The 57,428-nt window shown below is 71.7% G+C and carries 47 protein-coding genes; 17 read left to right on the top strand and 30 right to left on the bottom strand.

The window, feature by feature from the left end:
* The 4 genes from KDM41_02710 to KDM41_02725 form a co-directional block, all read left to right on the top strand.
* On the top strand, positions 1-892 hold an 892-nt coding region (locus KDM41_02710), incomplete at its 5' end, for an efflux RND transporter periplasmic adaptor subunit (protein MCB1182316.1).
* On the top strand, positions 889-2,112 hold the full coding sequence (locus KDM41_02715; GenBank protein MCB1182317.1) for an ABC transporter permease: 1,224 nt from the start codon (positions 889-891) through the stop codon (positions 2,110-2,112). The genes KDM41_02710 and KDM41_02715, both read left to right, overlap by 4 nt.
* 8 nt (positions 2,113-2,120) lie before the next feature.
* Positions 2,121-3,638, top strand: coding sequence for a TolC family protein (locus tag KDM41_02720; protein ID MCB1182318.1), 1,518 nt, complete (start codon positions 2,121-2,123; stop codon positions 3,636-3,638).
* Between the two features lie 104 nt (positions 3,639-3,742).
* Positions 3,743-4,399, top strand: a complete 657-nt coding sequence (locus tag KDM41_02725) for a hypothetical protein (protein MCB1182319.1) — start codon at positions 3,743-3,745, stop codon at positions 4,397-4,399.
* 16 nt (positions 4,400-4,415) lie between these two features.
* Here KDM41_02725 and KDM41_02730 read toward each other — a convergent pair whose 3' ends face one another.
* The 6 genes from KDM41_02730 to KDM41_02755 all read right to left on the bottom strand — a co-directional run bounded on the left by KDM41_02730 (position 4,416) and on the right by KDM41_02755 (position 9,631).
* Entirely contained in the window at positions 4,416-5,057 is a 642-nt protein-coding gene (locus KDM41_02730) for a haloacid dehalogenase-like hydrolase (protein MCB1182320.1), read from the bottom strand.
* 11 nt (positions 5,058-5,068) lie between these two features.
* Positions 5,069-5,749 (bottom strand): methyltransferase domain-containing protein, encoded by a 681-nt coding sequence (locus KDM41_02735; GenBank protein ID MCB1182321.1) that lies wholly within the window; start codon positions 5,747-5,749, stop codon positions 5,069-5,071.
* 109 nt (positions 5,750-5,858) lie between these two features.
* Complete coding sequence (locus tag KDM41_02740) at positions 5,859-7,208, bottom strand: DEAD/DEAH box helicase (GenBank protein MCB1182322.1); 1,350 nt, start codon at positions 7,206-7,208, stop codon at positions 5,859-5,861.
* 280 nt (positions 7,209-7,488) lie between these two features.
* Complete coding sequence (gene hybB, locus KDM41_02745; protein ID MCB1182323.1) at positions 7,489-8,721, bottom strand: Ni/Fe-hydrogenase cytochrome b subunit; 1,233 nt, start codon at positions 8,719-8,721, stop codon at positions 7,489-7,491.
* 161 nt (positions 8,722-8,882) lie between these two features.
* Positions 8,883-9,086: a CPXCG motif-containing cysteine-rich protein gene (locus tag KDM41_02750; GenBank protein MCB1182324.1), complete on the bottom strand. Its 204-nt coding sequence runs from the start codon at positions 9,084-9,086 to the stop codon at positions 8,883-8,885.
* Positions 9,083-9,631 carry an NAD(P)H-dependent oxidoreductase gene (locus KDM41_02755; protein ID MCB1182325.1) on the bottom strand — a complete coding sequence of 183 codons (549 nt, stop codon included), beginning with the start codon at positions 9,629-9,631 and terminating at the stop codon, positions 9,083-9,085. Before KDM41_02755 ends, KDM41_02750 begins: the two co-directional genes overlap by 4 nt.
* 146 nt (positions 9,632-9,777) lie before the next feature.
* Between KDM41_02755 and pepF the strand changes: the two genes are divergently transcribed.
* The 3 genes from pepF (at position 9,778) to KDM41_02770 (ending at position 13,288) form a co-directional block, all read left to right on the top strand.
* Positions 9,778-11,709, top strand: a complete 1,932-nt coding sequence (gene pepF, locus KDM41_02760; GenBank protein ID MCB1182326.1) for an oligoendopeptidase F — start codon at positions 9,778-9,780, stop codon at positions 11,707-11,709.
* Positions 11,710-11,932: 223 nt separating this feature from the next.
* A complete protein-coding gene (locus KDM41_02765) occupies positions 11,933-12,418 on the top strand; it encodes a hypothetical protein (GenBank protein ID MCB1182327.1) in 486 nt (161 codons plus the stop codon).
* Positions 12,419-12,562: 144 nt separating this feature from the next.
* On the top strand, positions 12,563-13,288 hold the full coding sequence (locus KDM41_02770; protein ID MCB1182328.1) for a hypothetical protein: 726 nt from the start codon (positions 12,563-12,565) through the stop codon (positions 13,286-13,288).
* Here the strand turns inward: KDM41_02770 and KDM41_02775 are convergent.
* Positions 13,285-14,166, bottom strand: a complete 882-nt coding sequence (locus KDM41_02775) for a hypothetical protein (protein ID MCB1182329.1) — start codon at positions 14,164-14,166, stop codon at positions 13,285-13,287. The genes KDM41_02770 and KDM41_02775 overlap by 4 nt on opposite strands.
* Before the next feature lie 152 nt (positions 14,167-14,318).
* Here KDM41_02775 and KDM41_02780 point away from each other — a divergent pair, with 152 nt between their 5' ends.
* Positions 14,319-15,383: a D-2-hydroxyacid dehydrogenase gene (locus tag KDM41_02780; GenBank protein ID MCB1182330.1), complete on the top strand. Its 1,065-nt coding sequence runs from the start codon at positions 14,319-14,321 to the stop codon at positions 15,381-15,383.
* On the opposite strand, the gene KDM41_02785 is transcribed toward KDM41_02780, so the two are convergent.
* Both KDM41_02785 and KDM41_02790 read right to left on the bottom strand, forming a co-directional pair.
* Complete coding sequence (locus KDM41_02785) at positions 15,377-15,940, bottom strand: NAD(P)H-dependent oxidoreductase (protein MCB1182331.1); 564 nt, start codon at positions 15,938-15,940, stop codon at positions 15,377-15,379. The genes KDM41_02780 and KDM41_02785 overlap by 7 nt on opposite strands.
* A 56-nt stretch (positions 15,941-15,996) precedes the next feature.
* Positions 15,997-16,434: a MarR family transcriptional regulator gene (locus tag KDM41_02790; protein ID MCB1182332.1), complete on the bottom strand. Its 438-nt coding sequence runs from the start codon at positions 16,432-16,434 to the stop codon at positions 15,997-15,999.
* A 332-nt stretch (positions 16,435-16,766) separates the two neighbouring features.
* Here KDM41_02790 and KDM41_02795 point away from each other — a divergent pair, with 332 nt between their 5' ends.
* A complete protein-coding gene (locus KDM41_02795; GenBank protein ID MCB1182333.1) occupies positions 16,767-18,710 on the top strand; it encodes a S9 family peptidase in 1,944 nt (647 codons plus the stop codon).
* A 110-nt stretch (positions 18,711-18,820) separates the two neighbouring features.
* Here KDM41_02795 and KDM41_02800 read toward each other — a convergent pair whose 3' ends face one another.
* Positions 18,821-19,585, bottom strand: a complete 765-nt coding sequence (locus KDM41_02800; GenBank protein MCB1182334.1) for a spondin domain-containing protein — start codon at positions 19,583-19,585, stop codon at positions 18,821-18,823.
* A gap of 125 nt (positions 19,586-19,710) precedes the next feature.
* Positions 19,711-21,747 carry a glycosyltransferase gene (locus KDM41_02805; protein MCB1182335.1) on the bottom strand — a complete coding sequence of 679 codons (2,037 nt, stop codon included), beginning with the start codon at positions 21,745-21,747 and terminating at the stop codon, positions 19,711-19,713.
* 354 nt (positions 21,748-22,101) lie between these two features.
* On the opposite strand from KDM41_02805, the gene KDM41_02810 reads away from it, so the two are divergent.
* The 3 genes from KDM41_02810 to carB are packed head-to-tail and all read left to right on the top strand — an operon-like array spanning position 22,102 to position 27,387.
* A complete protein-coding gene (locus tag KDM41_02810; protein ID MCB1182336.1) occupies positions 22,102-22,980 on the top strand; it encodes a hypothetical protein in 879 nt (292 codons plus the stop codon).
* Positions 22,980-24,128, top strand: coding sequence for a glutamine-hydrolyzing carbamoyl-phosphate synthase small subunit (gene carA / locus KDM41_02815; protein MCB1182337.1), 1,149 nt, complete (start codon positions 22,980-22,982; stop codon positions 24,126-24,128). Before KDM41_02810 ends, carA begins: the two co-directional genes overlap by 1 nt.
* Positions 24,112-27,387, top strand: a complete 3,276-nt coding sequence (gene carB / locus KDM41_02820; protein ID MCB1182338.1) for a carbamoyl-phosphate synthase large subunit — start codon at positions 24,112-24,114, stop codon at positions 27,385-27,387. Before carA ends, carB begins: the two co-directional genes overlap by 17 nt.
* Before the next feature lie 39 nt (positions 27,388-27,426).
* On the opposite strand, the gene KDM41_02825 is transcribed toward carB, so the two are convergent.
* Together KDM41_02825 and KDM41_02830 are read right to left on the bottom strand one after the other, a co-directional pair.
* The gene (locus KDM41_02825) at positions 27,427-27,918 is read right to left on the bottom strand and encodes a YbaK/EbsC family protein (protein ID MCB1182339.1); all 492 of its coding nucleotides are present in this window, start codon (positions 27,916-27,918) and stop codon (positions 27,427-27,429) included.
* A gap of 143 nt (positions 27,919-28,061) precedes the next feature.
* Positions 28,062-28,832: a single-stranded DNA-binding protein gene (locus KDM41_02830; GenBank protein MCB1182340.1), complete on the bottom strand. Its 771-nt coding sequence runs from the start codon at positions 28,830-28,832 to the stop codon at positions 28,062-28,064.
* 177 nt (positions 28,833-29,009) lie between these two features.
* Between KDM41_02830 and KDM41_02835 the strand changes: the two genes are divergently transcribed.
* The 3 genes from KDM41_02835 (at position 29,010) to KDM41_02845 (ending at position 32,030) form a co-directional block, all read left to right on the top strand.
* Positions 29,010-30,692: an amidohydrolase gene (locus KDM41_02835; GenBank protein MCB1182341.1), complete on the top strand. Its 1,683-nt coding sequence runs from the start codon at positions 29,010-29,012 to the stop codon at positions 30,690-30,692.
* 129 nt (positions 30,693-30,821) lie between these two features.
* Positions 30,822-30,995 (top strand): hypothetical protein, encoded by a 174-nt coding sequence (locus KDM41_02840; protein ID MCB1182342.1) that lies wholly within the window; start codon positions 30,822-30,824, stop codon positions 30,993-30,995.
* A gap of 27 nt (positions 30,996-31,022) precedes the next feature.
* On the top strand, positions 31,023-32,030 hold the full coding sequence (locus KDM41_02845; protein ID MCB1182343.1) for a hypothetical protein: 1,008 nt from the start codon (positions 31,023-31,025) through the stop codon (positions 32,028-32,030).
* Between the two features lie 67 nt (positions 32,031-32,097).
* Here the strand turns inward: KDM41_02845 and KDM41_02850 are convergent, their stop codons facing one another.
* The 10 genes from KDM41_02850 to KDM41_02895 all read right to left on the bottom strand — a co-directional run bounded on the left by KDM41_02850 (position 32,098) and on the right by KDM41_02895 (position 46,951).
* Positions 32,098-32,670: a hypothetical protein gene (locus tag KDM41_02850; protein ID MCB1182344.1), complete on the bottom strand. Its 573-nt coding sequence runs from the start codon at positions 32,668-32,670 to the stop codon at positions 32,098-32,100.
* A gap of 38 nt (positions 32,671-32,708) precedes the next feature.
* On the bottom strand, positions 32,709-35,435 hold the full coding sequence (locus tag KDM41_02855) for a PAS domain S-box protein (protein ID MCB1182345.1): 2,727 nt from the start codon (positions 35,433-35,435) through the stop codon (positions 32,709-32,711).
* A 99-nt stretch (positions 35,436-35,534) separates the two neighbouring features.
* Entirely contained in the window at positions 35,535-36,839 is a 1,305-nt protein-coding gene (locus KDM41_02860) for an alkaline phosphatase family protein (GenBank protein ID MCB1182346.1), read from the bottom strand.
* Between the two features lie 27 nt (positions 36,840-36,866).
* On the bottom strand, positions 36,867-37,688 hold the full coding sequence (locus tag KDM41_02865) for a hypothetical protein (GenBank protein MCB1182347.1): 822 nt from the start codon (positions 37,686-37,688) through the stop codon (positions 36,867-36,869).
* A gap of 6 nt (positions 37,689-37,694) precedes the next feature.
* Entirely contained in the window at positions 37,695-37,895 is a 201-nt protein-coding gene (locus tag KDM41_02870; protein ID MCB1182348.1) for a hypothetical protein, read from the bottom strand.
* 44 nt (positions 37,896-37,939) lie between these two features.
* Positions 37,940-39,892, bottom strand: a complete 1,953-nt coding sequence (locus KDM41_02875; protein MCB1182349.1) for an alkaline phosphatase family protein — start codon at positions 39,890-39,892, stop codon at positions 37,940-37,942.
* Positions 39,889-42,051 carry an alkaline phosphatase family protein gene (locus KDM41_02880; GenBank protein MCB1182350.1) on the bottom strand — a complete coding sequence of 721 codons (2,163 nt, stop codon included), beginning with the start codon at positions 42,049-42,051 and terminating at the stop codon, positions 39,889-39,891. The genes KDM41_02875 and KDM41_02880 overlap by 4 nt, the downstream gene beginning before the upstream one ends.
* Before the next feature lie 114 nt (positions 42,052-42,165).
* Positions 42,166-42,723: a hypothetical protein gene (locus KDM41_02885; GenBank protein MCB1182351.1), complete on the bottom strand. Its 558-nt coding sequence runs from the start codon at positions 42,721-42,723 to the stop codon at positions 42,166-42,168.
* A gap of 118 nt (positions 42,724-42,841) precedes the next feature.
* Positions 42,842-46,366, bottom strand: a complete 3,525-nt coding sequence (locus tag KDM41_02890) for a VCBS repeat-containing protein (GenBank protein MCB1182352.1) — start codon at positions 46,364-46,366, stop codon at positions 42,842-42,844.
* Positions 46,367-46,543: 177 nt separating this feature from the next.
* Positions 46,544-46,951, bottom strand: coding sequence for a bacteriohemerythrin (locus KDM41_02895; GenBank protein MCB1182353.1), 408 nt, complete (start codon positions 46,949-46,951; stop codon positions 46,544-46,546).
* A 213-nt stretch (positions 46,952-47,164) separates the two neighbouring features.
* Here KDM41_02895 and KDM41_02900 point away from each other — a divergent pair, with 213 nt between their 5' ends.
* Positions 47,165-48,268: a PDZ domain-containing protein gene (locus KDM41_02900; GenBank protein ID MCB1182354.1), complete on the top strand. Its 1,104-nt coding sequence runs from the start codon at positions 47,165-47,167 to the stop codon at positions 48,266-48,268.
* An 87-nt stretch (positions 48,269-48,355) separates the two neighbouring features.
* Here the strand turns inward: KDM41_02900 and KDM41_02905 are convergent, their stop codons facing one another.
* The 3 genes from KDM41_02905 to KDM41_02915 all read right to left on the bottom strand — a co-directional run bounded on the left by KDM41_02905 (position 48,356) and on the right by KDM41_02915 (position 52,996).
* Positions 48,356-48,715 (bottom strand): diacylglycerol kinase, encoded by a 360-nt coding sequence (locus KDM41_02905; GenBank protein ID MCB1182355.1) that lies wholly within the window; start codon positions 48,713-48,715, stop codon positions 48,356-48,358.
* Complete coding sequence (locus KDM41_02910) at positions 48,712-52,308, bottom strand: UvrD-helicase domain-containing protein (GenBank protein MCB1182356.1); 3,597 nt, start codon at positions 52,306-52,308, stop codon at positions 48,712-48,714. Before KDM41_02910 ends, KDM41_02905 begins: the two co-directional genes overlap by 4 nt.
* Positions 52,309-52,411: 103 nt before the next feature.
* A complete protein-coding gene (locus KDM41_02915; protein MCB1182357.1) occupies positions 52,412-52,996 on the bottom strand; it encodes a hypothetical protein in 585 nt (194 codons plus the stop codon).
* A 150-nt stretch (positions 52,997-53,146) separates the two neighbouring features.
* Here KDM41_02915 and KDM41_02920 point away from each other — a divergent pair, with 150 nt between their 5' ends.
* Positions 53,147-53,539, top strand: coding sequence for a DUF423 domain-containing protein (locus KDM41_02920; GenBank protein MCB1182358.1), 393 nt, complete (start codon positions 53,147-53,149; stop codon positions 53,537-53,539).
* A gap of 16 nt (positions 53,540-53,555) precedes the next feature.
* Here KDM41_02920 and KDM41_02925 read toward each other — a convergent pair whose 3' ends face one another.
* The 4 genes from KDM41_02925 to KDM41_02940 all read right to left on the bottom strand — a co-directional run.
* Positions 53,556-54,317 (bottom strand): SDR family oxidoreductase, encoded by a 762-nt coding sequence (locus KDM41_02925; GenBank protein ID MCB1182359.1) that lies wholly within the window; start codon positions 54,315-54,317, stop codon positions 53,556-53,558.
* Between the two features lie 59 nt (positions 54,318-54,376).
* Positions 54,377-55,183, bottom strand: a complete 807-nt coding sequence (locus tag KDM41_02930; protein MCB1182360.1) for an arylamine N-acetyltransferase — start codon at positions 55,181-55,183, stop codon at positions 54,377-54,379.
* Positions 55,180-56,619: an aryl-sulfate sulfotransferase gene (locus tag KDM41_02935; GenBank protein ID MCB1182361.1), complete on the bottom strand. Its 1,440-nt coding sequence runs from the start codon at positions 56,617-56,619 to the stop codon at positions 55,180-55,182. The genes KDM41_02930 and KDM41_02935 overlap by 4 nt, the downstream gene beginning before the upstream one ends.
* A gap of 90 nt (positions 56,620-56,709) precedes the next feature.
* Positions 56,710-57,428: PD-(D/E)XK nuclease family protein (locus KDM41_02940; protein MCB1182362.1), on the bottom strand; the 719-nt coding region annotated here is incomplete at its 5' end.

Consider the following 57,428-nt stretch of genomic DNA (forward strand, 5'->3'; position numbering starts at 1 on the left):
GGCCCTCGCCGAGCTGGAGAACCAGCGCGTGACCAACGCCAAGAACCTCGCCGAGAAGCGGGCCTCCCTGCAGCGCCAGGAGCTGGCCCTCGAGAAGGCGAAGCTGCAGACCGAGGCCATGAAGTTCGAGAGCGAGTCGCGCCAGCGGCAGCAGCAGCTCGACCTGCGCCGTACCGAGCTCGACCTGCAGGAGGCGCGCGAGGACCTCGCCGCCCAGAAGGACATCGCCGCGGCCGTGCTCACCGAGAAGGAGGTCAAGGCCCGCAAGGCCCGTCTCGACCTGGAGGAGACCCAGCGCAACCTCGCAAAGATGGTCGTCACGGCGTCCGACTCGGGCATGGTCGTCCACAACAAGATCTGGGCCCAGGGCACCATGCGGAAGATCCGCGTGGGCGACCAGGTGTGGAACGGGACCTCCATCATGGAACTGCCCGACCTGTCCTCCTTCCGCGTCAACACCTGGGTGAACGAGGTCGACATCCACCGGCTCGAGCTCGACCAGGCCGCCGTCGTCACCATCGACGCCCTCCAGGACCGCGAACTGCGCGGCCGGGTCACGCGCATCTCGCCGCTCGCCCGCCAGGAGGGCGACGAGGACAAGATCAAGGTCTTCGACGTGGAGATCCTGCTCGAGGGCGACTTCACGGGCCTGCTGCCGGGCATGACCGCCCAGTGCCGCATCGTCCACGCGGAGTTCGCCGACGTCGTGCACGTCCCCCTCGAGGCCGTATTCCAGGAGGACGACGGCCCGGTGGTCTACGGCCGGGACGGCGCGGCCAGGCCGGTCGAGCTCGGCGCCCAGGGCGAGGACCGCGTCGTCGTGACCGCCGGGGTCGCGGCCGGCGACGAGCTGCTGCTCGTGCGCCCGGGCGACCGGAGCGGCACCCCATGAGGCAGGAGGTCGGCCTCGCGCTGGGCGGACTGCGCGACCATCGGGTGCGCACGTTCCTGACCACCCTCGGCGTCGTCTTCGGCGTCGCCGCCGTCATCTCCATGCTCTCCATCAGCGAGGGCGCCAAGGAGGAGGCCCTGGCCCAGTTCGAGTCGCTGGGCATCGACAACATCGTGGTCATGCACCGCGATCCGCCGGACGCGCAGCCGCGCGACGAGGCGTCGCCCCACAGCCCCGGTTTGTCCCGGGCCGACGTGCGGGCCCTGGCCGCCGTCTCCCCCGCCATCACCGCCGTCGTGCCCCTGGCCATCGCCGAGCACACGATCCAGGGCGAACAGCAGGTCACCGCCACGGTGGTCGGCACCACCTCCGACCTGCCCGTGGTCCGGCGCGACCGCCTCACGGCGGGGCGCTTCTTCACCGCCGGCGAGGACGCGGCCGCCAAGCGGGTGGCCGTGATCGGGTCCGGCCTCGTGCGCGACCTCTGCGGCCTGCGCGAGCCCGTCGGCAGCTTCATCAAGATCGACGGCGACTGGTACGAGATCATCGGCGTCTTCGCGGGCGGCGCCGGCGGCGACGACGACCAGGAGGGTCTGCTGCGGGCCACCGACCGCGACGTGTGCATCCCCCTGAACAGCGCCCTGACCCGCGGCGAGCGCAAGCGCTGGGACCGGGAGCTCGACCGTCTCGTCGTCCAGGTCGACGACGTGGAACGCCTCGCGCCGGTCGCCGACCTGACCCGGCGGCTCCTCGCCCGCCGGCACCAGGACGTCCCGGACACCGAGGTCGTGGTGCCCCTCGAGCTCATTCGGCAGCGCCAGGCCACCCAGCGCATCTTCTCCCTGATCATGGGCGCCATCGCCGGCATCTCGCTGCTGGTCGGCGGCATCGGCATCATGAACATCATGCTGGCCAGCGTCCTCGAGCGGACGCGCGAGATCGGCATCCGCCTGGCCATGGGCGCGACCCGGTCGAACATCATGCGCCAGTTCCTCGTCGAGGCCGCCGCGGTCTCCGTCTTCGGCGGCGTCATGGGCATCGTCCTCGGCGTGACCCTGGCCTGGACCATCAGCGAGGCCGCCGGCTGGGTCACCGTCGTCTCCCCCTTCGCCATCGTCCTCGCCTTCGGCGTCTCGGCCGCGGTCGGCATCACCTTCGGGTATGTGCCGGCGCGGCGGGCCGCGGGCCTGAACCCCATCGAATGTCTCAGGTACGAATGATGATGACCATGACCTGCCTCCTGCTGCTGCCCGTGCTGGCCACCGCGCCCGCCGCCGGCGACACCCTCGTGCTCGACCTGAACCGGGCCGTGGCCCTGGCCCTCGACGAGAGCCACACCGCCGTGGTGCTCGACCTCGACCTCGCGGCCGCCGGCCACGACGTGGCGGCCGCCAAGGGCCGCTTCCGCACCCAGGCCGACGCCCAGTTCGCCCTGCCCGAGCTCGAGGAGGGCGTGCAGCGCGTGCAGGTGCCGGGCGACCTGCCCCGCTACGACAGCTACGGCAGCCGCGAAATGAGCGCGACCCTGCGCCTCAGCCAGCCCCTGCCCACCGACGGCGCCGTCGCCCTGTCCGGCCATCTCTACCAGCAGGAGGACACCTACTACGACCCCGTCTCGGACGCCACGGCCGAGCAGAAGACCTTCTTCAACAGCTACGAGGTGAGCCTGCAGCAGCCTCTCTTCTCGCCGAACGAACTGAAGCTGGGGCTCGAGAAGGCCGAGATCGGCCACCGTCTCGCCCAGCGCGCCTACCAGCGCGGCGAGCTCGATCTGGCCTACGACGTGACCGCCGCCTTCTACGCCCTGGTCAGGGCCCAGGAGGAGCTCGCCATCGCCCGCGACGCCCTCGACCGGCAGCAGGAGAACTTCGACCTCGCCCAGCGCAAGTACCGCGCGGGCCTGATCCCGGAGGTGGAGGCCCTGCAGATGGAGGTCGACCTGGCCGGCGCCAACAACGACGTGCTCGGTCGCGAGTCCGACCTCATCCTGGCCGCCGACGGCTTCCGGCTGCTGGTGGGCCTGCCGCTCGATCGCCCGGTGCGGGCCACGGCGAACCTGGCGCCGCTGGTCTACGAGGTCGACGCGGACCTCGCCATGTCCCACGCCCTGGCCCACCGCACCGAACTCGAGGACCTCGCCGACCAGCTCCGCCGCGCCCAGATCACCGTCACCGAGACCGACGCGCGCAGCTCGGTCAGGGGCGAGCTGAGCGCCTTCTACAACCTGACGGGCATCAGCGACCCCGCCCTCGTCGACCCGTCGGTGGGCGACCAGATCGAGTCGAGCTGGGACGACCTGCGGCGCCGACCCGGCAACCGGGGCGTGCGCTTCAGCCTGAGCGTGCCCCTGTGGGATTCGGGCGTGAACGCCCAGGAGGTCGCCTCGGCGCGGGTCGCCGTGCGGCGGCGCGAGCTCGACCAGGAGAACCTGAGACGATCGATCGCGCGCCAGGTCCAGGCCGCGCTGGCCCGCTTCGACGGGGCGCGGCGCCGCCTCGACGTGCTCCAGCGCAGCCTCGACATCGCCCTGCGCAGCTACGCCATCAGCCGCGAACGCTTCGAGACCGGCGACATCACCAGCCAGACCCTCGCCGACAACCGCGACCGGCTCGTGTCGGCCCGGCAGTCGTACCTCGACGCCTACGTGAGCTTCCGCCTGGCCGGCGCGGACCTGCGGCGCCAGACCCTGTACGACTTCGAATCGGGCGCCTCGCTCGTGCCCGCGGCCACGCCCGGGGCGCCGTGAGGAAGAGCCCTTCGGTGACTTAGTCACGGAAAATACCGGATAGATCTGGTAGGATTTCCTCGCGGTGCCGATCCGCGGCACCCGGATCCGGAGGGAATCCCGTCATGCGCCACCCATGCATCCGCATTTTCGCGCCGCTGCTCGTCTGTCTCGCGGCAGCGCCCGCGTTCGCCGCCACCCATACGATCTTCCAGTCGGGCTTCACGTTCAGCCCCGCCGACCTGACCATCGCCGCCGGCGACACCGTCGTGTGGCAGTGGTCGTCGGGCGCGCACACCGTCACCAACGGCACGAGCCTGGGCGATCCGAACCTGGGCAATCTCTTCGACGCGGCCCTGAACGCCGGCGCGTCGACCTTCACCCACGTCTTCGCCGACGAGGGCGTCGTGCCCTACCTCTGCCGACCCCACGCCGGACTCGGCATGACCGGCACCGTCACCGTCGAGGCGGCCGCCGCGGCCGACGAACTGCCCGCGGCCGACCTGCCGGTGCTGGGCCGCAACGCGCCCAACCCCTTCAACCCGCGCACCGAGATCGCCTTCGCCCTGCCGGCCGACACCGCCGTCCGCCTCGTGGTCCTCGACGTGGCGGGACGGCGGGTGACGACCCTGGTCGACGGCGAGCGCATGGCGGCCGGACCGCACCGCCGCGCCTGGGATGGCCGCGACACTTCCGGCAACGGCGTCGCCGCAGGCGTGTACCTGTACGTTCTGGAAGCGGACGGCGTGCGCCTGTCCGGCACGATGGCGCTGGTGAAGTAGAGGGCCGGCGGGCCGGTCAGTCGAGCAGGCGGTCCGCGATCTCGGGCCACGCGGCGATGGGAACGTGGGGCACGCCCTCCTCCGCGAGGCGCCGGCCCAGCCAACCCGTGATGAAGCGCCGCTCCGGCGGCAGCAGCAGCGCCGCCGCCCGGTCGGTGTTGCTGTCGCCGGCGTAGGCCACCACGCCGTCGCGCGCCAGGGCGTCGCGCACGACGGCGGGCTTGTCGGTGCCCAGGTCCGGATCGGCGAAGCGGCGCGGCGCGACCGGATCGATCACCAGACCGGTCTCCGGTGCGAAGCGGCCGGGCATGGCGTGCACGGCGATGTCCTTCAGCCCCATGCGCGCGAGCAGCCGCTCGATGTACCACCCGCAGCCCGCCGAGGCGATCACGATCTCCCAGCCCGCCCGCTGCAGGCGCAGCACGGCCGCCGCCGTGCCCGGCGCCGGATCCAGGGCGTCGACCAGCGCGTCGGCGCCCTTTTCGTCGGTGCGCAACGAGGCGAACACGCCCCCGATGCCGCCGATGTGATTGGTCTCCCCGTCGAGATAGCGCCGCCAGGCCTCGTGCCCGGCCGGCGGGTCATGGCGCTCGAGGATGAGGTCGAAATAGTCGCGGCGGGTGAAGGTGCCGTCGAAGTCGGTCACGAGGATGGGCATCGTTCTCTCCGTCAGGCGGTTGCGGAATCGGGCCACCCCACGAGCAGCCGGTTCTTGGGCGTGATCTCCGCCGGGATGCGGGACGTCCACACCCGGTAGCCGGCGGCGCGCAGGCGGGCCGCTCGGGTCGCGTCGACCGCCAGCGGTCCGTCGAGCCAGCCGGCCAGGCCGCCGTCGTCGCAGGCCGCCAGATCGTGACAGCACGGCAGCACCGCCACCGGGCAGCGGTGGGCCAGTGCCTTGTCCAGGACCGCGTCGGTGAGGGTGCCGCAGGCATGGACCGAGGCGATCAGCGTGTCCGGCCCGGCGACCGGCTCGTCCTCGAGGCGGCCCACCACGTACTCGATCCGTCCGGCCAGGCGGGGCCACACCCCGGTGAGCGCCGCCAGCAGGGGCGCGTGGCTCGGCGGCTGCACGATGTCCACGCACCGCGCCCGCGGCGTGGTGTCGTCCAGCAGCACGAGGATCGCCGCCAGCAGGCCGTGTCCGGCCGCGGCCTCGAGCACCGGGCCGCCACGCAGACGGCGCCGGACCCGCCGCGCCGTTTCCCACGCCTCGTACAGTTCCTTGCGCGGCAGACACTCCGCCGCGCAGACGGCCCGCGCCAGGCGCGCGAAGAGCGCGTCGCCGGGAAAATGCTCCACGTGCCGCCGGTTCAGGACGTTGCGGGACGAAGGATCGAGGCGGGTCATCGGCATGGGCTCCGTCGGGACGCGGGCGGTGGTTCGCGGCGCTCGGGAGGGGCAGGGTAACATCAAAGGGCGGGGCGGCCAAGCGACCGCCCCGCCCCGATCCGTCGGATCAGCGCCGCCAGGGCGACCGGCGGCGACGGGCGCCGTTGCCGGCCGTCTGGTCCGCCGCCGGCGCCGCCGCGCGCGGCGAAGGCGACAGGGGCTGGACCGGTGCCGGCCTGGCCGCGGCCGACCTGCCCGCCCCCGGGCCCATTCCGGATCCGCCGCGACGCGACCGGCGGCGACCGGTGCGGCCGGGCTCCGCCACGACCTGGTCGGCCGTGAAACCCTCGATCTCGCGCCGGGCGATGGGCGCGCCGATCATCCGCTCGGTCGCCCGCAGCCAGCCATGGTCGGCGCCGGTCACGAAGGTGCAGGCCACGCCCTCCTGCTCGGCGCGACCCGTGCGCCCGATGCGGTGGGTGTAGGCCTCCGGCGTGTTGGGCACGTCGTAGTTGATGACGTGGGTCACGCCGCTGACGTCGATGCCCCGCGCCGCGATGTCCGTCGCCACCAGGATGTCGAACTTGCGGCTGCGGAAGCCGCGCATGGCCCGGTCGCGCTGGGCCTGCGACAGGTTCCCCTGCAGACCGACCGCCTTGTAGCCCGCCTTGCCCAGCTGGGTGGCCAGACGGCGGGCCCGATGCTTGGTGCGCGTGAACACGATGGCCGACGCGCAGCCGTCGGTCTCGAGCAGGTGCTCGAGCAGGTCACGCTTGCGGTCCTCGCCCACGAGCACGAGCGCGTGGTCGATGGTCGCCGCCGGCGCCCGGTTGGCCAGCTCGACCACGTGCGGGCGGTGCAGCAGTTCGTCGGCGAGCCGCCGCACCTCCTTCGGCATGGTGGCCGAGAAGAGCAGGTTCTGGCGGCGGGCCGGCAGCTCGGCCAGGATCCGGCGGATGCCCGGCAGGAAGCCCATGTCGAACATCTGGTCGGCCTCGTCGAGCACCAGGGTCTCGATGCGATGCAGGTGGAGCAGGTCCTGCTCCACGAGGTCGAGCACGCGGCCGGGACAGCCGACGATGATCTCGGGCCGGCCGCGCAGGGCCCGCGCCTGGCGCGCCACGGGCACGCCGCCGAAGATCGTGGTCAGCTTCAGATCGGTGAAGCGGGCCAGGACCCGGATCTCCTCGGCGATCTGGGTGGCCAGTTCGCGCGTCGGGGCCAGGATGAGCGCCCGCGGGCCGCCGCTGCGCCGCTCGAGCAGCCGGTGCAGCAGGGGCAGGGTGAACGCCGCGGTCTTGCCGGTGCCGGTCTGGGCCAGGCCCAGGACGTCGCGGCCGGCCAGGCCGGCGGGAATGGTTTCGTCCTGGATCGGGCGCGGGGTGTCGAACCCGGCCGCCGCGATGCCGCGGACGATGTGGTCGTGGAGGGCGAACCGGTCGAAGCCGGTCGCCGTGAACTCGTTCAGTTTCAGCATGTGTGGTTGTCTTCTCCGGCGCGGGGCGCAGCGCGGCGCGGGGCCCGCACGGGGCCCGGGCGCGCGCAGACACGACGCGGCCTTGCAATCCGACCCGAACAACAGTGAAGGGCAAGAGGGGGTTGTTGCGGCGCGACCCGGCGTCTCGGCGGGGTCCTGTTGTTCGCCGCGGCCGGGAGGGCTCCCGGCCTTTGATGCCCATACGATAGGCGGCGAACGCCCGGGGCGCAAGTCGGGACCCCGCCCTCCCCCCTTCCGGAAGGCGGGGCCCCGCAGTTCGTCAGCCGACCTGGCCGCCGTTGATCCGGCCGCCCGATCCCTGGCCGGCGCGCCGGCGCGAGGTCGCCCGCTTCGCGTCCAGGATCGGGAACTTCTTGACGATCACCAGATAGGCCAGCACCTGCATCGCCATGAAGCCGAGGGTGACGACCATCTCCGGCAGGGCCGGGAAATAGGTGCCCCCGCCGAGCGGGTGGAAGCCCAGCCACACCACGCTCATGCGGTAGAGCGAGGCGCCCCCGATGATCAGGATGCCGATGCGGAACAGCTGCCCCAGGCGGGCCCGCCGCATGCGCCGCAGCAGCACCACCGGCACGATCAGCAGCGCGAACTCGAGCACCAGCAGCCACGCGTGCGGGTCGCCGTCGAGCACCCGGCCCCACTGGCCGCGATAGGTCAGGTCGGCCAGGCGCAGCACCAGGAAGGCCCCGATGATCCAGCTGATGACGCGCCCCAGGGAGAGCAGCGTCTTGTTCTCCGTCTGCCGCCCGTAGCGCGTGCTGCTGAGGATGTAGGTGATGATCACCGCGGCGTAGCCCATGATCCAGCACGACAGCAGGAAGAACAGCGGCAGCCACGGCGTCTGCCAGAACGGATGCACCTTGTAGCCGGCCAGGATGTACAGCGTGCCCAGCGACGACTGGTGCATGGTCGGCAGCACGATCCCCAGCCCGATGATCCAGATCAGCGCCGCATCCACGTGGGGCATGATCCGACGCGCGATCGCGCCGAGCCGGTCCCGCCGCGTGTGCGCCCAGTGCTCCAGGAAGGCCGGCGACATCTCGGCCCACAGCACGAGAATGTACGCCGTGATGCACAGCGCGACCTCGAGCAGCACCGAGTCGCCGTTCCACGCCCACGACCACAGGGGCACCTTCCAGAAGTTCCAGGGCGTGCCCACGTCGGTGCCCAGGGCGAGCATGGCCGCGCTGTAGCCCACGGCGCTCGTCAGCAGCGCATGGCGCACCAGCGAATGGTACTTGCCCCGGTTGAGCACGTAGACCAGCAGCGCCACCGCGTAGCCGCCCGACGCCACCGACGTCAGCACGATCACGTTGAAGAGCTTCCAGACGCCCCACGGCTGCTCGTCGGTCATGGCCGTGGCCGGCCCGAGACCGACGGAGAAGCGCCAGATCACCAGCAGCCCGGCCGCGAGGGCCAGCACGGCGGCGATCTTGAACGTGGACGTGAGAACGGGCCCCATCACGGGGGTCGCGGAGTGGCGAGAGCTCATGATCGTCTCCGGAGGTTTGGCCGCCCAGAAGCTGCCAAAACGATATCCATCAATTAATTAAACGCTTTTTGTTTAATTATTGACAGGGATCAAGATAGCCATTGACTGCGAATATTCAAGCGTTCAATGGCAAATGATGAAAAAATTAACAATCAGGGGCGTCAACCGGCGTCGTCTTCGTGGCGGGCCTCGACCAGGGCCTCGCCGTTCTCGTCCACGTGGATGATGAGGGTGATCGGCCGGCAGCACACCTCGCAGTCCTCGATATAGCGCTGGGACGGGACCGAGCAGTCCACCACCACCGCGAAGGACTCCCAGCAGTAGGGACACTGGACAGGGCAGGTTTCGAGTTCGCGCTTCGTCATGGCCGGTCGCCCTGCCCTTCCAACCACGCCAGGAAGCCCGCCATGTGCCGATCGAGCCGGCGCTGCGCCTGCTCGTCGACGAGCTCTCCGTCGACGATCTTCTCGTGGGCCTGCCCCAGGGCGTAGGTCACGGCCGGGTACACCACCGACAGGGTCGAATCCAGGATGTGCTTCAGGTGGGCCTGCCCGTGCACCCCCCCGACCGGGCTCGGCGTCGCCGAGAGCACCGTGTAGGGTTTGCCGGCGAGCGGCGAGGCGAACGCCGGGCGGGAGGCCCAGTCGATGGCGTTCTTCAGGACGGCCGTCACGCTGTGGTTGTACTCCGGGCCGGCGATGACGATGCCGTCGCACGCGGCCACCGCCGCCAGGAAATCGGCGACGACCGGCGGACGTCCGTCGCCGTCGAGCGCCGTGTCGTAGAACGGCAGGTCCCGGATGGGAAACGTCGTCGTGTCGTGGCCCGTCAGCCGTTCGGCGGCCGCCGCGAGCAGGGCTGCGTTCAGGCTGCCGGCCCGGAAGCTGCCGCAAAGCAGGAGGATGTTCATCGGCACGGGTCCTTTCGTTCACCGGGGATCGTCGCGCGGTCCGAGCCGACATGCTAGCAGGATCGGATGTTCCCGCCGCAGATTTCCTTTGACCACGTCCGATCCAGGGTTTTTGATTCCCGAGGTTCAGCCCCGGAGGAAGCATCATGTCCCGTACGTTCGTCTCCGCGCTCGCCGTCGCCCTGCTCCTTGTGGCGGCGCCCGCGCCCCTCTTCGCCGCCGACCTCCCCGCCTACACCCCCGACGCCAACGCCGACCGCGCCGACGTCCCGGACGCCTACAAGTGGGACCTGACGGCCCTCTACCCCTCGGTCGACGCCTGGGAAGAGGAGATCGCCGGCCTCGACGCCCGCCTGCCCGAGCTCGCTGCCTTCAAGGGGCACCTCGCCGATCCGGCGCGCCTGAAGGGCTGTCTCGACCTCTACTTCGCCCTGCACGACAAGGCCAGCCGCGTCACCCAGTACGCGAACCTCGCTCTCGACACGAATCTGACCGACGAGGAGCGCCAGGCCCGCAGCCAGCGCGGACTCGCGGCGATGGATCGCGTGATGGCGGCGAGCGGTTTCATCCGCGCCGGAATCCTCGCCCTGTCCGACACCGAGATGGAGATGGCCTGGGACGCCCCGGGCGGACCCGCGAAGTACCGCAGCTACATCGAGAACCTGCGCCGCCGACGCAGCCGGGTGCTGGGCGAGGAGGCCGAGCGCGTGCTCCAGCTGGCGGGCGACAACCTCTGGGCCGAGATCGACCTCAACGAGATCCCCAGCCCGCTCGAGGACACGTTCGGGGCCGTCCTCTCCGACATGACCCTGCCCGTGGTCCACGACGCCGAAGGCCAAGAGGTGCAGATGACCTTCAGCAACTTCGGCCGTTTCCGCGCTTCCCCCGACCGCGCGGTGCGCCGTGAGGCGGTCGCGGCCTTCTTCGCCACCCTGCGCCAGTACCAGCACGCGCTGGCCGCCACCCTCGGCGGCCAGTTCGAGCTCGACGTCCTCTACGCCCGGGCCCGGGGTTACGACACCGCCCTGGAGGCGTACCTGGACAAGGACAACATCCCCGTCGCCGTCCACGACAACCTGATCGCCGCCGTGCACGCCAACCTCGCGCCGCTGCACCGCTACGTCGAGCTCCGCCGTCGCGTCATGGGACTCGACGACGTCCACATCTACGACCTCTACGTGCCCATGGTCGCGGCGGCCGAAATGGACGTGCCCTACACCGAGGCCATGCGGATCCTTCCGGCGGCCCTCGCGCCCCTCGGCGCCGAGTACGTGGCCCGGCTCGAGCACGGCCTCGATCCGCGCAACGGGTGGATCGACGTCTATCCGAGCAGCGACAAGGACAGCGGCGCCTTCTCCGCGAGCGTGTACGGCGCCCACCCCTACGTGAAGATGAACTACCAGGACAGCCTCGACGACCTCTCGACCCTGGCCCACGAGTACGGCCACGCGATCCACAGCGACCTGGCCATGACCCATCAGGCCTACCAGGACTACCGCTACGTGCCGTTCCTGGCCGAGATCGCTTCCACGTGCAACGAGGCCCTGCTCTCGGACTACCTCGTCTCCCAGGCGGCGACCGATGCCCAGAAGGCCGGCATCCTGGCGGCCGAGCTCGAGAGCATCCGCACCACGATCTACCGGCAGACCCTGTTCAGCGAGTTCGAGCGCGTGGTCCACGGCTTCGTCGAGAACGGCACGCCCATCACCGCGTCGCTGCTCGACCAGGCCTACGCCGACCTCATCCGCACCTACTACGGGCCGGACTTCCGGGTCGATCCCGACGACGGCATGGAGTGGGCCTACATTCCGCACTTCTACTACAAGTACTACGTGTACTCCTACGCCACGGGCCTCAGCAGCGGCCTGGCCATCGCCGAGCGGGTCAAGGAGCTGGGCCAGCCGGCCGTCGACGGCTACCTGGCCATGCTCCAGGGCGGTTGCAGCGATGCGCCCATCACGTTGTTGCAGGGCGCAGGCGTCGACCTGACCGAACCCACGGCCGTCGAGGCCGCCCTCGCCCGGTTCGATCGGACCATCACCGAACTGGCCGGACTGCTGGGCGTTCAGGCTCCCTGACCCCGCACCGGATCCGTACCTGCAGGGACAGGCAGTCCTGACCAGGGAGCGGCAGTCTCGAATAGAGGACACCCCGAAGGGGGTGTCCTCTTCGCACCATGCGGCAGTTAAGCCTTTGTTCCACATAATGTTGAATGCGATCCGCAAGGGGGGCACGCGGGTTGCGATAGGGGGGGCAGGAAGCCGAAAAACCCGGGCTTCATCACGAACGAGGAGGTTGATCATGAAGACGCAGAATACGACCCTGAGCATCGCCGGCCTCATCGGCCTGACCGTCCTGTCCCTCACCCTGCTCGGCGCCCCCGCGGCCAACGCCCAGACCAAGGTCCGGGTCCAGGCCAAGGTGCAGACGCCCGTCGGCGTGATCCACGTCTCGAACACGCCTTCGGTCCGGTACCGCGAACTGCCCCCGCGCCCGGTGCTGCCCAGCCCGCGCTACGTGGTCAAGATCACGGCCCAGGACCGGCAGATCGCCCGCCGCCTCGCCCGCTACACCGGTGCCGAGAAGCAGCGTCTGCTGAACCTGAAGCGTGAGGGCTACACCTGGGTGCAGATCGGCCAGTGGCTCGACCTCTCGCCCCGCGCGGTGCGGGCCGCCCACAGCCAGGTCGCCTGGAACCGCTTCCTCGACGACCAGCATGTCGTGGTCCGCTGCGGCAACGACAACCACGATGATCGCGGCCGGGGCCGCGGCCATGACCGGCACTAGGTCCCGACACCGGTGCCGAGGGGCCGGGAAGGATCCCGGCCCCCACGACGTCCCGCGAGCCCCTTGGCTCGCGGGACATCCTGATGTAGAATGATCAACAGCGCCGGCCCGCCATCGGCCGGCCCATTCAAGGGGGATGACGCCATGACCAACCGGATTCCGTTCGCCGCCGTTCTGGCCAGCCTGCTCCTGCTCGCCGTCGCCTGCAGCGACGAGGCCACCAGGCCCGAAGTTCCCGACCCCGATCCCGACCTGTCCGGCACCGTCACCGACGCCGCCGGTCGTCCCGTCGCTGACGCCGCCATCGGGCTGGTCTACAAGCTCGACGGCGTCTCCCTGCCCGGCGACGCGGCGAAGCCCGCCACCCAGATCGTCTACTCGCTCCCGGAGGCGAGCCACCTGCGTCTGGTGATCCTGGACCGCGCCGGAGCCCTGCTGCGGACCGTGGTCGACGATCAACTCCCCGCCGGCCCGCACACCTACATCTGGGACGGCCGCGACGACGACGGCGACAGGGTGCCCGCAGGCATGTACCGGGCGCTGGCCGAGGTCGACGGGGCCCTGAACGACGACATGTCGATCTTCCTGTACGAGTTCGACCCCGCGGCCTTCCTCGACGCCCCCAACGCGGTGACGAACGCGGACGGCCGCTTCCGCATCGACCGCGCGCTCATCGCGGTGGGCGACTCGCTCGGCGCCGTGCCCGACGAATCCGGCGGGGAGCCCGTCTGGACCCGCATCCGGCCCGAGCTCGGGGTGGTGGCCGCCATCGCCGACTCGGCAGGCCTGCACTGGGTGCGCGTGGGCATCGTCTGGGACGCGAATGCCGTTGCCGGACAGGACGTGACGCTGGCGCTGCCGGCGCCCTAGCGGCCCCGGACCTCCGGCAGGTCGCCGCGGCGCACGAGCCACCCCCGCCGCAGCCACGCCTCGGCGCGGGCCACGTCCCAGCCGCGCTCCCGCAGCAGCAGGCCGGTCGCCACGAACCAGGCGCGGGGGCCCCACACGGCGGCCCCCTGGGCATCCCGCGCCGCGGCCCGCCACTGCTCCACCAGGTCGTGCACCGGGTCGCCGGGCACGACCCGGTGGATGAAGCTCTTCGGCAGGCGCGTCTGGAACGCGTCCGGGTCGAAGCCCCCCCGCACGTTCAGGCCGAAGACCAGGGCTTCCAGGTGCCAGGGCGCGCCGGGGTCGGCTCCCCGCCGCACGATGTTCGCCGTCCACACCCGCCCGAACGGATCGCTCGTGCCGTCCACGAGCAGCCCTCCCGGCAGCACGCCCGCCATGATCCGATCGTAGGCCGGCACCACCTCGTCCGCCTCGTATTGGCGCAGCACGTTGAAGGCCCGCACCAGGCGGACCGTTTCCGGACGCCCGCGGGCATCGGTCTGCAGGGGAAGGTTGAAACCGCCGAGACGGAAAGCCGTGCGGCGATCGGCCCACGGCTGCGCCCGCGCCACGCGTTCCGGATCGATCTCGACGCCCAGGACGCCGAGCCGCGGATGGCCCCGTCGCAGTCGGGCCGCGCTTTCGAGGGTGGTCGTCGGCGCCGCCCCGTAGCCGAGATCGACATAGAGGGCCCTCGCGAACGCCCCGTCCGTGCGCGTCACCAGGTGCGGGTCGTAGGCCGCCAGGAAGGCATCCACCCGGCGCAGACGATTGGGCGCCGTCTTGCCGCGGGTGATCTGCCCCGCCGGCCGCCGGCTGGCGACACGATGGATCTGGGAACGCAGGGGTTGGCGGGCCACGGCTCCGGCTCCGGCGAGGGGGGACGGGTGACGGCCCCATGTTCGAACATGGCCGGCGGCTCGGCAAGGGCGATCCGCAGCCGACGAGCCGTCCGGCGGCGGTCCGGCTAGATTGGGGGGATCGTGTTCCCCAGCTCCCCGAAAGGATCGCCATGCTGCGCTCGTGCCTGCTCCTGCTCGCCCTGCTCGCCCTGCCCATCGGCGCCCGGGCCGCCGATGGGGTGATCGCCATCGAGACGGACGGCGGCACCCGGCCCCTGACCTATCTGGCCGGGCGGATCGACGCCGATGAGCTCGCCGTCCTGCGTGACCTCGCACCGAACGTGACCATCGTCACCGGACTTTCGGACGAGGATGCCCTCGCCCGCGCGGCCGAGTTCGACGGGGCCGACGCCCACGTGCTCGACGACGCCTTCCTCGCCGCGGCCGGAAAGCTGCGCTGGGTGCAGGCCTGGTCGGCCGGCGTCGATACGTACCTGCGGCTGGACGGGCTGCGGAACGATCCGGACATCGTGCTGACGAACATGCAGGGCGTGCACGGACCGGTCATCGCCGAGCACGTCTTCGGCATGCTGCTCTCGCTGACGCGCCGGCTGCCGACACTGCACGAGGCCCAGCGGGAAGGCCGCTGGCGGCGGGAACTCGCCGAGGGATCGACCTCCCTCGCCGGCAGCACGATGTTCGTGGTCGGCATGGGCGGGATCGGCTCCCAGATCGCCCGCCGGGCCGATGCCTTCGACATGCAGGTGCTGGCGACGGTCCGCGACCCCGCCGCCCGCGAGAAACCGGACTACGTCGACGAGATGGGCGGCGCCGACGACCTCGACCGCTTCCTCGCGCGGGCCGACGTGGTCGTGGTCGCCCTGCCCCTGACCGACGAGACCCGTGGCCTTTTCGACGCCGCGCGCTTCGCGCGGATGAAGCCGGGCGCCCTCTTCGCGAACATCGGCCGCGGCCCCATCGTCGACACCGACGCCCTGCTGGCTGCGCTCACCGGCGGCCACCTCGGCGGCGCCGCCCTGGATGTGACCGACCCGGAGCCCCTGCCCGACGGCCACCCGCTCTGGGCCCTGGACAACGTGGTCGTCACGCCCCACTGCTCGAGCTGGGCCGAGCTCACGGGCGACCGCCGGCGCGAGGTCCTGCGCCGCAACATGGCGGCGTTCGGGGCCGGCCGGCCGCTCGAGAACGTGGTCGACAAGCAGCGCGGCTACTGACCGAGCCCGGCGAGGAGATCCCGATAGGCGGCCGCGCGTTCGGCCAGCTCCGCCTCGGAGATGTTCTTGAAGCCGGCGATTCCCGCGGGCAGAACGCTGTGCACCACGAAGGGCGGCAGCCAGGTCATGCCGCAGAGGTGCGCCGTCTGCTGGAACGGCCGCAGCAGTTCGCTCGGCGTCCAGTTGTTGAACCCCCCGCTGCGATAGGCGTCGTGGGCGCCGCCGGTGGTCATCGCCGTCAGCCAGGTCTTTCCCTTCATTTCGTCGCCGACGCCGGGCGGGTAGGCGAAGCCCTGCTCGAGCACGCGGTCCTCCCACTCCTTCATCAGGCTCGGGCTGCTGTACCAGTAGAACGGATGCTGGAAGACGATCACGTCGTGGGCGCGCAGGAGATCCTGCTCGCGGGCGGCGTCGATCCGGAAGTCGGGGTACTCGCGGTAGAGATCCCGCACGGTGACGTTCGGCAGGTCGGACACGGCGTCGAGCAGGGCCCGGTTGCCGCGGGACCGGCTCAGGTCGGGATGGAAGACGTTCAGCAGGATGCGGGGTTCGGCCATGATCGGCTCCTTTTGTTGTTTGTACACGCAAATACGGACGGTCAAAAAAAATCGGCTCAGGACGTTCCTTCTTCGAGCTCCGCCACGGCCCGGGCCATATCGGCGGCCATGCGGTCGCCGCGGTCGCCGCCGAGGACGGCAGTGTAGGCATCGTAGAGGGCTTTCCAGGCCGCCTGGATCGCCGGCAGGGTCCGGCGGCCGGCGTCGGTCGCCGTCAGGGACTGGGTCTTGCCCCGGCGCTCGCGCCGCACCAGCCCCCGGGCCTCCAGCAGATCCACGAAGCGGGTGATGGTCGAGGGGGCCAGGGCCAGGGCGGCGCCCGCGTCCTTCGGCCCGATGCCCGGCTCGTCGGCGATCGTCATGAGCAGGAACGCATGGGACGGCGACAGGCCCGTCGGCCGGAAGGCCTCGTCGGCCATGCGGCCGATCACCCGCGCGAGGGCGCCGGCGGTGAAGTAGAGGCATCCGGTGTAGAGGTGGTCACGGTCGCTCATGGGCGCCTTTCTTGCTTGCACATACAAATAACACGAACCGGGCCGGCCCGCAAGCCCCGGGTTGTGCCTCGGAGAATGTGTCTGCTCCGGGACAAGCGGCGACATCATCGGGAATTGCCCGATTCCGCCCCGGATTCGGGATTTGGGCCGTAAACGCAGCGGCAGAAGCCCCTTGTTCGGGTGCGGACACAATTTCGAAGGCACAAGCAAAAACTTGGGGACCGACCTCCCCCATGTCATGATGAGGCAACCCGGCAGCCGTTTCCCGCGTCTGATCCGGGACGACACGCCCCGGGGCCCCGCCCCTCTCTCCCCAACCAGGAGTCCACCCCATGTTCCGCATGACCCGACGCCCGACGGCGCTGCTGCCCGTGGTCGCCCTCGCTTTCCTCGCCGGCTGCGGCGACGCGTCGCCCCCGGCGGCCGGGACCACAACCCGCACCGGACCGAGCAGCCACTACACCATGGACGAGTTCATGAAGACGACCTCCATCAGCGGCGGCTCGTTCAATCACGACAACACGAAGCTCCTGGTCTCGAGCAACGAGTCGGGCGTCTTCAACGTGTACGAGCTCGACCTGGCCACGAAGAAGCGCACCGCCGTGACCGAGGGCGACGACACGACCTTCGGTGTGGCCTACATGCCCGCGGACGACCGCATCCTCTTCACCCGCGACAACGCCGGCGACGAGATCAACCACCTCTTCCTGCGCGACCTCGACGGCACGGTCCAGGAGCTGACCGCGGGCGCCGGGACGAAAGAGCAGTTCTGGGGCTTCAGCGACGACCTCGCCCACTTCTTCACCACCAACAACGCCCGCGACGAGCGCTACATGGATCTCTACGTGTGGGATGTCGCCACCCTCGAGAACCGCATGCTCTACCGCAACGATGTCGGCATGGTGCCGGCCGCGGTCTCGACCGACCTGCGTTGGGTGGCTCTCGGCAAGTCCAACTCGACCAACGACTCGGATCTCTTCCTGGTCGATCTGGAGGCGGGCACCGAGCCCCGACTCATCTCGGCGCACGAGGGCATGGCCTCGTTCGGGGCCGAAGCCTTCGATCCGGGCAGCCGCTGGCTGTACTACACCAGCAACGCCGACGGCGAGTTCATGAAGCTGCGTCGCTACGAGATGGCGACCGGCACCCACGAGGACGTGTACGCCGGCGCATGGGACGTCTCGGCCGCCTACTTCAGCCGGAGCGGGGCCTACCGGGTCATCGCCACCAACGAGGACGGCTACACGAAGGTCGAGGTCACGCAGAACGGCGCGGCGGTGTCCATGGCGGGCCTGCCCGCGGGCACCGTGTCCGGCATCTCCTTCTCCCACGACGAGACGCTGATGAAGCTGACCGTCTCGAGCGACACCATGCCCGGCAACATCTTCGTGCGCGATCTGCGGTCGGGCGAGACGCATCAGCTCACCGACACCCTGAACCCGGAGATCGACGCCGAAGACCTCGTCACCTCGACGGTGGCGCGCTTCGCGGCCCGCGACGGCCTGGTCATTCCCGGCCCGCTCTACAAGCCGATCGGGGCCGGTCCGGAGCACAAGGTGCCGGTCGTGCTGTGGATCCATGGCGGCCCGGGCGGCCAGACGCGGCCCGGCTACAGCGCCGAGAGGCAGTTCCTGCTCAACAACGGCTACGCGGTGTTCGGCGTGAACAACCGCGGTTCGTCGGGCTACGGGAAGAGCTTCCTCGCCGCCGACGACGGGCGCCACGGCCGCGAGCCCCTCTGGGACTGCGTCGACGCCAAGGAGTGGCTCAAGACGCAGGACTGGGTCGATCCGGACCGCATCGCCATTCTCGGCGGCAGCTACGGGGGCTACATGACCCTGGCCGCCCTGGCCTTCCAGCCCGGCGAATTCGCCTGCGGCGTCGACATCTTCGGCGTCGCCAACTGGATCCGGACGCTCGAGAACATTCCGCCCTGGTGGGAGAGCTTCCGCGAGGCCCTGTACCAGGAGATCGGCGATCCGGAAAAGGACCGCGAGTTCCTGCACATGACCTCGCCCGTGTTCCACGGCGACAGGATCAGGGAGCCGCTGATGGTGCTGCAGGGCGCCAACGACCCCCGCGTGCTGAAGGCCGAGAGCGACGACATGGTCCAGGCGATCATGGACAACGGCGGCACGGTCGAGTACGTGGTCTTCGACGACGAGGGGCACGGCTTCCGCAAGTCGGCCAATCGCATCGAGGGCTGGAACCGCATCCTGGCCTTCCTCGACACCCACCTGAAGGGCCCGGTCGCGGCGGGGCCGGCCGCCCACTAGCGGACGCAAGACGACGCCCCCGGTTCAGGGCCGGGGGCGTCGTTCGGCGGCGCCGGGGCGGGGCACGCCCGCGTGGCCGCGCGGATGGGTCGGAACGCGGAGATGCGTCCCTAGTCGATGCGGCGCACCGTCAGGCGGGCCGCCGGGCGGTTCCAGCCGTAGGTCTCCACGTCGAGGTCGCCGTGACCCTGGATGCCGCGGTGCAGCCGGATGCGTCCGTGCTCGTCCTCGCCCATGCCCGGGCTGCCGCAGCAGGGTCCGGGGATGTCCATGGCCGATTCGGTGTTCACCTCGGACCCGGCGTCCCACACCGGCACGTACCAGCTCCGCTCGCCGCGGAGAGGCAGGCGCATGCCGTCCAGCCCGCCGAACCCGTCGTTGGTATTCACGAGCATGAAGATCGCCGAGAGCCGGGCCTGGCCCGGACGCGCCTCCAGCATGAGGGTCATCGAGCCGCCGGGCAGGATCACGTCGCCGCCCACGGCCACGTCGTTGACCCGCGACGAGGCGGTCAGCAGGTCGACGAGGGGGCCGTTCATGGCGTCCTCGGCCACGCCGGCCACCTCGCTGCTCGCCCGCCGCCAGGGACGGAAGACGTGCATGTCGCCGCTGTGGCTGGCGAGGATCGGCGGCGAGAAGGGCTGGCTCGCACCGGGGCCCGTGGCCGGGGTGAGGTTCTCGATCACCACTTCGTAGGTGGCCATGCGGTCGTGGTGGCGCGACTTCTCGAGGTCCAGGTCGGTCGCTTCCTCGGTGGCGGTCGCCGTGAGGGTCTCGTCGGTGGTGGCGGGCGCGGTGGGGGTGTCCTCGGAACAGCCGGTCAGGGCGAAGGCCGTCAGCAGGACGGCCGGCAGGAGCAGCAGGATCTTCTTCATCTATCCAACCTCCGGATACGGGTTGCGTGAGCCAGGGCGCCGGGCGGCGCCACCCCTGACTATGAAGCGCGGCCCCGAACGTGACCGCGCTTCCGCATCATTTCCCGTCGTGGCTCCGGAGGGTCTCAGGCGCGGCACGCCTCCCCCGCCGCGGCCGCGGCCGCGTCGATCTCCGCCAGGTTCCAGAGGGCGTCCTCGTTGGCCGGGTCGCGCGCCAGAACCCCCGCGAGGATCCGGCGCGCACCGGAATCGTCGCCCGACTGCCACAGGGCACAGGCCAGGTCGTTGGCGGCGCGGTCGCTGTCCGGCCGCCGCTCGTGGACGAGGGCGAACAGGCGCTGCGCCTCGGCGGCGCCGCCGGCCTGGAACTCCAGCTCGCCCTCGGTGAGCCACTTGTCGGCCAGCCAGTCGGGCAGGGGCGCCGGGGCGCAGTGCGGACCCGGCGGCAGGGGTTCGCTGTGCAGGCCCGGGACGAAGCCGCGCAGAATGAGCCTTTCGAGCTGGAAATCGCCGGTCTCGCGGGCGTTGGCGGCCAGGCCCCACTTGCGGCGGAAGATCTCGAACTTCTCGTCGAGCTGGTGGCCGTAGTCCAGGCCGTTGGCCGTGAACGAGCGGCTGCCGAAGTGGTGGATGAAGCAGTTGCGCACCACGACGGAACGGTAGCCGGCCAGGAAGGCGCGCAGGCAGTAGTCGGTGTCCTCGTAGTTGCCCATGCCGAAGCGTTCGTCCAGACCACCGGTGCGCAGCAGCAGGTCGCGCCGGATGGCCAGGCAGAAGCCGACGATCCACAGGGCGAGGTCGGGCGCGGCCGGCGCCTCCGCGGCGACGCGGGCGGCGAAGGCGTCGAGACCGGCCAGGGTCGTCTGGTCGTAGGGCACGTGCGGCAGCTTCTGGGAGCCGGTGATGCTGTTGGTCACCGGTCCGGCCAGGCCCACGCGGGGATCGGAATGCAGGGGCGCGAGCAGGCGCTCGAGCCAGCCGTCCGTCACGACGGTGTCGCTGTTCAGGAGCACCAGCTCGTCGCCGGTGGCCGCGGCCAGGCCCACGTTGTTGCCGCCGGCGAAACCGAGGTTGCGCCCGTTGCGGATGACGCGCACGTGCGGGTGGTCGCGCTCGAGGGCGGCGAGCAGATCGAGGGTCGGCCCGTCGGAGCCGTTGTCCACGAAGATGAGCTCGTGGCGGGGGTCGGTGTGACGCAGCAGCGACTCGGCGCACAGGCGCACGCAGTCGGGCGCGTTCCAGGTCAGGACGATGACTGAGGCGTGGCCCGCCGACTCGTCCCGCGCGTCGGCGTACACCGGCAGCACGTAGGGCCGGATCATGTTGTCGGGCGTGACCTCGAAGACCTCGGCCCCGTCGTGGGTGAAATCGACCTTCAGGCGGCCGTCGGCCCACGCCTCGTTGAAGCGGACGATGTTCGGCTCGAGTTGCGAAAAGCGTTCGGGACCGCTCTGGGACTCGTAGTGGTAGACCACGCTGTCGGACATGTAGACCACGCGCCAACCGAGTTCGCCGGCCTTCAGGCAGAGGTCGACGTCCTCGTTGCCGTTCCAGTACCCCTCGTCGAAGCCGCCCACGGCGGTGAAGACCTCGGGCCGGATCAGCAGGCAGGCCCCCGTGACGCACTGCATGAGCTGGTTCTTGCGGGCGCCGGGGAAGTCGAGCGCCGCCTTGTAGCACAGGTGGGTACCGCCCATGGTGGGGCCGCGGGCGGCCTGGGTGTGGATCATGGCGACGCCCGCATGCTGCACCGTATGGTCGGCGAAGATGAGCAGGGAGCCGACGATGCCCACGTCGGGATCCTGGTCGAGGCAGGTGACGAGGGGTTCGAGCCACCCCGGCAGGACTTCCATGTCGTTGTTGAGGAACAGGATGTAGCGGCCGCGCGCCGCCGCCGCACCCAGGTTGCACCCCTGGGAGAAGCCGAGGTTCTCGGGGTTGTCGATCCGGCGCAGGCGGCCGGCCGCCTCCTGCCCGGCGAGCCAGGGGCCCGTGCCGTCGCTGGAGCCGTTGTCGACCACGATGATCTCGAAACTGGGGCCGACCGGGACGTCGTGCAGCGAGGCGATGCACACCTTCGTCAGGTCGAGCTTGTTGAACACGGGCATGACGATGGACACGTCGGGGGCGCCGGGAAGGGTCGCCGGGTCGTGCGGGGCCATGAATTCCGTCCTTGCTGGTCGACAATCTGCCACGAATCCGGCGTTCGGCGCCGTTCGGGGCCGTTTCTAAAGGGATCTGCAGAAGGGGAAGCAGAATCCGGGCCGGTTTCTTGACACGACCGGCAGCGGCGGTTATTCTCCCGCTCGTCCTTTAACCGTGGCCCGTGAGCCCGCAAGGAATGCGACGTGAACGCCGTCCCTGATCCGAAAATCGTGCTGCTTGCCGGACTCGGCTGATCCCGGCGCCTTTGGCGTTCGGGAATTTTTTTTGCCTGATTCGCAGCCCGCACGACGAGACCGCCCCGAACTGGACCCTTTTAACTGACGTCCGCGAGCGTCAGAAGGAGGCCCGCGATGATGACCGCCGCCGAGTTCCGGCCCGAGTCCGCCCTCCACACCGCCGTCTTCCAGGCCCCCGGCCGGCCGCGCCCCCTGGCCCGGCGTCTGGCCATCCACAACCGGGTGATCCGGCGGGTGCGCGATTTCCTGCTGGCCGAGCAGTTCCACGAGGTGCCCGTCACGGCCCTGGCCGACCATCCGGCGCGGGTGCAGCTCGAGGGCATGATCGCCCACGGCTTCGCGCGGGTGTGGAGCGAGAGCGAGATCCTGCCCCAGGGCGGCAAGCTCGAGCCGAAGCACCTGCGCGGCTTCAAGCTGATCGAGGTGTCGCAGGCCGGGCTCTCCCTCGCCGAACTGTGCGACTTCGCCGAGCGCCTGCTCAAGACCGTGGCCGGCGACATGACGGCCGACCTGCTCGGCGGCGTCCACGTGACGCGCCTGGACCGCATGATCCACGCCCGGCACGAGCGCCTGACCTACGACGAGGCCCTCGCGATCCTGGCCGGCAAGGGTTGGCACCTGGAGTTCGGCGAAGCCCTGCCCGACCAGGCCAAGGCGACGCTGACCCGGCACTGCGGCAACCTGCCCTTCGTGCTCACCCACCTGCCCACGGCCCTGAAGGTCGCAGGCGTGGCGGTCGATCCGGCGCGTCCGGAGATCAGCGCGTCTTTCCACACGATCCTGCCCTACGCCGGCCTGACCATCGACGGCTCGGTGCGCGACGCCGTGAACGCGCCCGCCGGGTTCAGCCTCGACCTCGGTCGCCTGCTCCAGTACCTGATGGGCCTGGACAACATCATCGACACCCTGATCGACCCCATGGACAAGGTCGTCGGGGTGATGCGTCGGGCGCCGCAGGGCACCGGCCTGGACCGCAACCAGGGAGCCGGTTGATGGAAGCCTGGATCGCCCTCGAAACGGGCCGCGTCTTCCGCGGCCGGATGCTCGGAGCGCCCGACGCCGCCGGTGGCGAGGTGGTCTTCCACACCGGGATGACCGGCTACCAGGAGATCCTCACCGATCCCAGCTACGCCGGCCAGGTGGTGTGCTTCACCGCCGCCCACATCGGCAACTACGGCATTCACGGCGACGACCACGAGTCACGCCGGATCCATCCGGCCGCCGTGGTGATCCGCGACTTCTGCCGCCGCACCTTCCACCGCCGGCGCGAGACGAGCCTCGACCAGGTGCTGCGGCAGGCGGGTGTGCCGGCCATCGCCGGAGTCGACACCCGCGCCCTGACCATCGCCCTGCGCGACGAGGGCACCTGCCGCGGCTGGGTCGGCGTCGGTGACCCCGACGAGCTCGTGGCGAAGGCCCGGGCGCTCCCTCCCATCGCCGAGGTCGACTGGGTGCGGCGGGTGACGACCGAGCGCCCCTACACCTTCCCCGTCACCCCCGCCGTGGCCGATCCGTGCGAGGTGGCGGTGCTCGACTGCGGCGTCAAGAAGAGCATCCTGGGCCGGCTCGTGGCCGAGGGCTGCCGCGTGCGCGTCTTCCCCGCCGACACGCCCGCCGCGGCGCTGCTCGCCGGCCCGACCGAGGGCGTCTTCCTGAGCAACGGACCCGGCGATCCGGCCTCGCAGGAGGGGCTGGTGGCAAAGGTGCGGGAGCTGCTCGACGCGGACGTGCCGGTGTTCGGCATCTGCCTCGGGCACCAGCTGCTGGCGCGGGCCCTCGGGGCCGAGACGACGCGGCTGCCGTTCGGCCACCACGGGGCCAACCATCCGGTGCAGAACCTCGCCACGGGCCGGGTCGAGATCACGAGCCAGAACCACAACTACGCGGTGCCGCGGGAGAGCCTCGATCCCGCCATGGCGCGCGCCACCCACGTGAGCCTGAACGACGGCTCGGTGGAGGGCCTGGAGGCGGTGGCATCGTGCGCCTACTCGGTGCAGTACCACCCCGAGGCCGCGCCCGGACCGAGCGATAGCCTCTACCTCTTCGAACGCTTCCGCGACGAGATGCTGGCCCGCCGGTCCGATCGGGACGAGGGCCGGGACGACAACCTGGAGATGAAGCGCCATGCCGCGGCGGACTGACCTCGAGACCATCATGATCCTGGGCTCCGGCCCCATCGTCATCGGCCAGGCCAGCGAGTTCGACTACTCGGGCACCCAGGCCGTGAAGGCGCTCAAGCGCGAGGGCTACCGGGTGGTGCTGGTGAACAGCAATCCGGCGACGATCATGACCGACCCCGGTCTGGCCGACGCCACCTACATCGAGCCGCTCACGGTGGACATGGTCGAGAAGATCATCGTCGCCGAGCGGCCCGACGCGATCCTGCCCACGGTGGGCGGCCAGACGGGCCTGAACCTGGCGGTGGAGCTGGCCGAGCAGGGCGTGCTCGAACGCCACGGGGTCGAGCTGATCGGGGCCACGCCGCAGTGCGTGCGCCTGGCCGAGGACCGCGAGGAGTTCAAGGCGACCATGACGGCCATCGGGCTCGAGACGCCGCGCAGCCTGCTCGTGACGAGCCTGGACATGGTCGACGCGGCCATGGCCGAGATCTCCTTCCCCATGATCCTGCGCGCGAGCTTCACCCTCGGCGGCGCCGGCAGCGGCGTCGCGCGCGACCGGGAGCAGTTCGTCGAGATGCTGCGCGAGGGCCTGAATGCCTCGCCGGTGGGCAGCGTGCTGGTCGAGGAGTCGGTGCTGGGCTGGAAGGAGTACGAGCTCGAGGTCATCCGCGACACGGCGGGCAACGGCATCATCGTCTGCAGCATCGAGAACTTCGACGCCATGGGCGTCCACACCGGCGACAGCGTCACCGTGGCGCCGGCCCAGACCCTCACCGACCGCGAGTACCAGCGCCTGCGCGACGACGCCCTGAAGGTGCTCGACGCGGTGGGCGTCGTGACGGGCGGCTCGAACGTGCAGTTCGCCGTCGATCCCGAGACCGGCCGCGTCATCGTCATCGAGATGAACCCGCGGGTGAGCCGCAGCAGCGCCCTCGCCAGCAAGGCCACCGGCTACCCCATCGCCAAGATCGCGGCCCTGCTCGCCGTGGGCTACACCCTGCCCGAGCTGCCCAACGAGATCACCGGCACCAGCAGCGCCTGCTTCGAGCCGAGCATCGACTACACGGTGGTGAAGGTGCCGCGCTGGGCTTTCGAGAAGTTCCCCGGCACGCCCGACCTGCTCGGCACCACCATGCAGTCGGTGGGCGAGGTCATGGCCATCGGGCGCACCTTCCGCGAGGCCTTCCAGAAGTCGCTGCGCTCGCTGGAGCTGGGGCTAGACGGCTGGGAGAGCCGGGCCAGCGGGCGCAGCCGCGAGGAACTGGCGGCCGCCCTCGCCGAGCCCCGCCAGGGCCGGCTGGCCGACCTGCACGAGGCCATGCGGCGCGGCTTCGACGCGGAGCAGCTGCACCGCCTGACCGGCATCGACCCCTGGTTCCTGGACAACCTCGAGCATCTCATGGAGATCGAGGGGCGCCTGCGCTCGTTCACCCTCGACGAGCTGCCGCCCGAGCTGATGTGGGAAGCCAAGCGCGAGGGCTTCAGCGACCGGCGCCTCGCCCGCCTGCTGCAATGGGGAATCGGCCAGGCCGAAGGCCCGACGCCCGACGTCACGGTGCGCACGCGCGCCTCCCTGGTCCTGGCCGCGCGCCAGGCCCTGGGCATGACGCCCGTCTTCCGGCGCGTCGACACCTGCGCCGCCGAGTTCGCCAGCGAGACGCCGTACCTGTACAGCACCTGGGAGGAGGGCCCCTGTGAGGCGCGCCCCACCGACCGCCGCAAGGTGATCGTGCTCGGCGGCGGTCCGAACCGCATCGGCCAGGGCATCGAGTTCGACACCTGCTGCTGCCACGCCGTGCAGACCCTGCGCGCCGAGGGCATCGAGGCCATCCTCGTCAACTGCAACCCGGAGACCGTCAGCACCGACTACGACCTGTCGGACCGCCTCTACTTCGAGCCGTTGCGTTTCGAGGAGGTCATGCACATCGTCGACGTCGAGCGGCCCGACGGCGTGATCGTCACCCTCGGCGGCCAGACACCGCTGAACCTGGCCGGTTCGCTGCACGAGGCGGGCGTGCCCATCCTCGGCACCGGCGTCGCGGCCATCGACCGCGCCGAGGACCGCGACCGCTGCGGACAACTCCTCACGAAGCTCGGCATCCGCTTCCCCCGCGCCGGCAGCGCCCACTCGATCGACGAGGCCGAAGCCGTCGCCGACGCCATCGGCTATCCCGTCATGGTGCGCCCGAGCTATGTTCTGGGTGGACGCGCCATGAGAGTCGTGTACGATGGGTCGGGTCTGCGGCGCTACTTCGAGGAAGCTGTGAAGGTCAGCGGCAAGCACCCGGTCCTGATCGACCAGTTCCTCGAAGACGCCGTGGAATTCGACGTCGACGCCGTGTGCGACGGTGAGCAGGTGCTCATCGGCGGCATCATGCAGCACATCGAGGAAGCCGGCATCCACAGCGGCGACAGCTTCGCCGTCCTGCCCCCCTGGAAGACCACCGCCCCCGAACTCGGGATCATGCGCGACCACACGCGGCGCATCGCCCGCGAGCTCGGCGTGTGCGGCCTGGTGAACATCCAGTTCGCCAGCTACGAGGGCGAGATCTACGTGCTGGAGATCAACCCCCGCGCCTCGCGCACCGTCCCCTTCCTCGAGAAGGCCACGGGCGTGGCGCTGGCCGACATCGCCACCCGCTGCATGCTCGGCATGTCGCTGGCCGCGCAGGGCGTGGCCGAGGGCGGCCCGGGCGATCGCTTCTTCGTGAAGGGTCCGGTGTTCCCCTTCCGGCGTTTCCCGCGCACCGACCACCTGCTCGGCCCCGAGATGAAGAGCACGGGCGAGGTGATGGGCATCGGCCGCGACTTCGGCGAGGCCTTCGCGCGCGCCTCGCTGGCCGCGGGCCAGGGCCTGCCGGGCGCGGGCGCCGTCTTCCTCAGCGTGAACGACCGGGACAAGGACGAACTGCTGCCCATCGCCCGCGAGCTGGGCTCGCTGGGCTTCGACCTGGTGGCCACGTCCGGCACGGCGCGCTTCCTGGCCTCGTGCGGCCTGACCTGCGCCACGGTGGCCAAGGTCGGCCAGGGCTCGCCCCACATCGGGCAGCTCATCCGCGACGGCCGGGTGCAGATGGTCATCAACACGCCCCTCGGCGAGAAGAGCCGCTACGACGAGAGCGCCATCCGGCGCGAGGCCCGGGCCCTCGACATCCCCTGCATCACGACCCTGTCGGGCGGCCGGGCGGCGGTGGACGGGATCCGCGCCCTGCGCCGCGGCCTGGACGAGGTCGTGTCGCTGCAGGGGTTGTCGCAGCGGGCGCTGCGGGCCCGCAACTGAGACGCGACCGCAGGCGCTCCCTGCTTCGCGCCGGCCGCCCTAGGCCGACCCCTGCCGCTCCTGCAGCCGCCGGTACGTGAAGTATCCGATCGTCGGCTCCACCAGCTTCTCGAACTGCCAGAACGGCATCGTGATCACCTCGGTGTGCGAGCCCGCGTTGAAGGCGATCAGGTCGGTGCGGATCAGGCTGCCCGCCACGAAGACGCGCATGCCGTAGAGGTTGCCGAAGGGCGGCATGGCGCCCAGTTCGCAGTCGGGGAACACCGGATCGAAGTCCTGCTCGGTGGCCAGGCAGATGGTGTCGGCGCGGGCCGTCTCGCGGAGCAGGTGGAAGTCGATGCGGCTGTCGGCCGGCAGCACGGCCATGGCCATCTCGCCGTCGATCTTCACCATCACCGTCTTGGCGAAGAGGCGGCCCGGCACGCCGGACTTGAAGGCCACGTCCTGGGCGGCGAAGGCGTTGGGGTGCTCCTTCACCGTGAAGTCGACGCCGCGGTCGGTCAGGTACGCGAAGAGCTTGGCACAGGCCATCGGATTCCTCCCGGTCGGAGGGAAGCCGCGGACCGCGTCTGGCAGCAGTCGGGCGAGAGGTGCGCCCGCGCGGCCGCGGACGGGGCGGGAAGCCCGTGTGGTCCCGCCATCGTCTTCATGATACACCGCTTTCAACGCGAGGGCTACGGCGCGGACCAGATCCCCTGCGCCGCGAGCTGCTTGTCCGCGGCGGCCGCCCAGCCCCGGTTCGCGGCCGGGCTGGCCGGACTCGGATGCAGCACCCAGCCGATGCCGTCCGGCCGGTGGGAGAGGTCGACGTCCGGCACGTCGGGGCCGAACAGCCCGGTGAGTTTCGCGCGGGCGAAGCCCCCCACCCCGACGACCCACTCCGGCCGATACAGCCCGACGAGATCGCGCACCCAGGCGTCGCAGGCGGCGAAGAGCGGCTCGCTTTCGGCCACGGGCAGCTTGTCGGGCGTGCGGTTGCGGCCCGTGTCCTCCATGAAGACGAGCGGGCAGTAGTTGATGACGAAATGGTCGGCGAAGAAGGCTTCCGGCGAGCCGAAGCGAGCGGCGAGATGGCCCCAGAGGCGGCGGCCGCTCACTTCCGAGCGCGTGCAGGCCAGTCCGGCGACGGGGCGCCTGGGGTGCTCGGGATCGGGCCGGCCGACGGCGCCGCGCAGACCCAGCCAGTCCCGCACCGCCGCGACCTCGCCGAAGGGCACGCCGGTCTGGACCATGCCCCACGGGCCCGGGTTCATGCCCATCAGCAGCACCCGCCGGCGCGTCGCGCCCCAGGTGCGCACCCACTGCGTGTGCAGGTCCCAGGCGTAGTCGAGCGGGTTGTACACCCAGGCGGTGGGCGCGTCGAAGCGGAGGACGGCGACGGCGTCGCGCAGGCGGGCCGTGGCGGCGAGGACGTCGCGGGCGAGAGCGGTTTCGCGGGCGGACACGGGAGCACTCCTCTGCGGGCTTGCGGGATCGGGGGGCGGTCCGGTGAGCAGTAAACCCGATGGGGCGGCGGGACGCAAGGACGGGCGGCCGGGAGGTCGACTCCGGGGATCCCGATCCGGGTCGGCCGTGCTATCATGCCCCGGCCGCGACGACCCACCCCTTCCCGGAGATGGACCATGCCCCGCACCCGCTTCGCCACCGGCCTGCTGCTCACGACCCTCCTCGGCGCCTGCGCGCCGGCCGGCGACGGTGGCGGCGGCCCCGCCGACGGATACGCCGACCTCGTGCTCACCGGCGGCCACGTGCGGTCGGCCGACGGCACCGCGGCCACGGCGCTGGCGGTGCGCGGCCGGCGCATCCTGGCGGTCGGCAACGACGACGCCATCGGCGCGCTGGCCGGACCGGACACCCGGCGCATCGACCTGCGGGGCGGGTGGCTCGGCCCGGGCTTCAACGACAGCCACGCCCATCTCTACGGCCTGGGCACGTCCCTCTCCCAGGTGCGCCTGATGGGCACCGGCTCGGTGGCCGAAATCCTCGAACTCGTGGCCGCCGCCCACGCCGAGTTGCCGCCGGGCGCCTGGCTCGAGGGACGCGGCTGGGACCAGAACGACTGGGCCGATCCCGCCTGGCCCACGGCCGCCGAACTGGACGTCGTGACCGGGGACCGTCCCGCCCTGCTGCGCCGCGTCGACGGCCACGCCGCCTGGGCCAACAGCGCCGCGCTGGCCGCCGCCGGCCTCACGGCGGCCACGCCCGACCCGGAAGGCGGCGAGATCCTGCGCGACGGCGACGGCACCCCCACGGGGCTGCTCATCGACAACGCCGTCGACCTCGTCCGCGAGGTCATCCCCGACCCGCCGGCCGACGAGGTCGAGCGCCGCGTGCGCCTGGCCGTGGCCCACTGCGTCGCGCGCGGTGTCACGGGCGTGCACGACGCCGGCGCGTCCTGGGAGCGGGTGCAGCTGTACCGGCGCCTGGCCGAGGCGGGCGAACTGGGTCTGCGCGTCTACGCCCTGTACGACGACGACGAGGAGACGCTCGGGCCGGCCTTCGCCCACGGTCCCCTCTTCTCGTCCGACAGCCTGCTCACCGCCCGGGCGGTGAAGCTGTACAGCGACGGCGCCCTCGGCAGCCGCGGCGCCCTGCTCCTCGACGACTACCGCGACCAGCCGGGCCACCGCGGCCTGCCCGTGACTCCGCCCGACCACATGCGCGACGTCATGCGCCGCGCGGCCGCCGCGGGGCTGCAGGTGGGCACCCACGCCATCGGCGACGGGGCCAACCGGCTCGTCCTCGACCTCTACGAGGAGGTCCTCGGCGCTTCGGGTCTGCGCCCCGTGCGCTGGCGCGTCGAGCACGCCCAGATCGTGCACCCGGACGACCTGCCCCGCTTCGCCGCCCTCGGCGTGATCCCGGCCATGCAGCCCACCCACTGCACCAGCGACATGGACTGGGCCGCGGACCGCCTGGGCGAGGATCGCCTCGCCGGTGCCTACGCCTGGCGCACCCTGGTCGCGTCGGGCGCCCACGTGTGCTTCGGCACCGACTTCCCGGTCGAGCGGGTCGAGCCTCTCGAGGGACTGTACGCCGCGCGCACCCGCATGCATCCCGACGGCACGCCCATCGGCGGCTGGCGCCCGGAAGAGACCCTCACCGGCGCGCAGGCTCTCGACCTCTACACCGCCGGGTCGGCCTATGCGGCGTTCCGCGAGGACGACCTGGGCCGCCTCGCGCCCGGCTTCCTGGCCGATCTGGTGGCCCTGGACGGCGATCCGGTCGCCTGCGAGCCGGCCGCGCTGCTGACCATGCGGGTGCTGCTGACGGTGGTCGACGGGCAGGTGGCCTGGGAGCCGTGAGCGCAACCCCGTGGCGGGTTCTGCGTATTGACCTACTTGTTTCATGGGGAATGGGATAGGATGGGACGCGACCGGACCCCCGGTCATCAACCGCCCGGCCCTGCGGCCGGGGCATCTCAGGAGAAGACCATGCGCAAGATCGACCGCAACGGCAGGGTGGCCCCGCTGGGCGTCCTGCTGACCCTGGCCCTCGGCCTCGCGGGCGGCGCCCTCGCCGAGCAGCCCGCCACCTTCCAGGCGGCCCTCGAGCTGGCCGCCGCCCAGGACAAGCTCGTCGTCATCGACTTCTACACCGATTGGTGACCGGGCTGCAAGGTGTTCGCCCGTGCGGTGAACGAGAACGAGACCATCAAGAGCGCCCTGAACGACGTCATCCTCTTCAAGAACGACTGCGAGAAGGGCGAAGGCATCGAGATCGCCCAGAAGTACGGCGTCCGCGGCTACCCCACCTTCATCTCCGTCAACAGCAAGGGTGAGATCACCGACCGCTGGATCGGCTACGAGGGACCGGAAGCCTGGTCCGCCGTGGCCCTCGCCGCCGCCGCCGATCCGCGGCTGCTGACCGCCAAGAAGGCGGCCTACGCGGCCGAGCCCACCGCCGCCCTGGCCCGGAGTCTCGCCAACGACGCCTCGACCGGCTACGACTTCGCCGGCGCGGTCGTCTTCCTGAAGAAGGCGCGCGAGCTCGACCCGGCCAACGCCGACGCCACGAGCCGGCAGATCCTCACCTACATGGCCTACGGCGCCCAGGGCGGGGCCTTCACCTTCGACGACATCGAGGCCGAGGCCAAGCCGGCGCTCGCATCGGGCATGCTGGAGCCGGGCGACCACGTCGAACTGGCCCTGATGCTGCACTCGGTCGCGTCGCGTTCGGGTGACGCCTCGCGGGCCGCCCCCTACATCGCGGGAGCCATGAAGGCCAGCGAGGGCAGCGACGACGAGACGGTGCAGAAGTACCGCAAGGAGCTGGCCGTGTCCAACGCGCTGGTGGTGGAGAAGGACGCCGGCAAGGCCGTCGAGCTGAAGCGCGCCACCATGCCGGACGACTGGCGGGAGAGCCCCCGGCGCCTGAACCAGTTCGCCTGGTGGTGCTTCGAGAACGAGGTCAACCTGGACGAAGCCCTGGAGCTCGCGCTGAAGGGTGCCGAGCTCGCCGGCGACGACGCCGAACGGGCCAACATCCTCGACACGGCCGCCGAGCTCTGCAACCGGCTGGGCAACTGCGACGAGGCCATCGCCCACATGCAGCGGGCGGTGGAGCTGGATCCGGACAAGCAGTACTTCAAGGACCAGCTCGCGCGGTTCCAGAAGGCGGCCGAGGAGAAGGCCAAGGGCTGATCCCGCCGCATCCGTGCGCACGAAGGGCCCGGCCGACGCCGGGCCCTTTCCTTTTCCCCCGAAGATCTCAGTTGTAGCGGAAGCCCCCGTCGCCGCCGACGAGCACCAGGGCGCGCTCGTACAGGGTGCCGAAATCGACGCGGGTGATCTCGTCGAGGCCGAACTCCTCGGGCTCGTCCTCCCACTCCGCCTCCGTGTTGATGAGCTTCACCGTCAGCAGATGGCGGTTCACCGCCGCGACCCGGCCGATCCAGCACGAGTCGGGCTCCGAGCCCTCGGCGCTGATCGTCAGGATGGGATAGAGCGAACCCGCCGTGCGCAGCAGGGTCTCGAGGGAGGTCAGGTCGACGTCGAGCCCCGTGGGGCGCTCGACGCCCAGGGCCCGCAGCGCCTTGAGGGTGAAGTCGGCGCCCGGCGGCGGGGCCTCGACGTAGCTCAGGTCGGCGTAGGCCAGACAGGTGACGCCGTCGATGCGGACCGACTGGTCGACCACGTCGAGGGCGAACCAGTCCGGGCCGCAGCCGGCCACGAAGCCGACGATGAGGCCATCGGCCAGGTCGACCCGCTCGACCCCGACGAGGGTGCCCGCGAGGTGGGCCTTCTTGAGGGTGCGTTTGAATTCGGCGATCTGGGCGTCCAAGGCGACCTCCGTCGGCGCAGCAGGGCGAACGGCGGCCGTCAGGGGGCCGCCGCGAGTTCACGGATCACGCGGACGAGGTCGTCGAAGTCGAAGGGCTTGTTCACGACCTGCCATCCGCCCGGGGGCATCTCGTTGCCGATGACCCGGTCCCGATCATAACCCGTCAGGAGGACGAAGGGGAGTCCGGGTTCGAGGCGGCGCGCCTCCTGCAGGAGCTCGACCCCGCCCATGCGGGGCATCACCACGTCGGTCACGACGAGGTCGACCCTCAGGCCCGAGCCGCCCAGGACCTCCAGGGCGTGGCGGCCGTCGTCGGCCTCGAGGACCCGGAATCCGCGGGCGATGAGCACGTCGCGCGTCACCTCGCGCACGTCGCGGTTGTCGTCGACCACCAGCACCGTCAGGCCGTCGCCGGACTCCGCCGGGCCGCTCCGACGCACTGCCGGGGCCTTGCCGCAGCGCACGCGCGGCAGGTAGACGCTGACCGTGGTGCCCGCGCCCTCGGCGCTGTCCACGTCGATGACGCCCCCGTGCGACGTGACGGCCCCGTACACGGTGGCCAGGCCCATGCCCGTGCCCTTGCCCACCTCCTTGGTGGTGAAGAAGGGCTCGAAGACCTTCCCCTGCACCTCGGCCGACATGCCGCTGCCGTTGTCCGCGACGCTCAGGCGCACGAACGCGTCGGTCCCCACGTCCGGATGGCGCTCGCGGAATCCGGCGTCGGCGTCGTAGGCCTCGAGCCGGCACTCGATGCGGGGCTGCGCCGCCCCGCCCACCGCGTCGACCGCGTTCTGCACCAGGTTCAGGAGCACCTGCTGCAGCTGCGTCATGTCCGCCGCCACGCACAGCTCGTGCCCCGGCGAGGCCAGGTGCCGCTCGATGTTGCCCGGAATGAGCGTCTCGGCAAGCCGGAAGGCCTCGCCCAGGAAGCGATCGATGTCGAGATCGCGCATGTCCAGGTCGCCCTTGCGCGCGAACGTGAGCAGCTGCCGGACCGTCTCGGAGGCCCGGTCGCCGAGCGTGGCGATGTGCCCGAGCAGCTCGCGGACCCGGGTCGGGTCGTGGGCCTCCTCCTGCGCGAGGAAGACGTTGCCCGCGATCGCGGCCAGCACGTTGTTGAAGTCGTGGGCGATGCCGCCGACCAGCGTGCCCACGGCCTCCATCTTCTGCGAATGCCGCAGCTGCTTCTCCAGCTCGATCCGGTCGGTCTGGTCCTGGACGACGCCCAGCACGTGGCGTTCGCCGCCCGCCCCGGACACCGCCGACGACGAGATGCTCACGTGCCGCAGAGAGCCGTCGCGGGCGACGATGCGCGACGCGCGCCCGCGGATGACCGCGCCGTCGACGACCTCGTTCATGACCCGATGGGCCGCTTCGCGCGCCTCGTCGTCCGGATAGAGGGCCTCCAGCCAGCCGAGCCGGTTGATCTCCTCCATGGTGTAGCCCGTGATCTCGATCATGCGGCGGTTCCAGGACAGGAACTCGGCGAACCGGTCGCCGCCGGCCCGCCGCCATACGACGACACCCTCGGACGCCCGCTCGAGGAGCTCCTCGCGCACCTCGATCTCACGCCGCGCGGCCGCCTCGGCCTTGTCCAGCTCGGTGATGTCCCGCATGAGCGCCACCACCGCCGGCTGCCCGGCGGAGTTCTCGACGAGGGAGGTCGAGATGAGCAGGGTCCGCGGCTCGCCGGCGCGGTTGGTGACGACCCAGCGCTCGTCGACGAGGTTGTCGCCGGTGCGCATGCGCCCCATGCGGGCCGCGGCCCGCTCCTGCAGGGCCGGATCCGGATACATGGTCTGGTACCAGCCGGAGCGGTTGATCTGCTCCATGGTGTAGCCGGTGATCTCGGTCATGCGGTCGTTCCACAGGGAGAAGCGCACGAAGGGGAACTCGGCGCAGTCCTCGCACACGGAGATGCCCTCCGAGGCGCTCACGAAGAGCTGCTGCAGGAACTGGGTGCTGCGCCGGTCGCGCTCCTGGGCCTGCTTGAGGGCCGAGATGTCGACGTGGGTGCCGACGAGGCGGGTCGCGCCCGCACCGGGGCGGCGCGCGACCTTGAGGGCCCGCGACAGGACGAGGACCTCGTGGCCGTCCCGGTGCCGCATGCGCATCTCGACCTCGAACGAATCGCGGCGGTCGGCGAGGTAGTCCCGCACCCGGGCCAGGACCATGTCGCGGTCGTCCGCGTGCACGAGGCGCGACCAGGTGTCGAGCGTGGCCGGCAGTTCGCCCGGTGCGTAGCCCAGCATCTCCTGCCAACGCGGCGAGTAGTAGACCTCGTCGGTCTCGAGATTCCAGTCCCACAGGCCGTCGTTGGCCCCGGCCATGGCCAGCTTGAACCGCTCCTCGCTGTCCTCGAGGGCCCGGGCCGACTCGAACGACGCGGTGATGTCGTCGTAGGTGCCGAGTATGCCGATCGTCCGGCCGGACGCGTCGCGCAGGGGGACCTTGGAGGTGCGCAGCCAGATCGTCTGGCCGTCGGGGGTGGTCTGGGGCTCGACGAAGCCGATGCGTTCGCGGCCCGACTCCATCACGGCGCGGTCGTCGGCGCGGTAGCGTTCGGCGTGGTCGCGCCAGCTGAGGTCGAAGTCGATGCGGCCGATCAGTCCGGCCGGCGACTCGAGGCCGGCGTCCCGGGCGAAGAGGGAGTTCGCGCCGAGATAGCGGCTCTCCCGGTCCTTCCAGAAGATCCGGATGGGGGCCGACTCGATGATCGTGTGCAGCAGATGGCTGGTTTCGAAGGGAGACGGATGATCGTGCATGGTCCTCCATCCGGTTCGCCGGTGGCGACGACCGAAAGCACCCCCGGGACGTGGGAGGACTCTAAGGCATGGGACGGCCGGCGTCCAGTTCCCGCCGGATCAGTTGATGTAGCCCAGCGAACGCAGCTGCCGGCGGATCTCCTCGTCGACGCCGGGATCGCGCTCGCCGTCCGGACCGTCGGCGGGGCGGAGGCCCTGGTACGAGGGCACGCGCTGCTCCTCGAGCCGGGCCACGCGGCGGCGGCCCGCGTCCGTGAGGCTCTCGGCCAGGATGCGGCCGGGCATGTCCGCGGCCGGCGGCAGCCCCAGCAGGGCGAGCATGGTCGGGCACACGTCGAGCAGGTCGAGATGGCCGAATCCGGACCCGGCCTCGTACAGGGGACTGCGCACGAGGAACACCCCCCACTCGCTGTGCTCCTCGGTGCCCTTCAGGCCGTTCCGACGCGGACCGTAGAAGCCGTGGTCCGACACGACCACCGCCTGGCGCGTGGGCGGGAACCAGCCGAGCACCTCGCCCATCACCTCGTCGGCCCATTCATAGTAGCGTTCGACGACGCCGCCGAAGGCCGCGATCTCCTCCGGCTCCGGCGCCCGCCGCAGGTTGTCCGGCTTGAGGAACTCGTAGAAGTGGTGGCTGATCATGTCGGGGCCGCGGAGGTAGAAGAAGAACAGGTCGTAGTCGCCGTCGCGGGCCAGCATGCGGCTCACCGCGAGGTAGCCCAGATCGGCGGCCAGGATGTCGCGCAGCTTGCGGATGTCCTCGGGGTACTTCGCTTCGAGCGCGGCGACGTCGCCCTCGACGAAGCGGCCGAGCTGCGCCGCCGTCAGCGCATCGGGATCGACCCGCAGCGCGCCGACCACCGCCGACAGGGAATCGGGGGAGGCGAGGTTGGCCAGGGGCTTGTCGCGCCCGTGCCCGTAGGGCAGGTAGTCGCTCACCATGACGCCGTCGATGGGCCGGGCGGGGTAGGTCGTCCACATGCCCGACACGGCCGTGGACAGGCCGGCGGCGGTGAGGATGTCCCAGATCGCCGGGGCGTACCAGGCGCTGCTGTTGACCGGTTTCTGGTCCGAGCCCCGCACGAAGTTGTCGATGCCGTGCACCTCGGGCCTGACGCCCGTGCAGATGCTCGCCCAGAGCAGCGGCGACTTCTCGAGGGGATAGAAGGTCTTCATGCGGCCCGAGGCCGACTCGGCCATGAAGCGCTGCAGGTGGGGCAGCCGTCCGGCCTCGACCATGGGCCGCCACAGGGCCCAGTCGGCCGAATCGACGCCAATGACCACGAGCTTGCGCGCCTCGGGATCCGGCGCGCTCTCGCCGCCGCAGCCCGACCACGCCCCCGCCATCGCGGCCAGCAGCACGGCGGCCGCGGCCTTCCTCCCCATCGTTCCCCACGCCGACATGGTCATCCTTCCGGTCTGGAGGGGCGGCTACAGCGAGACCCGCAGCAGGTCCTTCAGCGCCAGGCCGCCCACGAGCGAGAAGATCATGAACGCCACGAGCCACGGCAGGCCCACGCCCAGGTAGGCCACTTCGCGTGTGGGCAGGAGCAGCGTCGCGTCGGCCACCGGGCCGCCGGACGGCAGCACGGGTGCCCCGGGAAAGAGCAGGCCGTGCAGCCAGTCGCTCCGGCTCGACTCGCCCACCGGCCGCAGCCCCCCGCCCACCGGCAACGTGCGGCCCACGAGTTCGGCATCGCCGCGCCGCACCACCAGGGGCAGGTCGCCCTCCCGGTCGACCCGCAGCCGCCAGGCGAGTTCGCCCGCCCCGTGGTCGCGCACCGGGCCGGCCGTCACCGTGACCCCCTCCGGCACGTCGAGGCGCACGTCCGCCAGGTCGGCCGCCGCGCCGTCGGCCAGGGTGACCGTGAACACGGTCTCCTCGCCGGGTGCCAGCGGCCGGTGGCTGTAGCGCGCGTCGAGCTGGCCGAGGGTGAGCAGCATCGGGATCGTCAGGGCCACCAGGGCGGGCAGCGTCAGCGAGAGGTAGCGCAGGTTCGCCCGCGCCAGGTCGCCCTGGATGCGGGCCACGACGCGCAGGTGGTCCGGGTACAGACCCATCTCGTAGATGTGGCCGAACAGCCGGTCGCGGACGCGTTCGAGGGTGCGCTGGGGCGTGACCGCCTTGAAGAGCAGCAGCGCCCAGACGGCCGTCAGCACGGACACCACGGCCAGGGCCACGGCGGGACGTCCGGCCAGGGGGCCGATCACGAGATCGAACAGGCGGGTCATGGCTGTATTGAGGGCACCCATGTCGTCCTACGAGATGTAGCCGAGGCCCTGCATGCGTTTGCGGATCTCCTCTTCGGAGTCGCCGCCCTCCTCGAACTTGCCGATCTCCCGCTCGAGCACGTGCTGCACGAACTCCTCGGTGCTGCTGTAGCCGGCGATGCGCGCCGCGCGCTCCACCTTGGCCAGCAGGTCCTTGTCGATCTTGATCTTGTTTCCGCCGCCGAACATCGCGGCACCTCCTTCGCTGGTCCGGCCCGACGGCCGGACGCGTCCTAGCGCGGGCTGAACAGGTCGCCGCCCACCATTTCCGGGGGCACCGGCACCCCGAAGAGCTTCAGGATCGTGGGCGCCATGTCGACCAGCGCCGGCTCCGACCGCGCGATGGGCCGGTTCGCCAGCAGCACGCCGGGCACCTCGTCCGCGGCGATGCAGTGGTCGCCGCTCCACTTGAGCATGTTGTCCTCGAACACCGTGGGCATGATGCGGCCGAGGGCCGACTCGTTGCTGCCCCGCCAGCCGGCGTAGTAGCCCACGACCATGTCGGGACCGGCGTTGCGCAGGTCCCCATGATACACCTCGTCGGCCAGGTCGGCCCGCTTGACGGCGCGGCGGCCGTCCAGCGGATCGACCACCGCCTCGAGCTTCGCCTTGATCTCGGCGAGCAGCGCGCGGCGGGCCTCCTCGCCCTGCACCGAGCCCTGCTGCTCGCGCCCGGCCAGGTTCACGTACAGGCCGTTGATGCCGATGGCGTAGGCTTTCGTGCGCCACCAGTCGACCCCGTTCAGCATCTGCACGTCGCCCGGGGCGACGCCTTCCTGCAGCGCCAGGTAGCCGTTCTCGTAGAGCCAGGTGTTCAGGTGGAAGGCCCGGTTCCACGGCGCGAAGCCGTGGTCGGACATGATCATCACCGTGGCGTCGGGCCCGGCCTTGGCCATGGCCAGGCCCAGCGCCGCGTCGAGTTCCTCGTACACGTGGCGGATGCGCAGCGCATGGGCCGGGTCGGCGTCGGCGTGGGTGGGCGACGCCGCGTCCATGTTGCGCCACATCATGTGGCAGGTCTGGTCGGGCGAGTTGAAGTAGAAGAAGAGCAGGCCGCTGTCGAGGGCGGCGAAGCGGTCGAGTTCGGCCCCGAGCTGGGCCAGGCGCTCGTGAAGCACCAGACCGCTCTGCTGCACGTAGCCCTCGTCGTCGAAGAAGCCGTTCTCCAGGGCGCTCGTGTCGTCGGGCAGGCCCTGCGTGTAGAAGAGGCCCGTGTCGTCGGCGATCTCGCGGCTGTAGCTCTCCGGGGTCGAGATGGGCATGGCCGGCTCGACCGGATCGATCTGCACCGGCGTCACGTAGAGGCGCAGGTGCGGCGCGGCCTCGATCAGGTAGAAGCGGCAGATGCCGCGCACGCCCTTCAGCAGCGGGATCATCTCGAACTCGACCGTGACCCAGTCGCTCCACTCGCCCTCGTTGAGCACGACCTCGGCGTCCCCCACGCTGAGCCACACCGCGCGGGTGCTCCGGTCGACCCGGCCCGTGACGTCGACCTTCGCCTCGGGGTCGCCGTCGCGGTAGCTGTTGGGCGGGCCGAGCAGGTCGGCCACGAAGCGTCCCTTCTCCAGATACACCGAGACGACGCGCCCGCCGCCCAGGTCGCGGTTCACCGGCGGGTCGTCGGTGATCATGGTCGAGATGCCGTAGTTGCCGGTGATGTCGGGCGTGCCCATGCCCGACAGCGAGCGCGCCTCGCACTCGACCGGCGGGAAGTTGCTCGGCACCTTGAAGATGGTCACGTCGACGCCGGCATCGCTGAGCAGCTCCCAGAAGGCCGTCCCCTTGCGGAGGTTGCGCACCTCGGCGCTCCCGCGCGGCAGCTTCCAGTCGCCCAGCCGCCAGAAGCGCGTCGGCCCCTTGGCCTCGCTGGCCGAGAAGAACGGCAGCAGGGTCTGCGGATCGCGGTGGATGAAGTCGAAGATGCCGTGGCCGCCCGGATCGCGGCCGGTGATGAAGTTCGACCACGCCACCGGCGACTGCGGCGGCGTCGAGGTGGCGAAGGGCGTCACGGCCCCCCCGCCCTTCACGAAGCGGTCGAAGTTGGGCATGGCCCCCTCGTCGCGGAACCGCTGCAGCAGCACCGGGTCCATGCCGTCGAAGCCGATGACCAGGACCTTGGGACCGTCGGCGGCGGTCGCGACGCCGGCGACGACGGCCAGCAGCAGGATCAGCAGCGCGCGCTTCACACCTCCACCTCCGCGGTCGCCGGCGCGGCGACGGGTTCGAAGATGCTGCGCCCCACCATGTGCGGCGGTCGCGGCAGCCCGAGCAGGTCGAGCACGGTGGGCGCCATGTCCACCAGCCAGGGCTTCGGGTTGTCGAACTTCACCGTGGAGAAGACGACCCCCGGCACCTGGCGCGGATCCATGCAGTGGTCGCCCGACCAGCTGCGCGTGTTGTCGCTGATGACGGTCGACGAGACGGCCCCCACCGCCGCATCCCAGTCGGTGCGGTAGTCGGGCTTGTAGCCCACGATCACGTCGGGGCCGTTGGCCCGGTACGGTCCGGCGTAGATGTCCTCGCTGGCCCACAGCTCGGTGATGGCCTCGGTGCCCCCGCATTCCGGGTCGGGCAGGCCCCGCAACTTGTCGTTGATCTCGCACTTCAGGGCGTATGCCTCGCCGGGCTCGACGCAGCCGTCGCGCTCCCGTCCCCGGATGTTCAGGTAGTATCCGGCCAGGCCGCTGGTGTAGGCCCGGGTGCGCTTCCAGTCGATCTCGGGCACCTCGTGGCGCCGGCCGGCCGGCACCTCCGGCAGCGGCCCGCTGTCCGGATCGCCCTTCAGGAAGAGGTAGCCGTTGGCGCGGAACCACGTGTTCAGGTTCACGCCGCGCTTGAACGACTTGAAGCCGTGGTCGGAGCAGATGAGCAGCACGTCGCCCTTCTTCATGCGCGCCTGCACCTCCCCCACCAGCTTGTCGGCGCGCTCGTAGAGGTCGCGGATGGCGTGCTTGTGGATCTCGGTGTCCTTGCCCCGGTTGGCCGGATGGTCGGCGTCGAGGTAGCGGAAGAACATGTGCTGCACGCGATCGGTGGTGTCGAAGACGATGGCGATGGCGCCGTCGGGCTGGTGGTCCATGGCGTGGAAGAGCTGGCGCCGGCGCTCGGCGAAGAAGCCCCAGGCCTGGTCGAGGAAGGCCTGCTCGTCGATGACCCGCTCGTTCAGCGCCCAGGTGTCCTCGGCCAGACCCAGCGTGGCGAAGCTGCCGTGCAGCCGCGCGAGGGCCATGCTCAGGTGGGGCGGGTTGCTGATGGGCATGGCCGGCTGCCGCGGGTCGATGTGCAGCGGCGTGACGTAGAACGAGAACCCCGGCGCGAAGGTCGTGACCCGCACCTTGCAGATGCCGTGGGCCTTGGCCCGGCCGCCGCCGAAAGTGACCGGGATCCACTCCGAGTACTCGTTGGCCCCGAGCACGAACGTCTCGCCGGCGAGATGGAAGGTCGCCTGTCGCTTCGTGCGGTCGACCTTGACCCGGATCGGCACCGTCAGCGAGCCGTCGCCGTCGGGCGCGTCCGGCCCGATCAGTTCGGCGGTGAAGGCCTCGGTGCCCGCGGGCGTCAGTTCGAGCCGCACGCCGCCGATGGTCTGACGATCGGCCCGCTCGCCGTCGTCGGCCGGCCCGTGGCCGGGCTCGGTGTAGTGCGAGAACGTGCCCTGGGTGCCGCGCAGGTCGGGCACGCACATGGCCGACAGCATCTTGCCGCCGAACCTGTCCGGCGGGAAAGTGATGGGAATGCGCAGGATCGAACTGGCCAGGCCGGCCTCGGCGAGGGTCTTCCAGAAGGGCTTGCTCCGCTTCAGCAGTTCGAACCGGTGGCCGCCGCCGGGCAGGTGGATCGGCCCGATCTTCCGCGGCGGCGTCCGGTTCAGGCGCGTCGAGGAGAGGATGGGCAGGTGGGTGGCCATGTCGCGGTTCAGGAAGTCGAAGATGTTGTGGCCCGACGGATCGGTGCCCGTGCCGAAGGTCGACCATCCCACCGGCGACATGGCCGGCCAGGTGGTGCCCAGGGGCCGGAAGGTGCCCTCCTGGCGCAGGCGGTCGAGGTTCGGCAGCCGCCCCTGGTTCCAGTAGCGCCGACAGAGGTTCGGATCGAGGCCGTCGAGCCCCAGCACGATGACCCGCCGCGCCCGCGCACCCCGGCGCCGCCCCCGGCCCTTCACCGCCCGCACCACCAGGCGCACGGGCCAGATCAGGACCGCCAGGAAGGCCAGCAGGATGCCGGCCAGGGCGAAGAGGAAGGATCCGCCGAGGGCGAAGCCCGCCCCCGGCCCGATATAGGCCGGCGGGGACGACAACGCACCGAAGTGCGCCATGGCAGACGGGAGACCGGACACATCGAACATGGATCTGGATGCGGCTTTCAGGTGGGAGTGTTCGGGTTGTCTTCGCGCGTGGCCCAGGCCCCATGATTTTAACCGAGATGGGCCCCGGAAGCAACCGGCCCGGCCCGGATCCGGTCAACGGAAACGGGATTTCAGCGTCCCCCAGCACGGCCCCGGAGCCCCCACCGGGCAGCCCGGATCGTTCACCCGCACCACCGCGGCCACCTCGATCCCCTCCAGCACGAAGCGGCAGTCGCGCACCAGGGAGTTCCCGGCGACGATCTCCAGGACGGCCGGATCGGGTCCGGCCACGCGGGCATCCTGGCTGAAGACATGGGTCCAGTCCGCGGGGCAGCCGGTGACGATGACGTTCCACTCGAGGGTGCCGTCGGCGAAAGGCGTGGCGATCAGCTCGCTGGCGGCCGCGGTCAGACGGGGGCGGCCGACGAGGGTCACGGTCGGCGGGATGCGCAGGCGGAAGGTGGCGTAGGCCAGTCCCTGGCCGGCCGCCGGGGCGGCGAAGGCCTCCCAGGTGAACAGCTCGCCCGGCGCCACGGTCACACACACGGCCGTGCGCGCCGGATCGGCCCACAGCCCGAGCCGGCAGGCGTCGGCCCGGACGCCGACGGCCGCGGCGAGCACGGCGATGATCACGAGCCCCTCCGCGAGGCGGTCTTGCTGCAGGACGGCCACGTCATCCCTCCTGGTGCGGAGGTGCCCCTCCCCGGCCCACTCAAGCGGCCCGCGGGGCGGCTGTCAAGTCCGTGCCCCGGCTGCGCCCCGGGACGCCGCCCTTGCGCGGCGCAGCGTCCTACTTGACGAGGGTCACGGCCCGGGTCCAGTGCCGATCGGCCGCCGCCAGGCGCACGAAGTACACGCCGGCCGCCACGGGGCGGTCCCGGCCGTCGCGGCCCCGCCAGACCGCCTCGTGCTCCCCGGCCGCCATCTCGGCGGCGACGAGCCGGCGCACCAGGCGCCCCCCCACGTCGTAGATCGCCAGATCGACCGGCCCGGGGCGCGCCGTCGCGAAGCGGATCCGGGTCGCCGGGTTGAACGGGTTCGGAGCCACGGCGGTCAGGCCCGCCCGCAGCCGCGGCGTGTCGGTCGGGTCCTCGCCGGGCACCGCCGCCGGGGTCGGCCCGACCACCGTCAGCACCTGCCCCGGTGCGATGCCGGTGCGGATCGAGACGCGGCCGTCCGGCCAGGTGATCCGCAGCGAGTCGACCATCGTGGCGGCGCCGAGCCCGAAGTGGGCCACCATCTCGTCGCGGCTGAGCCAGCCGCCGCCGCTGCCCAGGACCCGCACCTGGTCCGGACCGGTGTCGGGCCGCAGCCAGACCTTCACGCCCGCGGTGGCGCCGCCGCCGCCGTAGGCCCGGGGCCGCACCCGCAGCCAGGCGTGGCCCGCGGACAGATTGTTGCGGTAGAGCCGGACGGTGCCGGAGCGGTCGGCCACCGCCAGGTCCAGGTCGCCGTCGTTGTCGAAATCGGCCCACGCGGCGCCGGTGCTGCTGTCGGACGCCGCGAGACCCGGCTCGCCGACGTCGACGAACCGGTCGGACCCGTCGTTGCGCAGCAGCTGGTCGCGCGCGCCGCACCGGCTGAGGAAGACGTCCAGGTCGCCGTCGTTGTCGTAGTCGCCCCAGATGCCGCTGCGCCCGGGCGCCGTGCCGTACAGCGCCCCCGGCGTCACGGCCACGAACGAGCCGGCGCCCACCTGGCGCAGGAGCCGCGTCGCCCCGTCGGCGTTCACCAGGAGCAAATCGGCCCGCCCGTCGTTGCTGTAGTCCGCCCAGGCCGCGCTGCGCGCCCGGCCCGCGTCGTTGGCCAGGACGTTGGCGACGTTGCTGAAGCCCCCGGCCAGATTGTGCAGGAGACGGTTGGCGGCCCCGTCGGCCAGCAGGTACAGGTCCAGGCGGCCGTCGTTGTCGTAGTCGACCCAGCTCGCCCCGCTCCAGGGCGCCTCCCAGACGAGTCCCCGCGCCGCCGACACGTCGCTGAACGAGCCGCCGCCCGCCGTCTGGTGCAGCAGCACGCAGGTGGTGTCCGGACGCACGAGCAGCAGGTCGGGCAGGGCGTCGCCCGACGCCTCGCCCCACGCGGCCGACACGCTGGTCAGGCTGTCGGGCAGGGCCGGCGCACCCGCCGTCGCGAGGGCGCCGGCGGCGTAGATGGCGAGCACGTCGCCCGCCGCGCCGCCGCTCGCGTAGAGGTCGGGATCCCCGTCGCCGTCGATGTCCTCCCAGGCGGCCGCCGTCGCGCCCGCGGTGGGGCCGTCGGCGCCGTCGCCGAAGCGGTTGAACAGCCCCACGCCGCTGCCCAGGAGCAGGTCGTCCGGGCCGTTCTCCCGGCCCACGTGCAGATCGACCAGGCCGTCGCCGTTGTAGTCGAGCCAGGTGACGCCGCACGCGGCGCCCGCGCCCGACGGCAGGCCGACCGCCAGCTCGCCGAACACGGCGGGGGCGTCGCAGCCCGCGTCGAAGGCCCCCATGGGCAGCCCGTTGCCGGCGTTGTACGACACGCACGGCGAGTCGCCGCGCAGGTGGAAGTCGCCGGCCCCGCGGTCGCAGTAGAGCGGATCGACCGAGAGGTTCCCGCTCGACGTGCTCTGGCCCGCCAGCCCGCCGACCCAGTTCCCCTCGGCATTGCCGTGGACGTTTGTCCAGACCGCGGCGGCCGAAGCCATGTCGAAGCTGTTCAGGGCCGTCCGGTTGCCGTTGGTGATCTGGCAGTTGGCCAGGTCCAGGTGCGAGTTCCCCTCCAGTTCGATGCAGGCCCGGTCGCCTGCGCTGTTGTTGCCGTCGAAGGTGGTGCCGGTGACGGCGACCGCGCACGAGTCGGGCAGGTACAGGCTCGACGCCCGCTGGCCCCAGTTGGCGCGGAACAGGCAGTCGGCGAAGGTCGCCTCGCTCGCCCGCAGGGCGAAGCCGCCGGCGAACGAGCGTCCCTCGTTGGCGCGGATCTCGCAGCCCGTGAAGGTGGGCGCGCCCCCGTCGATCCAGCCGGCGGCGCCGCGGCCGGCGTGGTTGGCCGTGAAGACCACGTTCTCGATGCGCGGCGAGGCGTCGGTGATGTGCAGGGCGCCGCCGTCGTCGGCCACGTCCGCGTTGCGGATGGTCAGGTCGCGCAGGACGGCGAAGCGGGTCTCGCCACGGGCGAAGACCACGCCGCGATGGGGCTCGAGGGCCGAGCCGCCGCAGTCGATCACCACGGCGGCGGGGTCGGCGGCGTTCCCCCGCACCACGACGCCCTTGCCCAGGTAGTCCAGGTCGCGGTTGCCGGCGCCGGTGAACACGCCGTCGGCCAGGGCCACGGTGTCGGCGTCGGCGGCCGCGTTCAGCGCGTCCTGGATGGTGGCATGGTCGCCCGCGCCGTCGGGACGGACCACGTGGGTCACGGCGCCCAGGCCGCAGCTGACGGGCCGGGCCCCGATGACGCCGCAGTCGCCGCCCGGGGCGCAGGGGCTCGTGGCGTACAGGCCCACGTCGCCGAAGAGCGGGTTGCAGAAGAGGGGATCGGCCGAGAGGTTGCCGTCCACGGCGGCGAGCCCGGCCAGGAAGTCGGACCAGTCGGCGCCGTTGTCCCAGATGTCGGTGCACGAGATGTCCGGCACGGGATCGGCGGTGTTGTTGCGGGACAGCGCGGCCGCGCTGCCGCCCGCGATGATCGTGCGGGTGATGACGGGCTGGACCGTCGCGTAGTGGACCGCCGGACCGGTGCTGCGGAAGATCGTCACGCCGTCCAGCTCCAGTTCCGAACCCGTCGCCCGCACCGCGGCGCCGATGTTGCCGGTGCTGCAGTCGAGGAAGACGCAGTCGGTCAGGCGGGTGCCTCCGGACGCGACGTTCACGCCGCCCCCGGCGAACGAGGCCTCGCAGCTGTCGAAGACGCAGTTGGCGAAGACCGGCGTCGCGGCGTACGCGAAGACGGCGCCGCCGCTGCCGAAGGGATCGACCGCCTTGCCGCGGCGGAAGGTCACGTCCGCGATGCGCGTCGTGTCGGCGAAGCTGCGCAGCTCGAGACAGCGGCCGAGTCGCCCGGCGTCGAGCACCACGTCGGCCGGATCGCCCGTGGCCCCGCGCAGGTGGATCCCGTTGCGGAGGATGGCGATGTGGGCGACGCCGTTCCCGTTCAGCTCGGTGCAGTCGCTGTAGGTGCCTGCCGCCAGGACGACCACGTCGCCGGCCACGGCCGAGTCGACGGCGGCCTGGATGGTGGCGGCCTCGGCCGGCACGTGCCAGTCGCGCGCCACGACCCGGCGGGGAGCGGCTCCGCAGGTCCCGACGAGGGCCGCCGCGACCAGAAATCCAACGCGCACTGACACGAATCGCGACATCGTCGCCTCCCGCCCGTTGCAGGCTGCCCGGCCACCTGCGCCACAAACCGTGTGTTCGCAGGGGCCTACCGGGACGCCACGCCGGTGGCCGCGGTGCGCGGCCCCGGTGGCGTCGGAATCTTACGGGAATTCTGCAAGCGGGAGACCAGATCGGAGCCGGCGGGGGCCGGCGGAAGGTCAGGAGCCGTTTCCGGTCGTCGTCAACGACGCCACGTACGCCTTGTCGTCGCGCAGGATGTGGGAGGTCAGCCAGTACTTGAGGAACTCCTGCACCTCGGACGAGACCCGGCGTCCCTCGCTGAACTCGAACTGGAAGCGTTCGATCTTCTGCAGGAGCTGGCGGTGCTGCGCCTGGTGCGCCTTGAGACCGGGATAGTCGGCCGTGGCCAGCAGCCGCTCCTCGTCGGCGAAATGCTCCTGGGTGTATCCGATGAGTTCGTTGAGGATCTCGTTCATGACGCGGGAACCGCGCCCCTTGCGCATGGCCTCGTCGAACTTGTTGACGATGTCCACGAGCCGCTGGTGCTGGGCGTCGATGTGGCTGTCGCCGATGATGAACTCGTCGCTCCACTTGATGAGGGACATCTGCGGATCCGCTCCCGGTCGGTGGTCGTCGTGTCGGCCGGCCGCGACGCGACCGCCCGGGGCCGGCGCCGCCCCCGGTGCCCGTCCCGCTTCTGGTATCGGGCGGTTTTAACATTTGTTAACTCGAAATGCCGAAACCCGGGGCCCGGAAATGCTGTATTGGGCAGCGAAACCACGCTGCTACCCGTTTCCCGACCGGAAAGGACCCCTCCCATGCATCGTCATCTCCCCACTCCGAACATCATCCGCCGGGCGGCCCTGCTGGCCGGCGGCCTTCTGCTGTGCGCCGGCGGCGCCGCCGCCGCCTCGTCCCACGGCTACCTGGGCGTCACGCTGCAGGACATCAACAGCAGCATGGCCAAGGCCCTGCAGCTCGAGGACGGCGTCGGTGTGCTGGTTCTCGAGCTCGTCGACGACGGCCCGGCCGAGAAGGCGGGGCTGGCCGAAGGCGACGTCGTGCTCGCCTTCGACGGCGAGGAGATCAACGAGGACCACACCCTGACCCGCGCCGTGCGCGCCACCGAGCCCGGACAGACGGTGAAGATCGAGATCCAGCGCGACGGCCGGCGGCGCACGATCGAGGTCGAAATGGGCGAGGCGAAGAGCAACCGCCGTTCTTTCGCCTGGAGCAGCGACGGGGACGGTCCCGACGTCCGCTTCTACGGCGAGGGCGAAGGCGACGGCAACCACGTCTTCGTGTTTCCCGACGGCAAGGGCGAGAACGTCTGGTTCGGCGACGGCGACATGAAGAAGCTGCACCTCGACGCCCTCGGCATCGCGGCCAACCGCGGCTACCTGGGCGTCGAGCTCGGCGACCTGAACGAGCAGCTCGGCGAGTACTTCGGCGTCGCCGACGGGGAAGGCGCCCTGGTCAACGCCGTGCGCGACGACACCCCTGCCGCCGCGGCGGGCCTGCGCGCGGGCGACGTCATCGTGGCCATCGACGGCGACGACATCGAGGACGCCGGCGACGTGCACGCCGCCATGGCCGAACACGAGCCGGGCGACGAGATCGAAGTGGCCTACGTCCGCAAGGGCGATCGCGGGACGACGAAGATCACCCTGGCCGAGATGCCCGAGGGCTCGTACAGCTTCCGCGTCGGCCGGGCGCCCCGCTTCGAGCACCACTTCGCGCCCGACGTCGACATCGCCTTCCCCGAGGGCTTCGACCACGACATCCACGTCGTGGCGCCCAAGGGCCACGGCGTGAACCGCCGCGTGCTGCGCATCGAGGACGACGACATGGACGAACTGCGCGCCGAGCTCGACAAGCTGCGCGCCGAACTCAAGGACCTGAAGGACGACCTGAAGAAGTAGGACCCCACCGGCATGGAGGCGCGGGGCCGGCGGCCGACAGGGCCGCCGGCCCCGTTTTCGTGCGCACCGGACGGGCCGGCGTCGCCGTCAGCCGGCCAGCCGCGCCAGCAACGGCGGTCCGAGCACCAGCAGGCCCACCCCGGCGGCGGCGACCGCGGCCAGGAGCACCGCGCCGGCCAGGACGTCCTTCACGCGGCCGTAGCGGACGTCGTGGTCCGGGCAGAGGATGTCGACGAGCATCTCGCCCGCCGTGTTCACCAGTTCGAGGGAAAGCACGAACCCCATGCAGGCCAGCACCAGCGCCGCGCGCGGCGCCGCCAGGCCCACCCACCACGTCAGGCCGGCCACCGCCGCGGCGATCACCAGCATGACCCGGAAATTGCGGCCATGGGAACCGAGGGCGACGCCCCGCGCCGCGTGGACGAATCCGCGCAGGAATGCCGTCATGGCACGACCTCCACCAGGCGATCGGCCGGGGCCAGGCCCGGCTCCGTGAAGAGCAGCCAGGTGCGCACGGGCCGGTCGGGATACAGGCGCGCCACGGCGTCGCGGTAGCAGCGGAGCTGGGGCGTGTAGTGGCGCACGAGATTCCCCTTCACCTCGGCATCGCCGCCGAAGCGATTGGTCTTGTAGTCGACGATGTCCACCCCGGCGGGGCCCACGACCAGGCGGTCGATGACGCCGGTGAGCCGAGTCTCGGGCCGCTCGTCGTCGCCCGCCTCGAGCCGCGCGAGGACCGGCACCTCGCACAGGCCGCGGCCGCCGGCGTCGCCGGGCCGCAGCAGGTGGGCCAGGGCCGGATCGTCCCAGACGCCGCGGGCCTCGGCGTGATGGGGCGTGTCCCCCGGCGGCAGGGCGCCCTGCTCGGCGGCGAGTTGCAGCAGCAGGTGCACGCGCTCTCCCCGCTCGGTCGGATCGAGCTCGTCGTCGCGGCCCGTCGTGCCCGCCGACAGGCGGGTGTCGTCGTCCTCGTCGGCCGGCGCCAGGCCCGACGGCGTCACGAGGCGCAGCCGCTCCCGGGAGGTCGGCGGGTCCCACGCCCGGACGGCGGCCGCGGCGGACGGACCCGCCCCGGGAGTCGCCGTCGAAGCCGCGGTCGGCGCCGGGGGACGCGTCACGCCCGCGGGGTCGGCGGTCGACACGTGGTCGCCGCAGGCCCCGGCGGCGGCGGCCTCCGCCATGGTCCGCAGCGGCGAGCCCGCGTTGTCGGCCCGGCGGTTGGCGCCGCCGAGCACGTAGAGCCGGTCGCGGGCACGCGTGAGGGCCACGTAGAGCAGGTTGGCGTCCTCGGCGTCGGCGCGTTGCCGGGCCGCCGTCGCCACGTCCTGCAGCGGATCGGTGGGCCAGCGCACAGCCTCGGGCAGCACGAAGCCCTGCCGGTAGGCCGACGTGACGCCGAAGAGCAGCGGCGTGTCCGGGGAGTCCGGGTGCAGGCGGGCCCGGCTGCTTTCGCGGCCGGACGGACGGTCGGCGTCGACCAGCAGCACCACCGGCGCCTCGAGCCCCTTCGCCCCGTGGATCGTCAGGAAGCGCACCCGCCCGTCGCCCCCCGCGCGCGGCAGCGCCCCCTCGTCCTGGCCGCCGCGTCCGGCGGCGGCTTCGAGCACCTCGACCAGACGCTGCACCGTGGGTGTGCCCACGACCTCCGGACCGAGGGCCACGTCGGTCAGGCGCAGCAGGTTGTAGCGGGCCTGCTCACCGCCGGCCGCCGCGTAGCGGGCGAGGGCGTCGGCCTCGCGGAAGATCCGGCGCAGCAGGTCGTGCACCGCCTCGCGGCCGGCGTGGCGCCGCCAGGACCCGAGCCGTTCGACCGCCGGGGCGAAGGCCGGATCGGCGGCCCGATCCCGCAGGGCCGACCACAGCCCCCGGGGCGTGCGGAAGCGGCCGGGCGCGTCGCCGGCGCGGAAGAGATCGCGGGCGGCGAGCGCCCGCTGAAGGTCGGTTTCGGCGAGACGGAGCAGCGGACTGCGCAGCACCGTCGCGAGGGCCGCGTCGTCCTCTGGCCACAGCAGCCAGCGCAGGAGCGCGATCACGTCCTGCACCTCGCGGCTGGCGGCGAGCATGCCGCGGCCGGGCGGCACGAAGGGGATCCCCTCCGCGCGGAAGGCGTGTTCGTAGAGGCTGATCTCGGTGCGCGCGCGGGTCAGGACGAGGAAATCGTCCCAGCGCAGGCGCCGCTCGACGCGGCCGGCGCCGAAGCCGTCCCAGGTCACGGCGGCCGGGTCCTCCTTCAGCGACCGGACGAGCAGGGCGGCCGTCCGGGCCGCGAGCTGGTCGCCGCTGCGGTCGTCGTCCGGCGCCCCGGCGGCCGGCTCCCCGTCGTCGTCCTCCCCGGTCGCGGCGACGAAAGGCGCCAGCACATGCACGGGGCCCGGCGTCTCGGGCCGGGCCCACGCCTGGCGCACGTGCTCGCGCTCGGGTGCGGGCAGGGCGTCGGCCAGCGGCGGCCGGTTGAAGAGCAGCCCCACGCCGCCGACGACGGCGCCCACCGAACGGAAGTTGGTGGGCAGGCTCGCCGTGGTCTGGCCGCGCTCGGCGAGCAGGCGGCAGGCGCCGGTGAAGATGTCCGGCTCGGCGCCGCGGAAACCGTAGATGGACTGCTTCACGTCGCCCACGAAGAAGAGCGTGCGGGCCGGACGCTCCGGGTCGCCGGCGAGGAACTCGTCGACGAAGGGGCGCAGCATGTCCCACTGGTTGAAGTTCGTGTCCTGGAACTCGTCGAGCAGGATGTGGCTGATGGAGTCGTCGAGGCGGTGGAGCAGGGCCCCCACGCGGCCGGCGTCGCCCATGAGGCGGCAGGCCATGTCCTCGAGGTCCTGGAAGTCGACGACGCGGTCGCGCCGCTTGAGCTCGCCGGCGATGTCGAAGAGGCGCAGCACCAGGCGCAGCAGGTCGCGGTTGCGCCGGTAGAGTTCGATGTAGGCCAGGCGATGCAGCCGGGCCAGCACGTCGAGCGCCTGCTCGGCCACCAGGACGTTGAAGCGTTCCTTCGCCGCGGGATCCCTGCGGATCGCCGTGAACTGGCGCGTGCGCCCTTCGGCGGTCAGAAAGACCGCCCGCGCGGCGGCCACGGCCGCGTTCACCGCCCCCTCGTCGGCGAGGGGATCGGCGGCGACCCGTTCGATGCCCGCGGCGGCCGCCGCGGCGCCGTCCCGCAGCTTGACCAGGTTGTGCTCCTTGACCACGGCGAGACCGTCCGGCCCCATGTCCGCGGCGACGGCATCGCCACCCGGCCCCGCGAAGTCCGTCAGGGCCGCCGCCAGGCCGGGCAGGAAGGCGGCGGTGGTCGGCTCGCGCTCCGCTGCGAGATCGGGAAAGAGGAACGCGCGGATGTCGCCCAGCAGGGCGGGCAGGGCCGCGGTCCAGGCCGCATCGGGCGCGGCGTGCCCCCGGACCCAGCGGCCGAGGCGCATCTGCTCGGCGACGAGACCGCGCAGGGCCTTGCGCAGGCCGAGGGGGTTGGCGGCAACCCCGGCCGCGGCGCGGGCGAGATCCGGGTCGGCGGCGATCTCGGCCTCGAGACGCTCGAGGGCCTCGTCGAGCAGCTCGTCCGGATTCTCGAGGACCGTGAAGTGGGGATCGAGCCCGGCCTCGGCGGCGAAGCGCCCGAGGATGAGCTGGCAGAAGCTGTGGATGGTGCCCACGTTCAGGCCGGAGACGTCCTCGAGGATGCGTTCGAGCAGGTTCGCCGCGGCGGTGCGTTCGTCGGGCGTCGGCCGCGGGTCGGCGCGGTCGGCGAAGAGGTCGGCCAGCTCGGCGTCGAGGGTGGCCTCGTCGGCCACGGCGAGGCGGCGGGCCCGGCCGAGCAGGCGCTCCTCGATCTCCACGGCGGCCTTACGGGTGAACGTGACGGCCAGGATGCTGCGCGGATGGACGCGGCCCGGACCGTCCTCGATGCACAGGCGCAGGAAGCGGTCGACGAGGACCTTGGTCTTGCCCGAGCCGGCGCTCGCGCGCAGGGCCACCGAACGGTCGGGCCGGGCGGCGCGGCGCTGGATCGCCGTGGCGGCGGCGATGGGGTCGGTGCGGGGGTCGGTCATGGGCATCGCGGCGCGGTGCGCCGGGCGGTCCGGGGCCACAGGTGACGGCGTGGCCCCAGACTAGCGGCTGGCCCGCCGGCGTGCAACACGCGCGGCGGCGCGGCTAGGCGACAGGTTCGGATTCGCGCGCGGAAGTGTCGGCAACGGAAGCGAGGACCTCGCACGCCTTGTCCGGATCGGCAGCGTCCTCGGGACCGATGTCGGCGGCGACGACGGCTGTCGCCGGCACCGCCCCCTCGGCCAGCTCCCGCATCCCCCGCAGCGCCCTGAAGCCCGTGGTCATGCCGTAGAGCGCGAAGGCGTGGAAGGCGATGCCCAGCCAGTCGCCCGCGAGCAGGAAGATCAGGCCGTCGGCGGCATAGAGGGCCATGCCGACGACGAAGCCGGCGGTCTTGCCCCGCCCGGCCAGCCAGCCGAGCAGGAAGTACGTGGAGCAGGCGCCCGCCGAGAGCAGCAGCGCGAAGACCTGGAAGGCGCGGCCGCCGTCGGCCGCCAGCTCGCGACCGAAGACGTCGAAGACCTGGGTGATGCCGAGGCCGAACATGAAGGTCCACTCGCCGGCGAAGAGCGCGATGACCGAGTTGAGCAGGGACAGGGCGGCGATCCAGTGGAACCAGTTGGCGCCGCTGCGGAGGCGGCGTTCGCGGTCCGACCTGGGGTCGGTCGCGGCGGGCGACGACGTGGGCATGGGGACTCCTCGGGCTGCCGGGCGGAGCCCGGGACGTCGGTGATCGTCCCTGTTCATCGGCCGGCCGGGGCGGAACTGAAGCCGCGCGGCGGCGGCGATCCGGCGTTACCATGGGATCCGCGACCCTGGACCCCGCGAAAGGAAAACGCCTTGGAACGCTTCCTCCTGACCGCCGCCGGCGTCAACGGCCTGCTCGCCGTCGCTCTCGGCGCCTTCGGCGCCCACGGCCTCAAATCGTCCCTCGCCGGCGCCGCCGACGCCGCCCAGCGCCTCGAGTGGTGGGAGACCGCCGCGCGCTACCAGATGTATCACGCCCTGGCCCTCGGCCTGCTGGCCTGGCTGGCGTCGCGGATCGCCTGGGGCGGCCTCGCCGTGGGCGGGTGGGCCTTCCTGGCGGGAATCGTGCTGTTCAGCGGGAGTCTCTACGCCATGACGCTGACGGGGGTGCGGGCGCTGGGCGCCGTCACCCCCGTCGGTGGGCTGGGTCTGATCGTCGGCTGGGTCGTGGTCGTTCTGGCGGCGCTGCGGATGGGGCGCGGCTAGCCGGACCGCGGAAGACCTACCACGGCAGTTCCTCGCCGCTGTAGGCGAAGTACTTGCCGCTGTCGGCGGCCGTCAGCGGCGCCATGGTCGCCAGCATGCCGCGGATCGATTCCGCGGGTTCCAGGTTCGCGTTCGGACCGCCCATGTCGGTGCGCACCCAGCCCGGGCTCATGGCCACGAAGATGAAGCCCTCGGCGGCCAGGTCGCCGGCCTGCACGCGGGTCTGCATGTTCAGGGCCGCCTTGCTCATGCGGTAGCCGAGCATGGCGCCGCGGCCGGCGTTGGCGATGCTGCCCAGGCCGCTCGACATGTTCATCACCAGCTTGCGGTCGCCGGCGCGCAGGTTCGGCAGCAGGGCCTGGGTGACGCGCATGGGGCCGAGCGTGTTCACCTCGTAGATCCGGCGCGACTCGTCCACCGTCGAGCCCTCGAAACCCTCCCGGGTCGGGAAGATCCCCGCGTTGTTCAGCAGCACGTCGACGGCCGCGCCGTCCAGGCGCGCGGCGAAGGCGGCCACGCTGGCGTCGTCGGCCACGTCGAGCTGCTCGACGCGCACGCCCAGGGCCTTCAGTTCGTCGGCCTCGTCCGGCTTGCGGGCGGTGCCGATGACGTCGGCGCCCGCCTCCTTGAGCTGCTTCGCGAACTCGAGGCCGAGTCCGCGGTTGGCGCCGGTGACGACGACCGTCCGGCCGGCCCAGGGCGAATTCTCGGCCGCGGCGGCGCCGACGAGCAGCAGGGTGGCGAGGACGGACAGGAACAGCGGGCGCAGTCGCTTCATGGCGGAGTCCTTTCGGGCGCGGGGAAGGGCGGTCTCGGCTCCCAAGATAAGGCCGAACCTCAGTCGTCGGCCACGGGACGGAAGTCGCCGAAGGCGGCGTCGACGACGAGGCCGAACTCGTCGGCAAGGACGGCCATGGTGGGCGCGCCCGGCGGGATCTCGTCGACCACGGTGTCGGCACCGACCACGCGCGTGCGCACCTGGTTGCGCAGGCTGACCCGGCCGTCGGCGGTGGGGCGGCTGACAACGCGGGTGCGGGTGAAGTGGGTGTCCGGCGAATGCGAGGTGAAGAAGTTGGCCACGGCGATGTCGGCCGGGGTGACGTGGCCGAGGTCGAAGCTGTAGCTCGGGCGCCAGCCGTCGGGCGTGAGGCTGGACATGAGCCACCCCCACGGCTCCCGCCGCTCGAGCCGGAAGCCCCAGTGTTCGCCGACCGTTTCCCAGCCGTCGGCCAGGAGCAGGGGCCGCCGCGGTCCGCCCGCCCCGAAGCCCACGTCCATGAGCCAGGTCGCGTCGCCGAGCGCGACGGCGTTGAGCTGGTGGGTGCGGCCGCTCGGGGGCGACTCCAGGTGCACCCGGGCCAGGAGTGGGCGGGCGTCGTAGCCGAGATGACGCAGGGCCAGCAGCATGAGCCCGTTCAGTTCGAAGCAGTACCCGCCGCGACGGCGGTCGACGAGTTTGGCGACGAGCGCCGCCGGCGCGAGGTCGATGCCCCGCCCGAGCTGGATGTCCAGGTTCTCGAAAGGGATCGCGAAGAACTGGGCCGCGTGCAGGACGGCGAGCCCGGCCGCATCGGGCGCAGGACGCTCCGACAGGCCCACGCGATCAGCCCAGGCCGGCCAGGGGAAGGCGAACTCCCCGCTCACGGCTTCGTCGCCGGCGGGAAGGCCGACACCGGCACCCGCCCCAGGCGGTAGATGGCCTCGATCGTCTCGGCCTTCCCGGCCGCGCCGAAGGGGTTGTGGCCCTGCTCCGGGTTGAAGAAGTCCCACACGATGGCGCCGTCGCGGGTGACCTCGAAGGCCCGGCCGGCACTGGAGTCGGTGATCAGCACGTTGCCGCCGGGCAGGCCCTCCACCCCGCCCATGGCGCTGCACCAGAAGCGCTGGTCCGCGGCCTCGCCCCAGTTCCAGACGATGGCGCCGGTGGCCGGGTCGACCTCGAGGACGCGCGTGTAGCCGCGGGCCGTGCCGTTGTCGAAGACGAGCAGGTGGCCGTCGGGCAGGATCGAGGGCTGGTGCTGGGCGTTCAGTTCGCCCGGACCCCAGGTCCAGAGCACCTTCTCCGCCGCGAGATCGAGCACCGCCACCAGGTTCAGGTTGCGCACCGAGACCAGCATGGCGCCGGCGGGCCACAGTCCGGCCGGATGGGCCGGCAGCACCTGCAGCGCGTTGGTGTGCAGCACGTCGGCGGGTGTCAGGTAGAGCACGAAGAGCTGGTGGCTCGGCCGCAGCTCGCGCTCGCCGCGCACGAACACCTCGGCGTAGAGGTCGAACATGGCCCGGAAGGCGTCGGCGGCCACGGGGTCCTGCTCCATGCGCGTGTCGCGCCACTGGTCGAGGTTGCGGAACCAGTGGCGGGCGTAGCGCATGCCTTCGGCCAGGACCGGCCGCACGCCCGGATCGCGGGACAGGATGCGGAAGAGCGAGTGCTCGGCCAGGACGCGGCCGTCGCGATCGAGGTGCTGGACCACGTCGTCGACGATGAGCACGTCCTCGCCGCCGGTGTCGATGCGGCGCGGCACGGCGGTCAGCGTCCAGATCGAGCCGTCCGGATCGACCGCCACGTCGTGGTGGGCCTGGTTGGCCAGGGCGAACTTCACGTGGCCGGCCCGGTCCAGGCGCAGCAGCCCCACGTGCGATTCGATGGCGAGCAGGTCGTCGCCGTCGAGTTCGGCCACGGTCCAGCCCGGCGAGAAGGGGCCGTTGGCCAGTTCGATCACCTCGGGGCCGAGGGGAAAGGTCACACGGTCGTCGAACACGCCCTCGGCCGACCAGGTGTGGACGATGGCGCCGTCCATGTCGCGCAGCACGGCACGGCACGAGGTGAGCGACGCGTAGAGGTTCAGGCCGGGCACGGCACGGTCCCGGTCGTGGCGCACGACCCCGCGCAGCCCCCGGTTCTCCTCCTTGACCACGACCTGGTTCACGTACCCCAGCGAGGCGAGGCGGCGGGCCTCCGCCTCGCGGCGCGCGGCCAGGTCGTCGGGCTTCTCCTCGCCGCCGCCGCAACCGGCGGCCGCCAGCGCGCACCACAGGAGCAGCAGGACGAGCGGGCGCAGGCGGGACGGACGTGGACGCATCTATCGCTCCGGGTGTTCGCGGTGTCGGGGCCGATCACGGAATGTCCGCCATCCTAGCCCGAACCGGTCCGCCGGGGCAACCGCCGTCGCTCAGACCGGATCCTTGCGGTTGACGAGCTTGTCGAGCTTGCGCGCCGTCGCCGCCGGGACGACGAGCTCCTCGATCCGGCACACGCCGCGGAAGTCGCACGTGGCGCAGGGCAGGGCGGCCGGACCCTGCCCCGCCCACTCCCGGGGCAGGAGCGGGAAGGCGCCGTCCGGGTCGGCCGCGCCGAGGGCGAGGCGCACCAGCTCGGCGCCGCCGCGGGCCAGCAGACGGCGGCCCGCTTCGTCGGCGGGCAGGTGCGGGCGCGGCGGCGGCCCCTGGCCGTCGGCGTGCACACCGTAGTAGGCGCCGGTCGCCACGGGGCCGCCGGCGACCGCGGCCACCGCCCCGCACTCGACGGCCGCCGCGTAGAGGATGATCTGCAGCTCGTCCAGGCGCTCGACGGCCCGGCCGGTGGGCAGGGCGCCGGTCTTGTAGTCGAGGACCGCCAACTCGCCGGTCTCGCGGTGGGCGTCGATGCGGTCGACGACGCCGCGCAGGAGGATCGGCTCGCCGCGGTCGGGCAGGTCCGGCGCCGGCTCCTCGCCGGTGGCGGCGGCCAGCGCGTCGGTCCAGCGCCGGAGCTCGGCCAGGGGCAGCTCGAAGGGCGCCTCGAGGGCGCGCGGCGCCCAGGTGGCGGCCCGCTCGGCCTCGACGCGCACCAGACCCGGCACGAGACCGAGGAAGGTCTCGAGCCAGAGGCGTCGCTGGGGCAACTCGGCCG

Source organism: bacterium, from assembly GCA_020440705.1.
GTDB lineage: Bacteria > Krumholzibacteriota > Krumholzibacteriia > LZORAL124-64-63 > LZORAL124-64-63 > JAGRNP01.

Coding starts and splice junctions, on each gene's coding strand:
- KDM41_02795 (MCB1182333.1), top strand. CDS start 16,767: ATGTTCCGCATGACCCGACGCCCGACGGCGCTGCTGCCCGTGGTCGCC.
- KDM41_02910 (MCB1182356.1), bottom strand. CDS start 52,308: ATGACCGACCCCCGCACCGACCCCATCGCCGCCGCCACGGCGATCCAG.
- carA (MCB1182337.1), top strand. CDS start 22,980: ATGGAAGCCTGGATCGCCCTCGAAACGGGCCGCGTCTTCCGCGGCCGG.
- KDM41_02890 (MCB1182352.1), bottom strand. CDS start 46,366: ATGTCGCGATTCGTGTCAGTGCGCGTTGGATTTCTGGTCGCGGCGGCC.
- KDM41_02725 (MCB1182319.1), top strand. CDS start 3,743: ATGCGCCACCCATGCATCCGCATTTTCGCGCCGCTGCTCGTCTGTCTC.
- KDM41_02925 (MCB1182359.1), bottom strand. CDS start 54,317: ATGAAGCGACTGCGCCCGCTGTTCCTGTCCGTCCTCGCCACCCTGCTG.
- KDM41_02810 (MCB1182336.1), top strand. CDS start 22,102: ATGATGACCGCCGCCGAGTTCCGGCCCGAGTCCGCCCTCCACACCGCC.
- KDM41_02730 (MCB1182320.1), bottom strand. CDS start 5,057: ATGCCCATCCTCGTGACCGACTTCGACGGCACCTTCACCCGCCGCGAC.
- KDM41_02720 (MCB1182318.1), top strand. CDS start 2,121: ATGACCTGCCTCCTGCTGCTGCCCGTGCTGGCCACCGCGCCCGCCGCC.
- KDM41_02870 (MCB1182348.1), bottom strand. CDS start 37,895: ATGTTCGGCGGCGGAAACAAGATCAAGATCGACAAGGACCTGCTGGCC.
- KDM41_02860 (MCB1182346.1), bottom strand. CDS start 36,839: ATGTCGGCGTGGGGAACGATGGGGAGGAAGGCCGCGGCCGCCGTGCTG.
- KDM41_02750 (MCB1182324.1), bottom strand. CDS start 9,086: ATGACGAAGCGCGAACTCGAAACCTGCCCTGTCCAGTGTCCCTACTGC.
- KDM41_02785 (MCB1182331.1), bottom strand. CDS start 15,940: ATGGCCGAACCCCGCATCCTGCTGAACGTCTTCCATCCCGACCTGAGC.
- pepF (MCB1182326.1), top strand. CDS start 9,778: ATGTCCCGTACGTTCGTCTCCGCGCTCGCCGTCGCCCTGCTCCTTGTG.
- hybB (MCB1182323.1), bottom strand. CDS start 8,721: ATGAGCTCTCGCCACTCCGCGACCCCCGTGATGGGGCCCGTTCTCACG.
- KDM41_02735 (MCB1182321.1), bottom strand. CDS start 5,749: ATGACCCGCCTCGATCCTTCGTCCCGCAACGTCCTGAACCGGCGGCAC.
- carB (MCB1182338.1), top strand. CDS start 24,112: ATGCCGCGGCGGACTGACCTCGAGACCATCATGATCCTGGGCTCCGGC.
- KDM41_02915 (MCB1182357.1), bottom strand. CDS start 52,996: ATGCCCACGTCGTCGCCCGCCGCGACCGACCCCAGGTCGGACCGCGAA.
- KDM41_02715 (MCB1182317.1), top strand. CDS start 889: ATGAGGCAGGAGGTCGGCCTCGCGCTGGGCGGACTGCGCGACCATCGG.
- KDM41_02765 (MCB1182327.1), top strand. CDS start 11,933: ATGAAGACGCAGAATACGACCCTGAGCATCGCCGGCCTCATCGGCCTG.
- KDM41_02935 (MCB1182361.1), bottom strand. CDS start 56,619: ATGCGTCCACGTCCGTCCCGCCTGCGCCCGCTCGTCCTGCTGCTCCTG.
- KDM41_02740 (MCB1182322.1), bottom strand. CDS start 7,208: ATGCTGAAACTGAACGAGTTCACGGCGACCGGCTTCGACCGGTTCGCC.
- KDM41_02905 (MCB1182355.1), bottom strand. CDS start 48,715: ATGACGGCATTCCTGCGCGGATTCGTCCACGCGGCGCGGGGCGTCGCC.
- KDM41_02805 (MCB1182335.1), bottom strand. CDS start 21,747: ATGGCCCCGCACGACCCGGCGACCCTTCCCGGCGCCCCCGACGTGTCC.
- KDM41_02840 (MCB1182342.1), top strand. CDS start 30,822: ATGCGCAAGATCGACCGCAACGGCAGGGTGGCCCCGCTGGGCGTCCTG.
- KDM41_02800 (MCB1182334.1), bottom strand. CDS start 19,585: ATGAAGAAGATCCTGCTGCTCCTGCCGGCCGTCCTGCTGACGGCCTTC.
- KDM41_02865 (MCB1182347.1), bottom strand. CDS start 37,688: ATGGGTGCCCTCAATACAGCCATGACCCGCCTGTTCGATCTCGTGATC.
- KDM41_02780 (MCB1182330.1), top strand. CDS start 14,319: ATGCTGCGCTCGTGCCTGCTCCTGCTCGCCCTGCTCGCCCTGCCCATC.
- KDM41_02855 (MCB1182345.1), bottom strand. CDS start 35,435: ATGCACGATCATCCGTCTCCCTTCGAAACCAGCCATCTGCTGCACACG.
- KDM41_02770 (MCB1182328.1), top strand. CDS start 12,563: ATGACCAACCGGATTCCGTTCGCCGCCGTTCTGGCCAGCCTGCTCCTG.
- KDM41_02825 (MCB1182339.1), bottom strand. CDS start 27,918: ATGGCCTGTGCCAAGCTCTTCGCGTACCTGACCGACCGCGGCGTCGAC.
- KDM41_02895 (MCB1182353.1), bottom strand. CDS start 46,951: ATGTCCCTCATCAAGTGGAGCGACGAGTTCATCATCGGCGACAGCCAC.
- KDM41_02835 (MCB1182341.1), top strand. CDS start 29,010: ATGCCCCGCACCCGCTTCGCCACCGGCCTGCTGCTCACGACCCTCCTC.
- KDM41_02880 (MCB1182350.1), bottom strand. CDS start 42,051: ATGTTCGATGTGTCCGGTCTCCCGTCTGCCATGGCGCACTTCGGTGCG.
- KDM41_02900 (MCB1182354.1), top strand. CDS start 47,165: ATGCATCGTCATCTCCCCACTCCGAACATCATCCGCCGGGCGGCCCTG.
- KDM41_02755 (MCB1182325.1), bottom strand. CDS start 9,631: ATGAACATCCTCCTGCTTTGCGGCAGCTTCCGGGCCGGCAGCCTGAAC.
- KDM41_02790 (MCB1182332.1), bottom strand. CDS start 16,434: ATGAGCGACCGTGACCACCTCTACACCGGATGCCTCTACTTCACCGCC.